Source organism: Pseudonocardia sp. TMWB2A (assembly GCF_017312135.1).
Genome location: NZ_QKQY01000002.1, coordinates 1,315,186 through 1,371,696 on the forward strand (window position 1 = coordinate 1,315,186; position 56,511 = coordinate 1,371,696).

The following is a 56,511-nucleotide window of genomic DNA, read 5'->3' on the forward strand; positions in this document are numbered from 1 at the left end:
CCGAGCTGGCGCCCCGCGAGCGGACCATCGTGATGCTGCGGTTCTTCGGCAACCGCACCCAGACCCAGATCGCCCAGGAGGTCGGCATCTCCCAGATGCACGTCTCCCGGCTGCTCGCGCAGACCCTGTCGCGGCTGCGCAACCGGCTCGACCCGGAGGACCGCACCTTCTGACGCCCGGGCCGCGCGGCGGCGCCGTGCCCCGTCCGCGAGGATCGGGGCGGGACCGGCGCACCGTCCGGGCCCGGAGCGGGGAGGTAGGAGATGAGCGTGCCGGAACACGTGCTGGTGGTCGGCGCAGGACTGGCCGGGCTGCGCACGGTGGAGAACCTGCGCCGGGACGGTTACGAGGGCCGGATCAGCCTGGTGGGGGCCGAAGAGCACCTCCCCTACGACCGCCCGCCGCTGTCCAAGCAGTTCCTGGCCGGTGAGTGGGAGCGCACCAAGGTCGACCTGTGCACCGCCGAGGACCTCGACGAGCTCGGCGTGCGCACCCACCTCGGCCGCTCCGCGGTCGCCCTGCGGCCCGCCGGGGACCCGGCCGACGGCTCCGAGGTCGAGCTCGACGACGGCACCGTGCTGCACGCCGACGCCGTCGTCCTCGCCGTGGGGGTCACCTCCCGGGTGCTCGACGACCAGCCCGACTCCGCGCACCTGCTGCGCGCCGTCGACGAGTCCGAGCAGCTGCGCGACGCGCTGGCCTCGGCGTCGTCGCTGCTCGTGGTGGGTGCCGGGTTCATCGGGGCCGAGGTCGCGAGCACCGCGCGGGACCGGGGTGTCACGGTCACCGTGGTCGAGACCGGCACCGTGCCGATGGCGCGGCTGCTGGGCGAGCAGGCCGGCGCGGTGGTGGCCCGGCTGATGAGCGACGCCGGGGTCGACCTGCGCACCGGGGTGTCGGTGGCGGAGCTGACGGACGCGGGCGCCACGCTCTCCGACGGGTCGACGGTGACGGCCGACGAGATCGTCGTCGGCGTCGGCGGGATGCTCGACCTGGGCTGGCTGGAGGCCACCGGCGTCGACGTCGCCGACGGCATCCCCTGCGACCACCGTGGCCGGGTCGACGGGCTGCCCGGGGTGTGGGCGGCGGGCGACGCCGCCGCCTGGACCGACCCGGACACCGGCGAGCGCACCCGGCTGGAGCACTGGACCTCGGCGAGCGACCAGGCCGCCGCGGTCGCCGCGGACATCACCGGCACGACCCCGCCGCCCGCCGCGGTGCCGTTCTTCTGGTCCGACCAGTTCGGCATGAAGATCCAGCTCGTCGGGCGGCCGGACCGCGCGGACTCGCTGCTGCCGCTGCACGGCGAGGGTCTCGACGACGGCCCGGTGAAGGGCACGGTGCTCGGCTACCTGCGCGGCGACGACCTCGTCGCCGTCGCCGGGTTCGGCGCGGCCCGGCTCGTCGCCCGCTACCGCCGCCCGCTGGCCGAGGGCGCCGACCGCGCCGCGACGCTGGAGCTGCGCGACTCGCTGTCCTGACACACGAACGCCCGGCCGGTGCGCACACCGGCCGGGCGTGACGTGCAGGCGGTCTAGCGGAAGATCGAGCGGACGATCGCCAGCCCGACCAGCGCGCCGACCGCGATCAGCGAGTACTTGACCTTCGGGTCGGCGAGCCGCTCCGCGAGCTGCTCCTTGCCGCCCTCGATGAGGTTCTTCGGGTTCGCCCGGTCCGCCAGGGCGTCCAGACTCTCGGCCAGCGCGTCCCGGGTCTTCTCGATCTCGCGCTGGATGTTCTCGGGGTCGCGGGCCACCACGTCCACCTCCGGTTCGGCCGGTACGCGTCCGCGCCCGGGACTCCTGCTGCTCGCGCCCGACGCTGCCCCGACACCGACGTCCGGGCACCGCGAGCGGCGTGGCACACACCGTAGCCACCGCACGGCCCGGTCCGCGCGCCCGGCCACCGGCGCGCCGCCGATCGGGTCGGCCCGACGGTCGTCCGCGCCGCATCCGTCCACAACCGGCCGGTACGTCCACAGGCACCGCACTCGGGTCCGCGGCCCGCCCGGCGGGTGGCACGCTGATCGTCATGAGCACACGGCTGCAGGCGGGCGACACCGCCCCCGACTTCACCCTCGACGACGCCGACGGCACGGCCGTCTCCCTGGCGGACTACCGCGGCCGCAAGGTCGTCGTCTACTTCTACCCGGCGGCGAGCACCCCGGGCTGCACGAAGGAGGCCTGCGACTTCCGCGACAACCTCGCCGAGCTGAACGGTGCGGGCATCGACGTGCTGGGCATCTCCCCCGACAAGCCCGCCAAGCTCGCGACCTTCCGCGACAACGAGAAGCTGACCTTCCCGCTGCTGTCCGACCCGGACCGCGGGGTCCTCACCGCCTGGGGTGCCTTCGGCGAGAAGAAGCTCTACGGCAAGACGGTCACCGGGGTCATCCGGTCCACCTTCCTGGTCGGCGAGGACGGCACGATCGTCGACGCGCAGTACAACGTGAAGGCGACCGGGCACGTGGCGAAGCTGCGCCGGGACTGGAAGGTCTGATGCCCGTCCGGCCGGCGGGCGCGGGGTGAGCGGACGTGCCCCGCGCCCGCCGGTGGACCGACGAGGAGCTGGTCGCGGCGGTGGCGGCGGCGCGGACCCTGGCCGAGGTGTGCCGGGCCCTCGGGCTGCGCCCGGGCCGCTACGACCGGCTGCGCGCCCACATCGCACGGGTGGGCGCCGACGCGAGCCACCTGCCGGGCCCGGTGGAGGGCCGCCGACGCCACCACTGGACCGACGACGACCTGGCCGCGGCCGTACGCGATGCGGAGACGGTGTCGGCCGTCCTGCGCCGTCTCGGCTACGCCCCCAGCGGCGGGATGCACCGGCTGGTCGTCGGGCACATCCGGCGTCTGGGACTCGACACCACCCACTTCCGCGGCCAGGCGTGGTCACGCGGACGATCGACGGCGACCCGGGCCCCACGCCCGTTGTCCGAGGTGCTCGTCCGGAACTCGCCGATGCGCAACACCGGTCACCTGCGCAAGCGCCTCGTCGCCGCCGGGCTGAAGGAGGCCCGGTGCGAGCTGTGCGGGCTGGACCGGTGGCGGGACCATCCGTTGCCGCTGCAGCTGGACCACGTCAACGGTGACCACACCGACAACCGGCTGGAGAACCTCCGTATCCTGTGCCCGAACTGCCACGCCCAAACGACGACGTGGTGTGTCCGCAAGAGCCGGCCGGCGTAGCCCAACGGCAGAGGCACGGTCTTTAGGTGGCCGCGAGTGCGGGTTCGAATCCCGCCGCCGGCACGCGTCGCGTCGCCCGCCTCACCCGGCGGGCGGCGCGGTCCCGGCCGGCTCCGCGCCCCCGGGCGCGACGCCGTCGGCCTCGTCCGGCAGCGGCCGCCGGGCGGCGAGCAGCACCCCACCGAGCCCGAGCACCGCGCAGATCCCGGAGACCAGCAGCAGGGCCGGCGGTACGTGCCCGGTCACGGCGTCGCCGAGCGCGACGACGGCGATGGTGCTCGGCGCCGACCCGATCACGGTGCCGACCAGGTAGGGCCAGAACCGCACCTGGGACAGCCCGGACAGGTAGTTGAGCACCGCGAACGGCACCATCGGGATCAGCCGCAGCGACGTCACCGCCAGCACGCCGTGGTGGTCGAGCCTGCGGCGCACCCACACCGCGCGCGGGTGGCCGGCGTAGCGGGCGACGAGCCGCCCACCGGTGGCCCGGACGAGCGCGAACGCCACGACCGCGGACAGCGCGGTCGCGAACAGGGTCAGCGCCGCACCGCCGACGGCGCCGAACAGCACCCCGGCGGACACGGTGAACACCGTCCGGGGGAAGGGCGGGACGTTCAGCGCGACCTGGAGCAGCACGAACACGACCGGGCCCCAGATCCCGGCGGCCTCCACGGCCCGGCGCAGCTCACCGAACCGGGGGACGGCGGACAGCCCCAGGGACCGGGCCACGAGTACGACGAGTGCGGCCGCGAGCACCAGCCCGAGGCAGCCCAGCAGAAACCGCCACCACCGCACGGAGATCACGGTACCGAGACCCGCGCCGGTGCCGTCGGCCGCGGTCGTCGCACGTGACCGGGCTCCCCCGTGTGCGCCGCCGGCCGCGGCCGACCGCGCGGCCGGGCACCTCCGGGCGCGCCGCCGGGCGCGGCCGGCGCAGGTGCCGCCGGGGCCGGCCGTGAGAGGCTGCCGACCATGAGCGACTCGGGTATCGACCCCGCCGAACTGGACGCCGACGGGCTGGCCGTGCGCCGCGAGGTCCTCGGCTCGGACTACGTCGACGCGGCGCTGGGCCGCGTCGACGACACGACCGCGGACTTCCAGAAGCTGATCACCCGCTACGCCTGGAACGAGATCTGGACCCGCCCTGGGCTGGAGCGCCGGATGCGCTCGGCGGTGACGCTGACCGCGCTCGTCGCGCACGGGCACTGGGAGGAGTTCGAGCTGCACGTGCGGGCGGCCCGGCGCAACGGCCTGACCCGCGACGAGATCGTCGAGATCATCCTGCAGACCGCGATCTACTGCGGGGTCCCGGCGGCGAACTCGGCGTTCCGCATCGCGCAGCGCGTCCTGGCCGAGCCCGCCCCCGAGTAGTCCTCAGCCGTCGGCGAGCAGCGCCTGCAGGTGCGGGACGAGCGCGCGCAGCGCGGTCCCCCGGTGCGAGGCGGCGTCCTTCTCCTCGGCGCTGAGCTCGGCCGAGGAGCGGCCGTCGCCCTCCGGGGCGAAGATCGGGTCGTAGCCGAAGCCGTTCTCCCCCCGCGGGGCGCGCAGCAGGGTGCCGCGCCACGTCCCGTGCACCACGGTGCGCCCGGGCACGGAGGCCTCCGCGTCGGGGCCGCCGGTGCCGTCGGTGCCGCCGGAGGCGGGGTCGGAGTCGAGGCCGGCGGCGGCCGCGTCGGGCGTCACGAGCGCGGCGGCGCACACGAACGCGGCGCCGCGGCGCTCGTCGGGGACGTCGGCGGTCTGCCCGAGCAGCAGCTGCAGGTTGGCCTCGTCGTCGCCGTGCCGGCCGGACCAGCGGGCGGAGAAGATGCCCGGCATGCCGTTCAGGGCGTCGACGGTGATGCCGGAGTCGTCGGCGATCGCCGGCAGCCCGGTCGCGGCGGCGGCGTCGCGGGCCTTGGCGAGCGCGTTCGCGGCGAAGGTCGCTCCGGTCTCGGGGGCCTCCGGGAACTCGGGGACGTCGGCGAGCCCGACGATCTCCACCCCGGAGAGCCCGGCGGCCTCGGTGATCCGGCGCAGCTCGACGAGCTTCTTGGCGTTGCGGGTGGCGAGCAGGATCTTCACGCCTCGCCCTCCCCCGCGGTGTCCGGGGCGTCGGCGGCGGCCTGCGCGGCGATCTTCGGGTGCGGTGCGGCGAGCACCTCGACCTGCAGGCGGGCCAGCTCGGCGATCCCGGCGAGCGCGGAGTCGAGCATGGCGTCGAGGGTCGAGCGGGAGAACGTGGCGCCCTCGCCGGTGCCCTGGACCTCGATGAGGGTGCCGGTCTCGGTGGCGACGACGTTCGTGTCGACCTCGGCCCGCGAGTCCTCCTCGTAGGGAAGGTCGAGCCGGACGCGGCCGTCGACGACGCCGACCGACACCGCGGCGACCTGGCAGGAGATCGGCTTGGGGTCGGACAGCTTGCCCTGCTCGCCGAGCCAGGTGACGGCGTCGCACAGGGCGACGTAGGCGCCGGTGATGGCCGCGGTGCGGGTGCCGCCGTCGGCCTGCAGGACGTCGCAGTCGATCGCGATCGTGTTCTCGCCGAGCGCGCGCAGGTCGATGCAGGCGCGCAGGGACCGGCCGATCAGCCGGGAGATCTCGTGGGTGCGGCCACCGATCCTCCCCTTCACCGACTCCCGCGACGAGCGGGTGTCGGTGGCCGAGGGCAGCATCGCGTACTCGGCGGTGACCCAGCCGAGGCCGGATCCCTTCCGCCAGCGCGGTACCCCGTCGGTGACGCTGGCGGCGCACAGCACCTTCGTGTCACCGAACTCCACCAGCACCGATCCCGCGGGGTGCTTCTGGAAGCCCCGGGTGATGGTCACCGGCCGCATCTCGTCGTCGGTCCGGCCGTCGGCCCTGCCCTCTGTTCGTGTCACCCGGCCATCGTAGGAAGCCGGTTCAGACCTCGAACACCGCGTCGGGCCGGGCGAGCTCGACGGTCCCGCCGAAGGCCGCCTTGGCCTCGGCGCCGAGGGACTCGCGGTCGAACCAGGCCGGGACGTGGGTGACGACCAGGCGCCGGGCCCCGGCGGCCGCGGCGTGCTCGCCCGCCTCCCGTCCGGACAGGTGCACCCCGGGCGGTCCGGCCTCGGCGTGCGGCCAGCTGGCCTCGCAGAGCAGCAGGTCGGCGTCGCGGGCGGCCTCGACGAGCCCGGGGCAGGCGGCGGTGTCCCCGGAGTAGGTCAGGACCCGGCCGCGGTGCTCGAGCCGCAGCGCGTAGGCGGGGCAGACGTGCACGACCTCGTACGCGGTGACGGTGACGGCGTCCTCGCCGGTGCCGACGGTGAACGGCTCCCCCACCACGAGGTCGTGGAAGGAGAAGACGTCGGTGAGGTCGGTGCGGGCGTAGTCCTCCTCGGTGACGGCGTCGGCGCGGGCGAAGCGGGTGTGCGCACCGGCCGGGGCGTGCACGGCCAGCTTGCGCGCGGTCGCGTCGAACGGGGGCCGGGGGTGGTAGCGACGGTGCACCACCAGCGACGGGAAGTCCGAGCAGTGGTCGGGGTGCAGATGGCTGAACACCGCGGCGTCGAGGGAGAACGGGTCGGCGTGCCGTTGCAGGGCGCCGAGGGTGCCGTTGCCGAGGTCGAGCGTGAGGCGGGTCGCCCCGGCCTCGACGAGGTAGCCCGATGCCGGGGACTCGGGTCCGGGGCCGCTGCCGGAGCACCCGAGAACGATCAGCCGCATGCGCGACCCTAACCCGTTCGTGAGGTACGCCGCAGCCACCAGAGCCCGACGAACGGCAGCACCAGCGGGACGAAGCCGTAGCCGGCGCCGAAGTGCGACCAGACCGTCTCGCGGGGGAAGTCGGCGGGGACGAACGTGGTGAACGCGCCGACGGCGAGCACGCCGACGAGTTCGAAGACCACGGCGGACCAGGCGAGGCGGCGGAAGCCGGGGCCGGTGCCCGCCAGACCGACGGTGGCCAGGATGTAGACGAAGCCGGCGAGCGCGGACAGCGAGTACGCGAGCGGCGCCTCGCCGAAGCGTTCGGCGATCTGCACGCCTGCCCGCGCCGAGGCCGAGAGCGCGAAGATGCCGTAGACGGCGATGAGGATGCGGCCGGGGCCGGTGGCGGTGGCGCGGGGCTCAGGCACCGGGCACCCCCGGGATCCACAGGCCCTGCAGGCGCAGCACGGCGACGAGCGTCCCGATCGCGCCGACGGCGATCACGGCGCCGCCCCAGCGGCTCGGCTCGGCGGTGGCGAACTGCAGTGCGATCACCGGGACGCAGACCGCGACGGCGAGGTAGATGAGGAAGGTCGACTGCTCGGGCAGGGTGACCCCGCCGAGCAGGACCCGGTACGCCGCGATCGCCGCCTGCACGACGATGAGCGCCACACAGATCCCGACGGCGACGGTGTGCACCCGGCTCGGGGGCCGGTTCAGCGCCGTCGTGACCAGACCGAACAGCGCGGTGGCCGAGAGCGCCACGGTGATCACCAGGACGAGCGTTCCGATCACGGCGGGAACGCTACCCCCCGCTCCCGGTACGGCGCGGAGGACCCGCCCGTCGCGGCCGGTGGTCAGGCGGACGGGAGCGCGGCGCCCGCGCGGCCCACGACCGAGCCGATCTCGGGGCCCAGGAAGCGGCGGCCGAGCCGGGCGAAGGGTTCCGGGTCGCCGGTGGCGAGGAAGCGGTGCGGCGCGGGCGGGGTCGTGTCGTCGCGCAGCAGGTCGTGCGCGTGCAGGGTCCGGACCAGGGTGCGGGCGGTCTCGTCGGCCGAGGACACCAGCGTCACGTCCGGGCCGAGGACGATCTCCAGCACCCCGGACAGCAGCGGGTAGTGGGTGCAGCCGAGGACGACGGTGTCGACGCCGGCGCGCTGCAGCGGCTCCAGGTACCCCTGGGCGACGCCGAGGACCTGGCGTCCGCTGGTGGTGCCGCGCTCGACGAAGTCGACGAACCGGGGGCAGGCCACCGAGGTGATCTCGGTGTCGCGGGCGGCGTCGAAGGCGTCGGCGTAGGCGCCCGAGGCGATGGTCGCGGCGGTGCCGATGACCCCGATCCGGCCGTTGCGGGTGGTGGCGACGGCGCGGCGCACGGCCGGGCGGACGACCTCGACCACCGGCACGGGGTAGCGCTCGCGGAAGTCGGCGAGACAGGCCGCCGAGGCGGAGTTGCAGGCGATGACCAGGGCCTTGACCCCGGAGTCGACGAGCTCGTCGCCGATCGCGAGCGCGAGGCGCCGGATGTCGGCGAGCGGGCGCGGCCCGTAGGGGCTGTGCGCGGTGTCGCCGACGTAGACGATCTGTTCGGCGGGCAGCAGGTCGATGACCGAGCGGGCGACGGTGAGCCCGCCGACGCCCGAGTCGAAGATCCCGATCGGTGCGTCGATACCGGGTGCGTCGCTCACACCCGCGAGGGTAGGCGGTCCGCCTTGGCGACCCAGTAGGCGGCGACGACTCCGCCGATCGCGCCGAACAGGTGGCCCTGCCAGGACACCATCGGGTCCGAGGGCAGGACGCCCCAGAGGATCGACCCGTAGATCAGGAACAGCACGATCGCGAGCAGGATCTGTCTGCCGTTGCGGGCGTAGAAGCCGCGGGTGAGCAGGAACAGGAACCAGCCGAACACGATGCCGGAGGCGCCGAGGACCGGGGCGGGCGAGGTCAGCCAGACGCCGAGCCCGCTGACCAGCCAGATCGTGGCGGTGACGGCGACCCACTGGACGGGGCCGCCGGACATCGCGAGGAACCCGAAGATCAGGAACGGGAGGCTGTTCGCGGCGAGGTGGGCGTAGTCGGCGTGCAGCAGCGGCGCGGTGAGGATCCCGGACAGCCCGTCGACGTCGCGGGGGTAGATCGCCGCCGCGGAGTCGACCATGCCGCCGGAGGCCTGGTCGACCGCCTCGATCACGTAGAGCGCGGCGGTGAACGCCAGCATGATCACCGCGGCGCGCACCGGCGCGGGCGGCAGCACACGGGCGGGGCGGCCGTCCGGGAGTGCGGTCATGTCACCCACGGTACCGGCACGGCCGCCCGTTATGCCCGTTGTGCCCGGTTCAGGCCCAGAGGTGCCCGTCGATGCCCTGCGCGGCGGTCCCCAGGTCACCGGAGTAGGCGCCGGTGGACAGGTACTTCCAGCCGCCGTCGCAGACGATCATGACGACGTCGGCGCGCTGCCCGGCGTCGAGCGCCTTGTTCGCGACGCCGAGTGCGGCGTGCAGGATCGCGCCGGAGGAGATCCCGGCGAAGATGCCCTCCTGCTCCACGAGCTGGCGGGTGCGGCGCAGCGCGTCGTAGGAGCCGACCGAGAACCGGCCGGTCAGCACGGTCTCGTCGTAGAGCTCCGGGACGAAGCCCTCCGACAGGTTCCGCAGGCCGTAGACGAGCTCGCCGTAGCGGGGCTCGGCCGCGACGACCTGCACGTCGGGCTTGTGCTCGCGCAGGTAGCGCCCGGCGCCGACGAGGGTGCCGGTGGTGCCGAGCCCGGCGACGAAGTGGGTGATCGACGGCAGGTCCCGCAGGATCTCCGGGCCGGTGCCGCGGTAGTGCGCGTCGGTGTTGGCCGGGTTGCCGTACTGGTAGAGCATCACCCAGTCCGGGTGCTCGGTGGCGAGCTGCTTGGCGACGGCGACGGCCTGGTTCGACCCGCCCGCCGCCGGCGAGGAGATGATCTGCGCGCCGTACATGGCGAGCAGCTGCCTGCGCTCCTCGGAGGTGTTCTCCGGCATCACGCAGATGATCTCGTAGCCCTTGAGCTTCGCGGCCATCGCGAGCGAGATCCCGGTGTTGCCCGAGGTGGGCTCCAGGATCGTGCAGCCGGGTGTGAGCAGCCCCTGCTTCTCGGCGTCCTCGATCATCGCCAGCGCGGGCCGGTCCTTGATCGAGCCGGTGGGGTTGCGGTCCTCCAGCTTCGCCCACAGCCGCACGTCCTCCGACGGCGACAGGGACGGCAGCCCGACCAGCGGGGTGTCGCCGACGGCGTGCAGCAACGAGTCGTAACGCACGGGTTCTCCTCACACGACGGCACCGGGCGGGGACGCCGCCCGGTGCCGGGGTCCGGTGGGGCTCAGCGACCGCCGGCCACGGCCGGGAGGATCGTGAACGTGGAGGACTCCTTGACCGGGGCCTCCAGGCCGCCGGCGAAACGGATGTCCTCGTCGTCGACGTAGATGTTGACGAAGCGGTGCAGCTTGCCGTCGGTGATCAGACGGTCCTTGATGCCGCTGTGCCGCGACTCCAGGTCGTCGATGACCGCCGAGACGGTGTCGCCCTTCGCCTCGACGGTCTTCTCACCGTCGGTGTGCGTGCGAAGGATGGTGGGGATGGAGACGGAGACGGCCATCTCGGTGATCACTCCTGGTGGGTCGCTCTGGCGTGGATTTCTCACGCGCGACAACGCGGCCGGAGTACGGCGACATTCCCGCGCGACCTCCGGCGCGGGTGCGCGAGAGGGTCGATCAGGCCCGGTCGGGCACGTCGTCGGAGCCGGTGTGGGAGAACATGTAGGACTCCACGACCGCCAGCTCGTCCTCCACGACCTCGCCGTCGGCGAGGTGGTAGGAGCGCACCTCGGGCTCGGCGTCGGCGGTGGCGAGGCCCACGATCAGCCAGTGCTGGTCGGGGGTCCACTCCATCTGGGCGACGTCCTTGGGCGACGGGTAGGCCTCGGGCAGGCCGGTGTGCGCCACCGGCCGCCGCGGCAGCCGCGTGTGGGAGTGGACGACGAGCATGCGGCGCTCACCGGCCGCGTCCAGCTCGCGCTCCAGGCGGATGTCCTCGGCCGGGGAGAAGGCGAAGTCGCTCGCCACCTCGTCGGCGTTGGTCATCGGCACGTAGCGCTCGGGGTGCTCGCCGGTCTCGGGACCGACGAGCTGCCCGCACGACTCGACCGGGAAGTCCCGGCGGGCGTGCGCGACGAGCGCATCGACGAGGTCGGACCGGAGGACGAGCACGACCCGAGGATACGCGGCCCCGGCCGCGGGACCGAACACCCGCCGGGCGGGAACCGGCCGTTCACGCACTCGACACCACGGTCTGTGATCCCGGCCACGGCCTCCCGCTCGGGGGTACGTCCATACTGCCCTGCGTGCCCTCCTCCGGTCGCCGTGTCGGATTCGTCCTCGCCGCCGTGCTCGTCGTCGTCCTCGCGGTGGGGGTCACCGTCGAGGCGGTGACGCTCTCGGGCCGCCCCGCCGCGGGCGCGCCCGGCTCCGGCACGGTGCGGCTCATCGCGCTCAACGACCTGCACGGCAACCTGGAGCCGCCGTCGGGGTCCTCGGGCCGGGTGACCGACGACGCCGGCGCGCAGGTCGAGGCCGGTGGCGCCGCGTTCCTGGCCGCGCACGTCGCGGCGCTGCGGGCGCAGGCCCCGGCGAGCGTGGTGCTGTCCACCGGCGACAACGTCGGCGCGTCCCCGCTGGCGTCGGCGCTGTTCCGCGACGAGCCGACCGTCGAGGTGCTGGAGCGGGTCGGCGTCGCCGCGTCCGCCGCGGGCAACCACGAGTTCGACGAGGGCATCACCGAGCTGCGCCGGCTGCAGCGCGGCGGCTGCCACCCGGCCGACGGCTGCCGCTTCACCCCGTCCTACGACGGCGCGTCGTTCCCGATCCTGTCGGCGAACGTGACCGAGGGCGGGAAGCCGGCGCTCGCCGCGTCGACGGTGGTGGAGGCGGGCGGCGCCCGGATCGGTGTCATCGGCGCCACCCTGTCCGAGCTGCCCGACCTGGTGTCCCCCGACGGCATCCGCGGCCTGGAGGTCGGCGACGAGGTCGCCGCGATCGACGCGGCGTCGCGCGAGCTGACCGCGCAGGGGGTGCGGGCACAGGTGCTGCTGCTGCACCAGGGCGACGAGGCGACCGGCGACGGCGGCCCGGACGCCTGTGCGATCGAGCCCGGCGGGCCGGGGTCGCGGATCGCGGCCGCGGTGTCCGCCGACGTCGACGCGGTGTTCTCCGCGCACACCCACCAGCAGTACGCGTGCTCGGCGACCGACCCGGCCGGGAACCCGCGACCGTTCGTGCAGGGCCTGTCGTTCGGCAGGCTGCTGTCGGTGGTCGACCTCGCCCTGACCGGCGACGGCGACGTGGACCGCGGCGCGACGACGGCCCGCAACGAGGTCGTCACCCGCGACGTCACGCCCGACCCGGCCGTCGCCGACGTCGTCGACCGTGCGGTCGCGCAGTCGCGACCGCTGGCCGAGCGGCCGGTCGGGACGGTGGCCGGGCCGCTGCTGCGCGCGGCCGCGCCGACCGGGCTGTCCCCGCTCGGCACGGTCATCGCCGACGCCCAGCTCGCCGCCTCCCGCGGCGACGGCGCCCAGCTCGCCCTCACCAACCCCGGCGGGGTCCGCGCGGACCTGGTGCCCGGCGCGGGCGGGCGGGTCACCTACGGGCAGGCCTACACCGTGCAGCCGTTCGGCAACATCCTGCAGACCATGACGCTCACCGGCGCCCAGCTGCGCGCGGTGCTCGACCAGCAGTTCACCGTCGACGACGGCCCGACGGTCCTGCAGAGCTCGTCGAACCTGCGCTACACGGTGGTGGCCGGGAACCGGGTCGGTGACATCTCGATCGGCGGCGTCCCCGTCACCGACGACGGCCGCTACCGGGTCGCGACGAACAACTTCCTGTCCGCGGGCGGCGACGGCTTCGACACCTTCACCGCCGGGACCGAGCTGGTCGGCGGCCCGGTGGACCTCGACGCGTTCGTCGCCTACCTGGGCGCGAACCCGGGCCTGGCCGCGCCGTCGACCGACCGGATCGTGCGCCGCTGAGGGTGGGCCCGGCGGTCAGAGCCCGCGGACGCGGACCCGGACCAGGGAGTCCTGCACGTAGGTCAGCCAGTGGTAGACGCCGAGGTGCTGGGCCCGCGGGTCGTCGTCGGGCAGCTGCTCGGGCATGTCCTCGTTCACGTCGAGGGCGGTGCCGAGCGCGAGCCGTACGTCGTTGAGGGCGGCCAGCCAGGCGTCGACCTGGGCCTCGGTGAGCTCGAGCCGTCCGCCCGCCTCGGGCAGGGTGTCCAGCACGGTCGCCGCGGCGGTGTCCTTGGCCTCGATCAGCGACGGCTCGTGCAGCGAGCGCATCCCGCCGGCGAGGTCGGAGTCCTCGGTGGTGAAGTCCGGGAGCAGCCGGGCCAGCACCCGGTCGGTCGGCCGCGACGTCGGGCCGGTGCGGATGCCGGTGAGCTCGGCGAGCTCGTCGGTGGGCGCGAGCTCGGCACGACCGGCGAGCATCTGGCGGATCTCGACGAACAGCCCCCGCAGGACGACGGCCTCCTCGCCGGAGAACCCGGACGTGTAGCGGACGCGGTCGCCCCGGCCGCTGCGCTTCCAGCCGTTCACGCTCAGGCCCGCTGCATGGTGGCCCACAGGCCGGCCGCGTGGAGCTGGGCGACGTGTCCCTCCACGGTGTCCTTGTCCCCCGCCGACACCGCGGCGCGTCCCTTGTGGTGCACGTCGAGCATCAACGCGGTGGCCTTCGGCTCGGGGTAGTGGAACACCTTCTGCAGCACGTAGGTCACGTACGACATGAGGTTGACCGGGTCGTTCCAGACGATGGCCTGCCACGGCGTGTCGGGGCCGGCGGACTCGTCCAGGTCGGGCGCGACCTGCTCGGTGGGCGCCGGGGACGGCGCTGGGGACGGCGCGGACATGCGCCCCATGGTGGCACAGCCGGGACAGCGGTCACGGCCCGACCGCACGGCCGCACGGCCCGCGGACGGCACCGGCCACAGCGGCACCGACCACGACGGCGCGGGCGGCCGTAGGCTCCCGGCCATGACCGGCACGGCCCTGCTGACCGACCGCTACGAGCTGACGATGGTGGCGGCGGCCCTCGCCGACGGCACCGCGGAACGCCACTGCGTCTTCGAGCTGTTCGCGCGCCGCCTGCCCGACGGGCGGCGCTACGGCGTCGTCGCCGGGACGGGGCGGCTGCTGGAGGCGATCGAGCGCTTCCGCTTCTCCGACGCCGACCTGGAGTTCCTCGCCCCGGTCGTCGACGCGGCGACCCTGGAGCGTCTGCGCGACTACCGCTTCTCCGGCGACGTCGACGGCTACCCGGAGGGCGAGCTGTACTTCCCCGGCTCCCCCGTCCTCACCGTGACCGGCACCTTCGCCGACGCGGTGATCCTGGAGACCGTCGCCCTGTCGATCTTCAACCACGACAGCGCGATCGCCTCGGCGGCGGCCCGGATGGTGACGGCGGCGGCCGGCAGGCCGCTGATCGAGATGGGCTCGCGCCGGACCCACGAGGAGGCCGCGGTGGCCTCCGCCCGGGCGGCGTACCTGGCGGGCTTCGCGACGACGTCGAACCTCGCCGCGGGCGCCCGGCACGGCATCCCGACCGCGGGCACCGCCGCGCACGCCTGGGTCCTGCTGCACGACGACGAGCCGGCCGCCTTCGCCAGCCAGGTCGCCGCGCTGGGCACCGGCACCACGCTGCTCGTCGACACCTACGACATCCGCCGCGGCATCGAGCACGCCGTCGCGGCCGCCGGTCCCGGGCTGGGTGCGGTCCGCATCGACTCCGGGGACCTCGGCGAGCTGGCCCGCCAGGCCCGCGAGCAGCTCGACGCGCTCGGTGCCACCGGGACCCGGATCGTGCTGTCCGGCGACCTCGACGAGTACGCGATCGCCTCGCTGCGCGCCGAGCCGGTCGACTCCTACGGCGTGGGGACCTCGGTGGTCACCGGGTCGGGCTCGCCGACGGCCGGGATGGTCTACAAGCTCGTCGAGGTCGACGGGCGCCCGGTGGCCAAGCGGTCGAGCGCCAAGGAGTCCCGCGGCGGGCGCAAGGCGGCGCTGCGCCGGTTCAAGCCGACCGGGACCGCGGTCGAGGAGGTCGTGTACCCCTACGGCACCGACCCGGTCCTCGGCCCGCACGACCGGGCGCTGCCGGTGCCGCTGGTGCGGGACGGGAAGGTCGTCGCCGACGACGTCGTCACCGGGCTGGAGGCCGCCCGGGAGCGGCTGCGGACGGCGCTGGTCGCCGTACCGTGGGAGGGGCTGAAGCTGTCCCGCGGCGAGCCTGCGATCCCGACCACCTTCCTCACCGGGAGCTGAGCCATGGCACGAGCGTTGATCGTCGTCGACGTCCAGAACGACTTCTGCGAGGGCGGCGCCCTCGCGGTGGCCGGCGGGGCCGTCGTGGCCGCCGGGATCGGGCCGCTCGCGACCGCCGGCCGCGACGGGCGGGTCTACGACCACGTCGTCGCCACCCGGGACGTGCACGTGGACCCGGGGCCGCACTTCTCCGACACCCCGGACTTCGTCGACTCCTGGCCGCCGCACTGCCGCGCGGGGACGCCGGGCGCGTCGTTCCACCCGGCCCTGGACGTGGCGCCGATCGAGTGCGTCTTCGACAAGGGCGCCTACACCAGCGCCTACTCCGGGTTCGAGGGCGCGAGCGGGAACGAGTCGGGCACGCCGCTGGGCGACTGGCTGACCGAGCGCGGGGTGACCGAGGTCGACGTCGTCGGCCTGGCGACCGACCACTGCGTCCGGGCGACCGCGCTCGACGCGTCGCGGCTCGGGCTGGCGACGACGGTGCTGCTGCACCACTGCGCCGGGGTGGCCCCGGAGACGACGGAGCGGGCGCTGGCCGCGCTGGCCGAGGCCGGGGTGGAGCTGCGCACCGCCTGAGCCGGGCACCGGCCGGGAACGCGTCCCGGCCGGTGCCGGTGGCTCAGCGGCGCTCGGCGGTGGCGACCGGGGTGGCCCGGTCGTCGTCGGCCGGGGTGGCGCCGTCGTCGCCGGAGCGCTCCGGGGCGGCCGGGACGCCAGGCGGGTCGACCGCCCCGACCGGGACGGGGCCCGCGTCGGTGTCCCCGTCGTCGTCCTTGGCGAAGGAGCCGACCTTCACGTAGAAGTCGTCGCCGTGGTTGTCGGTCGCCCAGTCGACGGCCTGTTCCATCACCTCGGCGCTCTTGACCGCGCGCAGGATGACCTTGTCGCGGCGCACGTCGCGGTGCAGGGCCACGCACAGCAGCACCATGATCACCACGAACGGTGCCGCGACCAGGATCGTGAGGTTCTGGATGCCCGACAGAGCGTCCTCACCCCCCGTGACCAGCATCAGCACCGCGACCGCGCCCATCGCGGCGCCCCAGAAGACGACCACCCACCGGCTCGGCTCGATGGTGCCGCGCTGGGACAGCGTGCCCATCACGATCGACGCGGCGTCCGCGCCGGACACGAAGAAGATCGCGACCAGGATCATCACCAGCAGGCCGGTGGCGGTGGCCCAGGGGTAGGCGCCGAGCATCTGGAAGAGCTGGACGTTTGAGTCGTCGGAGAACTGCGCGCCCTGCTGGGCCTGCTCGACGGCCGTGCCGCCGAAGATGCAGAACCAGACCAGCGAGACCAGGCTCGGCGCGAGGATGACGCCGCCGACGAACTCACGGATGGTGCGCCCGCGCGAGATCCGCGCCAGGAACATGCCGACGAACGGCGTCCACGAGATCCACCACGCCCAGTAGAAGACGGTCCAGCTGGACAGCCACTCCAGCATCGGCTCGCCGCCGACGGCCTCGGTGCGCCCGACCATCTCGAAGAACTGCGCGAAGTAGGCGCCCAGCGCGGTGGGCACCAGGTCCAGGATGATCACCGTCGGGCCGACGACGAACACGAACAGCGCCAGCGCCCCGGCCAGCACCATGTTGGTGTTGGACAGCCACTGGATGCCCTTGGCGACCCCGGACACCGCGGAGAGGATGAACGCCGCGGTCAGCACGACGATGATCGCCGCGAGCACGCCGGCCCCCGGCACCCCGTCGACCCAGCCGACGGTCTGCATGCCGCCGCCGATCTGGAACGCGCCGAGACCGAGGGACGCGGCCGAGCCGAACAGCGTCGCGAAGATCGCGAGGATGTCGATCGCCTTGCCGATCGCCCCGTCGGCGGCCTTCTGCCCGATCAGCGGGACGAACGCCTGGCTGATCAGCTGCCGCCGGCCCCGGCGGAAGGTGGAGTAGGCGATCGCGAGCCCGACGACGGCGTAGATCGCCCACGGGTGCAGCGTCCAGTGGAACAGCGACGTCGCCATCGCGACCTGCATCGACTCGGTCGTCGCCGGCGCGGCGGACCCGGGCGGCGGGGACCGGAAGAAGGTCAGCGGCTCGGTGACCCCGAAGAACATCAGCCCGATGCCCATGCCGGCCGAGAACATCATCGCGATCCAGGAGACCGTGCGGAACTCGGGCTCCTCGTCGTCGGCGCCGAGCCTGATCCGCCCGAACCGGCTGAAGGCCAGGAACAGCGCGAAGGCCACGAAGGCGGTCGCGGCGAGGATGAAGCCCCAGCCGCCCCCGCGCATCAGGGCCTCGATCATCCCGGACGCGGTCGTGCGCAGGCTCTCCGGCGCCGCGACCCCCCAGACGACGAACAGCAGCGCCAGCGCGGCGCCGATCCCGAAGACCGTCCAGTCCGTGCGGGGGCGTTCCGGGGGTGCTCCGGGGTCCTCGGTACACGACCGGGGATCGACCTGCGTCATGACGTCTCCACCTCTGTCCGGGTGCGGGGGAAGTGCGGTACGTGCGCCGCTCCGTGGGTCGTGCGGGCCCGCCGCCGGGATCGCCGGCACGACGGGGGGCGGGGAGCGGGTGCCGCCGGCCCGGGAGAGGGGCGGCGGACGGGCGGCGATCGGCCAGGGTCGCGACCCGGCAGCACCTGCTCCCCATCAGATACTCGATTAATATATCTGTGCACGTTATGATGAGGCCGAAGCGGCGGTCAAGCCCCGACCAGCCGCCCGGAGCCCGACGACACCGGAGTCGCCACCGTGCCCCCAGCAGTTCCGTCACCCCACCCGCGGCGACCGGCCCACGCCCCGGGCCTGCACGAACACCACCGCTGCGGCCCCTTGACACCGACCCGGGAGACGCGCTCCCATCGTGGTGCGCATTGAGCGACTCGTTGCTTGTTACGCAACAGTTTCCGGTATTTCTCGTGTGTTTCCGCGGTCCCGATCGCCGCCGTCGTCCTCGTGTCGGAATCCCACTGCAGGAGGTGATCCGCTGTGCCGCAACGTTTCCACCGTGACCGCACGCCGGTCGCCTCCGGCGCCCGGCCGTCGCGCGGGCCCCCGGTCCCGCGGCGCCGGCCTCCGTAACGCACCGATGCCGTCGCACCGATCCCGAGCTCGGCCCGCGAGGACGTCACCTCGTCGACGCGCCCGACCTCGACCCGACCCGCCAGCCGCCCCATCCCGACCGTCGCCCACGAGGAGTACCGCCATGACGACCGGCGAGTTGTCGAACCCCGCCACCGGGGGTCAGAGCCTCCCGGACAGCCTGCGAGAGACGCTCGCGGGCCACTACTACACCGACCCCGCGATCTTCCGGGCCGAGCAGGACAACATCTTCCACAAGACGTGGTTCTGCGCGGTGCTGGCCGCGGACCTGGACAAGCCCGGCGCGTTCGAGACCGTCCAGATCGGGCGGGAGAGCGTGATCGTCACGCGGGCCAGGGACAACTCCGTGCGGGCCTACCTCAACGTCTGCCGGCACCGCGGCGCGCGGCTGTGCACGGAGGAGAAGGGCGAGGTCAAGCGCTCCTTCCAGTGTCCGTACCACGCCTGGACCTACGGCCTGGACGGCAAGCTCATCGCGGCGCCGAACCTGAGCTCGATGCCCGACGTCGACAAGGTCGAGTACGGCCTGCACACCGTGCACGTCCGCGAGTGGCTGGGCTACGTCTGGCTGAGCCTGGCCGAGGAGCCACCCTCGTTCACCGACACGGTGATCGGTGACGTCAGCACCCGGCTCGGTTCGCCGGACGCGATCGTCGGCTACGACGTCGAGAACCTGAAGCTCGGCCGGCGCATCTCCTACGACGTCAAGGCGAACTGGAAGCAGATCGTCGAGAACTTCATGGAGTGCTACCACTGCGCGACGATCCACCCCGAGCTCACCGAGGTGCTGCCGGAGTTCGCCGACGGCCTGGCCGCCCAGTACTTCGTCGGGCACGGCGCGGAGTTCGGTGAGGAGATCCAGGGCTTCACCGTCGACGGCTCGGAGGGGCTCGCCCGCATCCCGGGCGTCGCGCAGGAGCAGGACCGCCGCTACTACGCCATCACCGTGCGGCCGTCGGTGTTCATCAACCTGGTCCCCGACCACGTGGTGTTCCACCGCATGTTCCCGCTGACCGCCGAGCGCACCCTGGTCGTCTGCGACTGGCTGTACCTGCCCGAGGTCGTCGACTCCGGCGCCGACATCGACCGCTCGGTGGAGCTGTTCCACCGGGTCAACGTCCAGGACTTCGACGCCTGCGAGCGCTGCCAGCTCGCGATGGACTCGCGCTCCTACGAGAAGGGCGGCGTGCTCGTGCCCAGCGAGCACCACATCGGCGAGTTCCACGACTGGGTGCGCGACCGCGTGGGCTGATCCCCCGCACCACCACGGACGCCCCGCCCGGCCCCGCCGGCGCGGGGCGTTCGTGCGCTCCCACTCCCCCACCCGCCACCGGCCGGCGGCACCGGGCAGGAGCGCACGGCCGCCGTGGCACCCCACCACGACGCGTGGCACCCCACGCATGGGGCGCCACGAGACGCGAGGAGTCGCCGGGCCGGGCCGGGGCGCCGGGCCGGCCGGGTCGCGACGGGCTAGGCGGCAGCGGGCCGGGCGGCGGCAGGCGGGACGACGGCGGGCGGAACGCGGAACGGCCCCGCCCCCGCGGTGCGGGGACGGGGCCGTGGGCTCGCGGAGCGGGCGCTACCGGAAGACGACCGTGCTGCCGCCGGTCAGCAGCACCCGGCGCTCGCAGTGCCAGCGCACCGCGCGGGACAGGGCGAGCGCCCCGGCGTCGCGGCCGACCATCTGCAGCGCCTTCGGGTCGTAGGAGTGGTCGATCCGGATCACCTCCTGCTCGATGATCGGGCCCTCGTCCAGGTCCGGGGTCACGTAGTGCGCCGTGGCGCCGACCTGCTTCACGCCGCGCGCGTAGGCCTGGTGGTAGGGGCGGGCGCCCTTGAAACCGGGCAGGAACGAGTGGTGGATGTTGATGGCCCGGCCCTCGAGGGCCTTGCAGGTCTCGTCGGAGAGCACCTGCATGTAGCGGGCGAGCACGACCAGCTCGGCGTCGAACTCGTCGACGAGCGACAGCAGCCGTGCCTCGGCCTCGGGCTTGGTCTCCGCGGTCACCGGGACGTGCACGAACGGCAGTCCGGCCGCCTCGGCCATCGGGCGCATGTCCTCGTGGTTGGAGACGACCGCGACGATGTCGGCGCCGAGGCTGCCGGCCCGCCAGCGGAAGATGAGGTCGTTGAGGCAGTGGCCGAGCTTGGAGACCATCACCAGGATCCGGGCGGGGACGCCGTCGGTGAAGGTGAAGCTCATGCCGAACTCCGCGGCGACGGCCTCGAAGTCGCGGCCGACGGCGTCGAGGTCCACGTCCTGCTCCGCGCCGACCTGGGTGCGCAGGTAGAGGCGGCCGCGCAGCGGGTCGTCGAACTGCTGGTACTCGCCGATGTCGCAGCCGTGCTCGAACAGGAAGGCGCTGACCGCCCGCACGATGCCGGTGCGGTTCGGGCAGTCCAGGGTCAGGATGAAGGAACGGGACACGGCGGCCTCTCCTCGGTCGGACGCGCTCCGCGGAGACCGCGGCACGGTGTAGATAGTGCATTGATATATCAGTCATAGTCAAGAGGTGTGGGCACGTCCGGCGACTGTTAGGCACGTCTGTCGCGTTAACATGCGACCGTGACCGCATTGCCCGACGACGCCGAGCCGGAGTACACGTCCCTCGCCGACAAGGCGTACACGGTGATCCGGGATCGGCTGATCATGCTCGACATCCCGCCGATGACGGCCATCGACGACGTCGCCCTCGCGAAGTCCCTGGAGGTCGGTCGCACCCCCGTCCGGGAGGCACTCAAGCGGCTCGAGATCGACCGGCTGGTCGTCTCCTACCCGCGTCGCGGGACGTTCGCGACCGGTGTCGACATCACCGACCTCGCCTACATCTCCGAGATCCGTGTGCAGCTGGAGCCGCTCGCCGCGCGGCGCGCCGCCGAGTACGCCGGCCCCACCACGCGGGCCGACCTGGCCGAGCTGGCCGACACGATCGACCGGATCGACGTGCGCACGCTGGACCGCGACGAGCTGATGCGCTGGGACCTGCACGTGCACCGGACGATCTACGAGGCGGCGGCCAACCCACACCTCGAGGACACCCTGATCCGCTACGACAACCTGGCGACCAGGATCTTCTGCCTGTTCCTGGACCGGATGACCCACTTCGACCAGCACGTCGGCGAGCACTCGGGCCTGCTGCGGGCCATCGCGGGCCAGCAGGCCGACGAGGCGGCCGACCGGGCCCGCGCGCACGTCATCGGGTTCGAGAAGGCGGTCCGCGAGGTCGTCTGAGCCCGGCTCAGACGTGGGCGCGCGCCGAGCGGACGGTGTGCGTCAGCAGCAGGGCCGTGGTCACCGGTCCGACACCGCCGGGCACCGGGGTGAGTGCCCCCGCGCGGGTGGCGACGTCGGCGGCGTCGACGTCGCCGACCAGGCTGCCGTCGGGCGCGGTGTTGGTGCCGACGTCGACCACGACCGCGCCGTCGGCGACGTGCTCGGCGCGGATCAGCCCGATCCGCCCGACCGCGACCACGAGCACGTCCGCGGTGCGGGTGTGCTCGGCCAGGTCCTTGGTGTGGCGGTGGCAGATGCCGACCGTCGCGTCGCGCTGCAGCAGCAGCTGTGCGGTCGGCTTGCCGACGACCAGCGAGCGCCCCACGACGACCGCGCTGCGCCCGGCCAGCTCGACGCCGTGGTGGTCGAGCAGCTCGAGCACCGCGGCCGCGGTGGCCGGCGGGTAGGCGGGCAGCCCCGCGGCGAGCCGGCCCGCCGACAGCGGGTTGGCGCCGTCGACGTCCTTCTCCGGGACGATCGACGCGGCCAGTTCCTCGACCCGCACGCCGTCGGGCAGCGGGGTCTGCAGGATGATGCCGTGCACGGTGTCGTCGCTGCTCAGGCGGGCCAGGGTGCGGCCGATCAGCTCGGCGTCGGCGTCCGGGCCGAGGTCGACGACCTCGCACTCCACACCGACCCGGCGGGCGGCGCCGGACAGCGAGCGGACGTACCAGCCCGCGCCCTCGTCGGCGGTGGCGACGACGACGGCCAGCCGCGGCGCGACGCCGAGGACGGTGAGCGCGGCGGCCTCGGCCTGCACGCCCTGGCGCAGCTCGCGGGCGCGCGCGGTGCCGTCGAGCAGCACGTGGTCGGGGTGGGGGGTGGGTGGCGGGGTCATCGGCGGATCTGCTCCCGTACGTCGTCGGTCACCTTGTCGGCCCGGCGCAGCAGGTCGTCGACGCCGGTCAGCGCCGCCTCCAGCTCGCTGCGCGCCGGCGGGTCGGTGAGGCCCGCCAGGTTGATCTCGACGTTGAGCCGGGCGGTGCTGGCCGCGGCCCGTGCGGCGTCGGCCGCCGCGCCTACGTCGCTGATCACGTTGGGGTTGCCGATCGGCCGCAGTCGCTCGGCGAGGTCGACCACCTGCTCGGCGGCACGGATGACCTGCGCCGGGATCCGGCCCGCCTCGACCAGTGCGGCGGCGATCGCGGCGGTGCGGGCCCGCTTCGCCTCGTCGGTGTCGCGGGGCAGCGTGTAGGCCGCGCCGACGGCGCCGAACGCACGGGCGTCGTCCTCGGCGAGGCCGAGGCCGGTGATGCGCAGCTCGTCGGCCCGGTTGCGGACCGCCAGCACGGTCTCGGCGTGCTCGGCGTAGCGCTCGCCGTCGGTGTAGCGGGCGACCATGCCGAGCAGGGCGGCGGCCTGCGCGAGGTGCAGGCCGGCCGTCGCGCCGCCCCCGGGGGCGGGGACGCGGGCGGCCAGGTCCCAGAGGAACCGGTCGAGGGTGTCGGTACGCATGGGGGTCCTTCCGTGCGGCGGTGCGACGGGCGGGGTGGCACGTCGACCCCGGGGCCCGGCCGGGTGGGCCGGGCCCCGGGTCGTGCGGGTCAGCGCCGGATGCGGCTCATCTCCGGGTCGAACAGCGGCTCGGCCGCGACCGAGGCCCGGATCCGGCGGTCGAAGTACTGAATCTCGACCGTCGATCCGACCGGCAGCCCGGCGGGCAGCCAGGCGTAGGCGATCGGGGTGCCCAGGGTGTAGGCGTACGCCGCGGAGGTGACGTAGCCGGCCGGCTCCCCGTCGACGAGCACGGCCTCGTGACCGAGGACGACGCTGCGGCCGTCGTCGATCGTGAGGCAGGTCAGCCTGCGGGTGACGGCGTCCGGGTCGATCTTCTCGACGGCCTCGCGGCCCACGAAGTCGCCCTTGGTGTGCGGGCGGACGGCGAAGCCGAGCCCGGCCTCGTAGGGGTTGTGCTCGGTCGAGACGTCGGCGCCCCAGGAGCGGTAGCCCTTCTCCAGCCGCAGGCTGTTGAACGCCGCGCGCCCGGCCGCGACGACGCCGAGCGGGCGCCCGGCCTCGTACAGCACGTCCCACAGCTTCCGGCCGTACTCGGCGCTGGTGTAGATCTCCCAGCCGAGCTCGCCGACGTAGGACAGCCGCATCGCGGTCACCGGGATGCCGGCGATGTGCGCGGACATCGCGCGGAAGTACTTCAGCCCCTCGTGGGAGAAGTCGTCGCGCGACAGCGGCTGCACCAGGTCGCGGGCCAGCGGGCCCCAGACACCGATGCAGCAGGTACCGCCGGTGATGTCGCGGACGACGACCGAGTGGTCGTCGGGCAGCGCGCGGCGCAGGTGGTCGAGGTCGAGGTTGGAGTTCGCGCCGACCTGGAACAGCTGCTCGCCCAGCCGGGCGACGGTGAGGTCGCTGCGGACGCCGCCGGCCTCGTCGAGCATCAGCGTGTAGGTGACCGCGCCGACGGACTTGTCCATCTTTCCGGTGGTCAGACCCTCCAGGAACGCGCAGGCGCCCGGCCCGGACACCTCCAGGCGCTTCAGCGGGGTCATGTCGTACATCGCGACCGCGGTGCGGGTCCTCCACGCCTCGACCGCGACGACCGGCGAGTGGAACATCGCCGACCAGGCGTCGCGGGACGGGGCGCGCCACTCGGCGGGCATGTCCTTCGCCAGGGCGGCGTTGGCCTCGTACCAGTGCGGGCGCTCCCAGGCGTGCGACTCCAGGAAGAACGCCCCGAGCTCGCGCTGGCGGTCCACGAACGGGCTGGTCCGCAGGTCGCGCGGGGACAGCTTCGGCTGCAGCGGGTGCAGCACGTCGTAGATCTCGACGAAGTTCTGCTGCGAGGTCTCGTCGACGTAGGCGTCGGTGGTCTCGACCTCGTCGAAGCGGTGCACGTCGCATCCGTGCAGGTCGAGCTCGCTGCGGCCCTCGACGAGCAGCTGCGCGACCGAGCGGGCGACGCCCGAGGAGTGGGTGACCCACACGGCCTCGGCGATCCAGAAGCCGGCGACGTCGGCGGACTCGCCGATCAGCGGCCCGCCGTCGGGGGTGAAGGAGAAGACCCCGTTGAAGCCGTGCTCGATCTTGGACCGCTGTAGGCCGGGCAGCAGCTGCGTGCTCTGCTCCCACTGCTGTGCGAAGTCGTCGGAGGTGAAGGGCAGCATCGAGGGCTGGGTGCGCTCGCCGACCTCGCCGTCGCCGACCTCGGGCAGCTCGGAGATCGACACCGGCATCGGGCGGTGGGCGTAGGAGCCGATGCCGATGCAGTCGTTGTGCTCGCGGTAGTAGAGGTCGGCGTCCTGGTGGCGCAGGATCGGCAGCCGCGCCTCGACGAGCTCGTCGTTGCGTCCGACGAGCTGCTCGACCTGGGTGGTGCGGGCGTACTGGTGGGCCAGCGGCAGCAGCGGCACCCGCATGCCGACGAGCTTGCCCAGCTCACGGCCCCAGAACCCGGCGCAGGACACGACGATGTCGGCGGGGACGGTCTCGCCGTCGGCGGTCTCGACGCCGGTGACCCGGCCGCCGGACTGGGCGATGCCGGTGACGCGCACCGAGCCGCGGAAGACCGCGCCGCGGGACTCGGCGCGCCGCGCCAGCGCGACGACGGCGCGGGCGGCCTTGGCCAGGCCGTCGGTCGGGGTGTGCAGGCCGCCGAGGACCTGACCGGCGTCGAGCAGCGGGTGCAGGCGGGCGCACTCGGCGGCGTCGACGACCGACGCCGGGACCCCGCGGGAGACTGCCCAGCCCTGCTTGCGGTGCAGGTCGGCGAGCCGCTCCGGGGTGGTCGCGACCTCCAGGCCGCCGACCTGGTTGAAGCACCAGCCGCCGTCGACGTCCAGGCTCTTCAGCTTCTCGACGGTGTAGGTGGCGAACGCGGTCATGGTCTTCGACCCGGTGGTCTGGAAGACCAGGCCGGGGGCGTGCGAGGTGGAACCGCCGGTCAGGGGCAGCGGCCCCTGGTCCAGGACGGTGACGTCGGTCCAGCCGCGGGTGGTGAGCTCGTCGGCCAGGTTCGCCCCGACGATCCCGGCTCCGATGATGACGACGCGGGGGGTCATGGTGGTCTCCTTCTCGGTGGTCGTCGGGCGGTCAGCCGGCGAGGGCCCGCGACGCGGCGGGGTCGGCGGCGGGGTCGGGGCGGAACTCCAGGGCGGCGTCGAGCAGCCAGTCGGCGAGGTGGCCGGCGAACGAGCTGCGGACGTGCACGTCGAGGACCGCTCCCCCGTCGGCGTCGGCGGCGGCGTCGCGGGCCAGGAGGATCACCCCGGCCCCGCCGAGCAGCGTCTGGGCGCTGCGCCCGGCCGGGAATGAGCGCGGGTGCAGGTCCAGCGAGCAGCCGAAGGACAGCAGCTCGCGGGCCAGTCGCCCGCCGATCCGCAGCACGACCCGCTGGGCGGAGGTGTCGACCGCGGCGCCGCCCGCCTCCCCGGCGACGAGCTCGCGCAGCGCCGCCTCGGAGACCGCGGCGTTCGGAGAGCGGCTGGTGACCAGCCACTCGTCGGGGCCGAGCCAGACGACCTCGCCGTCACCGGCGGCGGCCCAGGTGTTCGGTCGGGTCGGCAGCGCGGTGCCGAGCGCGGCGTCGACGCCGGCACGGGCCGGGCCGGCCGGGTCGAGCCGCAGGGTGACCGACTGCGCGGTCGGCAGGACCTCGACCGAGAGGCCGCCGCCGGTGTCCCGGGCCGGCCCGGTCAGTGCCGGGGCGTACGCGTCGAGCGGGTGCGTGGTGGCGAGCTCAGCCGTCACGGCGGGCTCCTTCCGGGTCGACGAGGACGGGTCCGGTGATCTCGACCGGGACCAGCGCCCCCTGGTGCGGGACGTGCACGACGTCGCCGATGCGGTCGCGGCCGCCCGTGAGCAGGGCCAGGGCGAAGGGCCGCGCCAGCTCCGCGGACAGGTAGCTGGAGGTGACGTGGCCGAGCATCGGGACCGGCGGCGGGGGCAGGGTGCCGTCGGGCGAGAACTCGACGATCTGCGCGCCCTCGGGCAGCCGGGTGCCGCGGTCGGTGGGGAGCAGCCCCACCAGGTGCTTGCGCATCGGGTCGGTGTTGGAGGCGCGGGCGAAGGAGCGCTTGCCGACGAAGTCGACCTTCTTCTTCGAGACCGCCCAGCTCATCCCCAGGTCGTGCGGGGAGACGGTGCCATCGGTGTCCTGCCCGATGATCGGGTAGCCCTTCTCGGCGCGGAGCACGTGCATCGTCTCGGTGCCGTAGGGGGTGATGCCGTACGGCTCGCCGGCGGCGATCAGCCGCTCCCACACGGCCAGGCCGTACCGGGCGTCGACGTTGACCTCGAAGGCCAGCTCGCCGGAGAAGGAGATCCGGGCCAGCCGGACCGGGACGCCGTCGAGGTCGGTGTCGCGCCAGGTCATGAACTCGAACGCCTCGGCGGAGGCGTCGACGCCGGGGAAGACCGCGGCGACCACGTCGCGCGAGCGGGGCCCGACGACCGGGAACACCGCCCAGTGCTCGGTGACCGACGCGAGGTTGACCCGCAGATGCGGGACCTCGGTCTGGCGCCAGTCCTCGAGGTGGTCGAGGACCGAGGCCGCGCCGCCGGTGGTCGTGGTGAGCAGGAAGCGGTCCTCGGCGATGCGCAGCACGGTGCCGTCGTCGGTGACCATGCCGTCGTTGCCGCACATGACGCCGTAGCGGACGCGGCCGACCTTCAGGCTGCTCATCAGGTTCGTGTAGACGAGGTCGAGGAACGCCCCCGCGTCCGGACCCTGGACGTCGATCTTGCCCAGGGTGGAGCCGTCCATGATCGCGACGTCGCGGCGGGCCGCGGCGCACTCGCGCAGCACGGCGGCGTCCATGTCCTCGCCGGCCCGCGGGAAGTGACGGGGCCGCTTCCACTGGCCGACGTCCTCGAACACCGCGCCGTGCGCGACGTGCCACGGGTGCACCGCGGTGGTGCGGACCGGGTCGAACAGGTCCCCGCGCTCGCGGCCGGCGAGCGCGGCGAACGACACCGGGGTGTAGGGCGGGCGGAACGTGGTGGTCCCGAGGTCGCCCGCCGGGCGGCCCAGCAGCTCCGAGGTGATCCCGGAGGCGATGGTGCCGGAGGTCTTCCCCTGGTCGTGGGCGGTGCCGATGGTGGTGTAGCGCTTCACGTGCTCGACCGAGCGGAGTCCGGCGCCGACGGCCCGCTCGATGTCGGCGACGGTCGCGTCCCGCTGGACGTCGACGAACTGGCGCGCGGAGTCGCCCGCGGTGCGCCACAGCACCAGGCCGGGGGTGCGCGCGGGCTCCGGGGCGGAGCTCGGGGCGTCGCCGCCCGCGCCCTCGGCCAGGCAGCCCGCCAGGTCGAGGGTGCCGTTCGCGGCGCCGATCACCTCGGTGCCCGCGATGTCGGCGCCCGGCCGGAAGGCTCCCAGACCGGAGTCGTAGACCAGCTGTCCGCGCACGTGGCTGAACAGGTGCGCGGTGGGCGTCCAGCCGCCGGAGACCAGCAGCAGGTCGCAGGGCAGCACCTCGGTGGCCCCGCCGTCGGCGACGTGCGCGGCGCGGACCCGGCCGGCGTCGTCGGCGTCGGACCCGACGACGGTGGCCCCGGCGCGCAGGGTCACCCCGGCCTCGGTGCACTCCCGCGCCCGCTCGGCGGGCGGCGCGGTGCGGGCGTCGACGAGGGTGACGCGCGCCCCGGCCCCGGCCAGGTCGGCGGCGGCGAGGTAGGCGGCGTCGTCGGTGGTGAAGACGACGACCTCGCGCCCGGCGAGCACGCCGTAGCGGTGCAGGTACTCCCGCGCCGCGGAGGCGAGCATGACGCCCGGGCGGTCGTTGTCGGCGAACACCACGGGGCGCTCGATCGCGCCGGCCGCGACGACGACCCGCCCGGCCCGGATCCGGTGCACCCGCTGGCGGGAGCGGTGGGTCGGGGCGGCCGCGCCGAGGTGGTCGGTGCGCCGCTCCAGGGCCAGGACGAACCCGTCGTCGTAGTGGCCGAAGGCGGTGGTGCGCTGCAGGTGCAGCACCTCGGGGTTCTCCGCGAGCTCGGCGACGACGTCGGCGACGAACCGGTGCGCGGCGCGGCCGTCGATCCGGTCGGTCGGGACCAGGGAGCCGCCGGCCTCCGGACGGTCGTCGACGAGCACCACGCGGTCGCCGCGGCGGGCCGCGGTGCGCGCGGCGAGCAGCCCGGCCGGGCCGGCGCCGATCACCAGGGTGTCGCAGTGGGCGTGGCGGCGGTCGTAGCGCGCGGTGTCGGGGACCGTCGCCAGCCGGCCCTGCCCGTTCAGGCCACGGGCGACCAGGCCGTCGTACAGCTCGACGGTGGCGGCCTGCAGCATCGGCTCGGGGAACGGCTCCTCAATCTGCACGAGGCCGACCGGGTCCTCGGTCCAGGCCCCGCCGATGCCCCGCGGGCGGCCGAGCTTGACCGAGCCGCCCAGCACGGTGACACCGTTCGCGAGCAGCGCGGAGGCCAGCGTGTCGCCCGGGTGGCCGGTGTGGGTGGTGCCGTCGAAGACGAAGGTCAGGGTACGGGTCCGGTCGACGCGACCGAAACCATCGATGCGGGTCATGCGCGGGTCCCCGGGATCTGCGGCCGGGCCTCGCCCATCGGGTAGACGGCGAGGAACCGGTAGGTGTGGGTGTCACGGACGGCGTTGAACCAGCGGCGGCAGCCCGCGGAGTGGCTCCAGCGCTCGGCGAACGGGCCCTTCGGGTTGTCCCGGAAGAACACGTAGTGCGCCCACTGCTCGTCGTCGAGCTCGGCCGGCGCGGCCGGGTACTCGACGTGGGCCTGGCCGCCGTAGTGGAACTCGACCTCCTCGCGGGGGCCGCACCAGGGGCAGTCGATGAGTTGCACGTCGGGCTCCTGGGGTGTCAGTGGGCGACGCCGGCGGCGCCGTGCTCGTCCACGAGCGCGCCGGTGACGAACCGGTCGAGGGAGAAGGGGGCGATGTGCGGGTGCAGCTCGTCGGTGGCGATGGTGTGGGCCAGGCACCAGCCCAGCCCGGGCGTCACCTTGAAGCCGCCGGTCCCCCACCCGGAGTTGACCAGCACGTTCGCGTACGGGGTGCGGCCCACGATCGGCGACGCGTCCGGGGTGACGTCGACGATGCCCGCCCAGCTGCGCAGCAGGTGCGCCCGCGCGAACACCGGGAACAGCTCGACCGCGGCGGCCATCTGGCGCTCGATGATGTGGAAGGCGCCGCGCTGGCCGTAGCCGTTGTAGGAGTCGACGCCAGCGCCCAGGACGAGCTCGCCCTTGTGCGCCTGGGAGACGTAGACGTGCACCGCGTTCGACATGACGATCGTCGGGTGCACCGGCTCCAGCAGCTCGGACACCAGCGCCTGCAGCGGGTGCGACTGCAGCGGGGTGTCCACGCCGAGCCGGTCGAGCAGGGTCGAGGTGTGCCCGGCCGCGCAGAGCGCGACCTGCCCGCAGGCGATGTCCCCGCGGCTGGTGCGGATCCCGGTCACCTTCGCGGTGCCGTCGGCCACCGACCCCTCGGTGAGGAAGTCCAGCACCTCGCAGTCCTGGATCAGGTCGACCCCGGCCTCGTCGGCGCGGCGGGCGAAGCCCCAGGCCACGTAGTCGTGCTTGGCGATGCCGGCCCGGGGCTGGTAGGTCGCGCCGAGGACCGGGTAGCGGATGTCGTGCGAGACGTTGACGATCGGGCAGATCTTCGCGACGTCGTCGGGGCCGAGGTACTCGGCGTCGATCCCGTTGAGCTTGTTCGCCTCGACCCGGCGGACCGAGTCGCGCACGTCCTGCTCGGTGTGGGCGAGGTTCAGCACGCCGCGCTGGGAGAACAGGATCGGGTAGCCGAGATCCTCCTCCAGCCCCTCCCACAGCTTCAGGGCGTGCTCGTAGATGAAGGCCGACTCGTCCCACAGGTAGTTGGAGCGGATCAGCGTGGTGTTGCGGGCCATGTTGCCGCCGGCGAGCCACCCCTTCTCCAGCACCGCCACGTTGGTGATCCCGTGGTTCTTGACCAGGTAGTGGGCGGTGGCCAGCCCGTGCCCGCCGCCGCCGACGATGACCACGTCGTAGGAGCGCTTCGGCTCGGGGTTGCGCCACAGGGCGTCGGGGTGCTCGGGCAGGTGCGCCCCGGGAGGCGTGTTCCCGGTGCCGGTCTTCTCGGTGCTCATGCCGTCAGCTCCGGGTAGAGGGGGTGGCGGTCGGCGAGGACGGTGACGCGGGCGGCGAGCTCGTCGAGCTCGGCGTCGCCGGCGGCGGGGCGCAGGGCGCGGGCGATGATGTCGGCGACCTCGGTGAAGTCCTCGGCACCGAAGCCGCGGGCGGCCAGCGCGGGGGTCCCGATCCGGACGCCGGAGCTCACCATCGGCGGGCGCGGGTCGAACGGGACGGCGTTGCGGTTGACGGTGATGCCGACCCGGTGCAGCCGGTCCTCGGCCTGCTTGCCGTCGAGCTCGGAGTCGCGCAGGTCGACCAGGACCAGGTGGACGTCGGTGCCGCCGGAGACCACGCCGACGCCGGGCTCCTGGACCAGCCGCTCGGCGACGATCCGGGCGCCCTCCAGGGTGCGCTGCTGGCGCTCGGCGAACGCGGGCTCGCCGGCGAGCTTGAACGCGACGGCCTTGGCCGCGATCACGTGCTCCAGCGGGCCGCCCTGCTGGCCGGGGAAGACCTGGGAGTTGAGCTTCTTGGCGAGCTCGCCGCGGGCCAGGATGATCCCGCCGCGCGGGCCGCCCAGGGTCTTGTGGGTGGTGCTGGTGACGATGTCGGCGTAGGGCACCGGCGACGGGTGCAGCCCGGTCGCGACGAGGCCCGCGAAGTGCGCCATGTCGACCATCAGGTACGCACCGACCGCGTCGGCGATCCGCCGGAACTCGGCGAAGTCGAGCTGCCGCGGGTAGGCCGACCAGCCGGCGATGATCAGCTTCGGGCGGCGCTCGTGGGCCAGGCGCTCCACCTCGGCCATGTCGACGCGGTGGTCCTCGGCGCGGACGTGGTAGGCGGCGACGTCGTAGAGGCGGCCGGAGAAGTTGAGCCGCATGCCGTGGGTGAGGTGCCCGCCGTGGGCCAGGTCGAGGCCCAGGATGGTGTCGCCCGGGTCGAGCAGCGCGGCCATGGCGGCGGCGTTGGCCTGGGCGCCGGAGTGCGGCTGGACGTTGGCGTAGTCGGCGCCGAACAGCGCCTTCACGCGGTCGATGGCGAGCTGCTCGATGACGTCGACGTGCTCGCAGCCGCCGTAGTAGCGGCGGCCGGGGTAGCCCTCGGCGTACTTGTTGGTGAGCACCGAGCCCTGCGCCTGCATGACGGCGAGCGGGGCGAAGTTCTCGCTGGCGATCATCTCCAGGGTGCCGCGCTGGCGACCCAGCTCGGCGGCGACGGCCGCGTGCACCTCCGGGTCCACGTCGCGCAGCGTCCCGTCGAGGACCCCCGTCGCACCGTTCGACGGACCCCGATCCACGGCGAACGTCGTCATGGGCACCTCCAGATATCTTCTCCAGCGGACTGATATATCAACTGTCTGCGTTCAGCGTCGCACGGCACTCCCGGCAGGTCAAGAGGCTGATCGTGGTCCGTGCGACCGGGCTGCGACCGGCCCCGGACACGCCTGCGGCGCAGGTCCCCACGAGGACCTGCGCCGCAGGTGACGTGCCGGGTCAGCGGAGCCGTTTCGCCAGCTCCCGGCGCATCCGCCCGAAGGGCCGGGGACGGTCGACGCCGAGCACGCCGACGGCCTCCCCCGCGGCGTCGAGGAACACGGCGAGGAACCCGCCGTCGGCCCCGGGGTCGCCGTCGTCGATCCGGACCGAGCCGTCCGCGGACCGGTGTCCCGCGAACTGGATGCTGTGCCCGTACTGGTCGGACCAGAAGTAGGGCACCGCGTGGTGGGCCGGCAGCGAGTGCTCGGTCCCGAGCAGCGCCGCGGCCGCGACGGCCGGTTGCTGCAGCGCGTTGGTCCAGTGCTCCAGGCGCAGCCGGGAGCCGGTGTAGTCGCGATGGGTGCTGGCACAGTCCCCCACCGCGACGACGCCGGGCAGGTTCGTGCGGCCCGCCGCGTCGGTGACGACGCCGTCGTCGAGGTCGAGGCCGGAGCCCTCCAGCCACTCGACGTTCGGGATCGCGCCGATCCCGACCACGACGACGTCGGCGGGCAGCTCGCGGCCGTCGGTGAGCTCGACCCCGGTGACCCGGGGCGAGCCGACGAGCCGGGCCACACCCGTCCCGAGGTGCAGCGGCACCCCGGCGGCGGCGTGCAGGCGCCCGCAGGCGGTGCCCATCTCGGGCCCGAGGGCCCGCTGCAGCGGCACCGGGGCGGCCTCGACGATCGTGACGTCGAGGCCGAGGCCGTGCGCGGTCGAGGCGACCTCGGCCCCGACGAACCCGGCGCCGACCACCACCAGCCGCCGGCCCGGGACGAGGTCGGCGCGCAGGGCACGGGCGTCGTCGAGGGTGCGCAGGGTGTGCACCCCGCCGGGCAGCTCGCCCGGCAGGTTCCGGGCGCGGGCGCCCGTGGCGAGGACGACGGCGTCGGCCGAGAGGGTCGAGCCGTCGTCGAGGGTGACGGTCCGGGTCGGACCGTCGAGGGCGAGTGCGGTGCGACCGAGGCGCCACTCGACGTCGAGGGCGGCGTCGTCGTCCTCGGTCAGGGCGATGGCGTCCTCGTCGGAGCTCCCGGCGAGGAACTCCTTGGACAGCGGAGGGCGGTCGTAGGGGGCGTGCTTCTCGTCGCCGACGACCGTGATCGTCCCGGCGAAGCCCTGGGCGCGCAGGGCGCGCGCCGTGGCGAGGCCGGCGAGCGAGGCGCCGACGACCGTGACGTCGCGCATCAGGTGCCGGCCTGTACGCCCGGGCGGACGCCGGTCGCGGCACCGGAGGCGGGGACCGACTCGACGACGTGGACCACACCGTCGGCGATCACCACCTGGTGCGTGCGGACGGGTGTCTTCGCGGGCGGGCCGCTCGGCATCCCGGTCCGCAGGTCGAAGCAGGCCGCGTGCAGCGGGCACTCCACCGCACAGTCCTCGAGCCATCCGTCGGACAGCGAGGCGTCCTGGTGGGTGCACGTGTCGTCGATGGCGTAGAGATCGCCGTCGACGTTGAAGACGGCGATGGGCACCGTCCCCTGGACACGAACGGACTCCCCGACGGGGATGTCGGACAGCTCGCCCACGAAGATCATGCTTCCTCCACTGTTGCCTATCGCGAAACTCGCCATGCCATGCGCAACCGTATGGTGAGGCCGCAGGTCGCAGCCGTCAACGAGCGATTTTTCGGCCGGCCCGGGACGGGGCATCGGCGTCACGACGTGGAAATGTGAGCGGCTGTCCCCGGTGACCGAAAGGCCCCGAAAACCGGCACCGGCACACTCCGGGCCGCCCGTCGACGAAAGATATATCACTCGTGGACACGTGACACCATGGCCGCGAGAATGATGGTGTGGCGATACTGCATCGCCACGTCGGCGTGGCTGCCGCGGCGCGGCCGATCGATCCGAGGAGACCCCATGACCGACGGACCGCGCAGGCCCCGACGCCGCGGTCCGGTCGCGGTCGAGGAGGAGCGCACGGTCCGGCGGGCGGCCGCGGCGGCCTCGGTCGGCAACGTCGCCGAGTGGTACGACTTCGGCCTCTTCTCCTTCCTCTCCGCGGTGGTGCTCAACCGGGTCTTCTTCCCGGAGGCCGGCGAGTGGTCGCTGGTGCTGACGCTGGCGACGTTCGCGGCCGCGTTCGTCGTCCGGCCGCTCGGCGGGTTCGTGTTCGGCCCGCTCGGGGACCGGATCGGCCGCACCCGGGTGCTCGCGTTCACGGTCCTGCTGATGACCGTCGCGACGCTCGCGCTGGGCTTCGTGCCCTCCTACGAGACGGCGGGGATCGCCGCGCCGCTGCTGGTGCTGCTCATCCGGATGCTGCAGGGCTTCTCCGCGGGCGGGGAGTACACCGGCGCGCTGACCCTGGTCGCGGAGTACGCGCCCGACCGCCGTCGCGGGTTCTTCGGCAGCTGGCTGGAGTTCGGCACGATCACCGGCTACACCCTCGGCGCCGGCGTCTGCGGCGTGCTCGTCGCGGTGCTGCCCGAGGAGGACCTGCTCGCCTGGGGCTGGCGGATCCCGTTCCTGCTCGCCCTCCCCCTCGGGATCGCCGGCATCTACCTGCGGATGCGCCTGGAGGACACCCCGGCGTTCCGGCAGCTGATGGAGCGCTCCCCCGCGCTCGCGACGATGCCCTACCGGCGGGCGATGCAGATCCTGGTCCGCCGCTACCGGGCACCGGCCCTGGTGACCGCGGCGCTGGTGGTCGCCTGGAACGTCACCAACTACGTGCTGACCAACTACATGCCCACCTACCTGACCGGGACGCTCCCCCGGCACGGCCAGCACGGCGCCTCCGGGGCCGCCACCGGCGCCATGCTCGTCGCGGTCATGCTGGTCATGCTGTGCGCGATCACCGCGGTGGGCAGGCTCAGCGACCGGGTCGGCCGCAAACCGGTCCTGATGGTCACGAGCCTGGCCCTGGTGGCCGTCGGACTGCCCGCGGTCTGGCTGATGCGCGACGGCATGATCGGCCAGTTCGTGGGCCTGCTGCTGATGGCCACGGTGCTGGTCGGCTTCGCCGCGGTGCTGCCGTCGACACTCCCCGCACAGTTCCCGACGATGGTCCGCTACGGCGGCCTGGGCGTGGTGTTCAACCTGTCGGTGTCGCTGTTCGCGGGCACCGCACCGACGCTGATCGAGACCGCCGTGACCGCCACCGGCAACCTCGACTGGCCGGGGTACTTCCTCGTCGCCGCGGGCCTGGTCGGCGTGGTCGGCGTGGCGTTCCTGCCCGAGACCGCGGGCCGCCCGCTGGCCGGCGCGGCACCGCTGACCTCCAGCGCGGACCTGCCCCCGCCGCCGATGTCGTCCGACGGCGTCCCGCTCGAGCAGCCGTACGACCACACGCACTGACCCACCCGCACCGGCCCACCCGCACCGGCCCACCCGCACCGGCCCACCCGCACCCGGCCCACCCGCACCCGGCACGAACCGCCCGTCGCCCGCCTCTTGGCACGATTGATATATCAGTCTAACATCGTCGGCATGACCAGAGCCCGGCGTGGATCGGAGCGACCGTGAGCATCTCCGTGTTCGACATGTTCAAGGTCGGGATCGGACCCTCGAGCTCGCACACCGTGGGCCCGATGCGGGCCGCGGCCCGGTTCGTCGCGCGGCTCGCCGCCTCGGGCGAGCTGCCCCGTACCGCCTCGGTACGGGTCGAGCTGTTCGGCTCCCTCGGCGCGACCGGGCACGGCCACGGCAGCGTGAAGGCCGTCGTGCTCGGGCTCGCCGGGCACGAGCCGCACCTCGTCGACCCGGTCGGAGCCGACCCGATGGTCGCCGACGTCCGCGCCGGGGGCCGGATCCGCCTCGGCGGGATCCACGAGATCACCTTCGCCCCCGACGACGACGTGGTCCTGCACCGCAACCGCCGGCTCGACTTCCACTCCAACGGCATGCTGCTGCAGGCCTTCGACGCCGACGGCGCCGTCCTGGACAAGCGCGAGTACTACTCGGTGGGCGGCGGCTTCGTGCTCGACTCCGACGAGGCGGGCCGCCCCGTCCTGGTGGAGGACGCGACCCCGGTCGCCTACCCCTTCACGACCGGCGACGAGCTGCTCGGTCTCACCCGCGCCCACGGCCTGTCGATCTCCGACGTCATGCTGGCCAACGAGCTGTCCCGGCGCACCGAGGACGTGGTGCGCAGCGAGCTGCTGCACATCTGGTCGGTGATGCAGGAGTGCGTCGAGCGCGGCGCCCGCACCGGCGGCACGCTGCCCGGCGGGCTGAAGGTCCGGCGCCGGGCGATGGCACTGCGCGAGCGGCTGGAGGCCGCGACCGGCGAGCCGGACGCGCTGCACGCGATGGAGTGGGTGACGCTCTACGCCCTCGCCGTGAACGAGGAGAACGCGGCGGGCGGGCGCGTCGTCACCGCCCCCACCAACGGCGCCGCCGGGATCGTCCCGGCCGTGCTGCACTACGCCGAGCGCTTCCTGCCCGGCTTCGACGACGACTCCGTCGTCCGGTTCCTGCTCACCGCGGGCGCGGTCGGGCTGCTGTTCAAGGAGAACGCCTCGATCTCCGGCGCCGAGGTCGGCTGCCAGGGCGAGGTCGGGTCGGCCTGTGCGATGGCGGCCGCCGGGCTCGCGGAGATCATGGGCGCCACGCCGGAGCAGGTCGAGAACGCCGCCGAGATCGGCATCGAGCACAATCTCGGGCTGACCTGCGACCCGGTCGGCGGGCTCGTGCAGATCCCGTGCATCGAGCGCAACGCGGTCGCCTCGATCAAGGCCATCACCGCGGCGCGGATGTCGGCGCACGGCGACGGGATGCACCACGTCTCGCTGGACAAGGCCATCAAGACGATGCGGGAGACGGGCGCGGACATGAAGGACAAGTACAAGGAGACCGCCCGCGGTGGTCTCGCGCTGAACATCGTCGAGTGCTGAGCCGTGTTCTCCGAACAGGACGAGCTGGAGCGGTTCCTGCTGTCGCGCCCGGCGACCGGGCGCCGGAACGGCACCGCACCCGACGCGCCCCGGGACCGCACCCGCGAGGTGCTGGCCGGGCTGGGTGACCCGCAGGAGGCCGTGCGGACCGTGCACGTCGCGGGGACGGCGGGCAAGGGGTCGGTGTGCGCGTTCGTCGCGTCGCTGCTGACCCGCCACGGGTTCCGGGTCGGCGTGCAGGCCTCGCCGCACGTCTACGGCATCCGCGAGCGGTTCCGCATCGGTGACCTCGCGGTCCGCGCGGACGTGCTCGACGACCGGCTCGCCGCCGTCGCGCGTTCGGTGGCCGCGGTCGAGGCGCGCCGGGGCGAACGCTGCTCGTTCTTCGAGGTCGTGACCGCGCTCGGGTTCGCCGCCGTCGCCGGGCGGGCCGACTACGCCGTCGTCGAGACCGGTATCGGGGGCCGGCTGGACCCGACGAACGTCGTCGCCCGGCCGGACAAGCTGGCCGTGCTCACCGCGATCGGCCTGGACCACGTCGACATGCTCGGCAGCACGCTCGGCGAGATCGCGACGCAGAAGGCCGGGATCCTGCCGGTCGGCGGCCGCGCGGTGCTGGCCCGTGGCGGCCCCGAGACCGACGCCGCGGTGGCCCGGGAGGCGGTGCGCCGCGACACCCTGGTCGACGTCGTGGACGTCGCCGCCGCGGCCGCGCTGGCCCGGACCGGTCCGGCGGGCACCACGGTGGACCTGGCCGGGTGGTCGGACGTGCCGCTGGGCCTGCACGGCAGGCACCAGGCCGGGAACGCGGTGCTGGCGCTGCACGCGGTGTCGGTGCTCGCCCGGCGCGACGGCTGGCGGCTCGACCCGCTCGCCGTCCGTCAGGGGCTGGCGCTGACCTCGCTGCCGGGGCGGTTCGAGCGGCGCACCGTCGCGGGCACCCCGGTCGTCCTCGACGGCGCGCACGACGCGCTGAAGCTGTCCGCGCTGGCCACCACGGTGGCCGAGACCCACCCGGGCCGCCCGGTGACCTGGGTGCTGGCGCTGGCCCGGGACAAGGACCTGGGCGAGGCCGTCCGGGCGGTCGCCGGGGCCGGGGCGCGGGTCGTCGCGACCGGGCTGCCGGGCGGGGAGCACGCATCGCGGCACTGGAGCCCGTCCGAGATCGCCGCGGCCGCGGGGGCGGCCGGGGTGCCGGCCGTCGCCGTCGCGGACCCGGCCGACGCCGTCGACCACGCCCTGGCGACCGGCGGGGGTGACCCCGTCGTGGTGACCGGGTCGTTCCGGCTGCCCGGCGCGGTCGCGTCGCGGCTGGACCGCCTGGCCGTCCCCGAGGGGCAGCCGGCATGACGATCACCGAGGACGTGCTCGTGGACTTCGACAGCCCGCGGTCGCTGGCCGACCGGGCCTACGTGGCCATCCGGGACCAGCTGATCATGCTGGAGATCCCGCCGCTGGCCCCGATCGACGACGAGGCGCTGTCGACCCGGCTCGGCCTGGGCCGGACCCCGGTGCGCGAGGCGCTCAAGCGGCTGGAGACCGAGCGCCTGGTCGTGTCCTACCCGCGGCGGGGGACGTTCGCGACCGCCGTCGACATCTCCGACCTGCGCGACGTCTGCGAGGTCCGGACCGTGCTGGAGCCGACCGCCGCGCGGCGGGCCGCCGTCGTCGCCCCGCGGTGGCGGCGCGACGAGCTGCGCGAGCTGGCCGTGCGGGTCGCCTCGCTGGAGGCGCCGCGGATGGGCCGGATCGAGCTCATGCGGTGGGACGTGACGGTGCACCGGTCGGTGTACCGGGCCGCCGGGAACCCGTACCTGGAGGACACGCTCACCCGCTACTACCACCTGGCCACGCGGATCCACTGCCTGTTCCTGGACCGAATGGACCAGGTCGGCCACCACGTGCACGAGCACGGGGCGCTGCTGACCGCGATCGCCGACGGCGACGCCGACCGCGCCGAGGCCGTCAGCCGCGACCACGTCGTCGGCTTCGAGACCGCCGTCCGCGCGGTCCTCTGAACCCGCTCCCCTCCACCGGAAGGAACCACTGTGCCGCAGCGTGTCCAGGGCGTCGTCGCCCTCGAGAAGGGCAAGCCCGTCTCCGTCGAGACGATCATCGTGCCGGACCCCGGTCCCGGCGAGGCCGTGGTCAAGATCCAGGCCTGCGGGGTCTGCCACACCGACCTGCACTACAAGCTCGGCGGCATCAACGACGAGTTCCCCTTCCTGCTCGGCCACGAAGCCGCCGGCATCGTCGAATCCGTCGGCGAGGGCGTCACCGACGTCGAACCCGGCGACTACGTCGTCCTGAACTGGCGCGCCGTCTGCGGCAACTGCCGGGCCTGCAAGAAGGACAAGCCCCAGTACTGCTTCGACACCCACAACGCCGCCCAGAAGATGACCCTCGACGACGGCACCGAGCTGTCCCCCGCACTCGGCATCGGCGCGTTCATCGAGAAGACCCTCGTCCACTCCGGACAGTGCACGAAGGTCAACCCCGACGCCCCCGCCAAGGTCGCCGGCCTGCTCGGCTGCGGCGTCATGGCCGGACTCGGCGCCGCGGTCAACACCGGCGGCGTCGGACGCGGCGACTCCATCGCCGTCATCGGCTGCGGCGGCGTCGGCGACGCCGCCATCGCCGGCGCCAAGCTCGCCGGCGCCACCACCATCATCGCCGTCGACACCGACCCCCGGAAACTCGACTGGGCCCGCGAGTTCGGCGCCACCCACACCGTCAACGCCAAGGACACCGACCCCGTCGAGTACATCCAGAGCGTGACCGACGGCAACGGCGCCGACGTCGTCATCGACGCCGTCGGACGCCCCGAGACCTACAAGCAGGCCTTCTACGCCCGCGACCTCGCCGGCACCGTCGTCCTCGTCGGCGTCCCCACCCCGGACCTGCAGGCACCCGAGATCCCGCTCATCGACTACTTCGGCCGCGGCGGCGCCCTCAAGTCCAGCTGGTACGGCGACTGCCTGCCCTCGCGGGACTTCCCCACCTACATCGACCTCTACCTGCAGGGCCGGTTCCCGCTGGACAAGTTCGTCTCGGAGACCATCGGCCTGCACGACATCGAGGGCGCGTTCGACAAGATGCACGCGGGCGAGGTCCTGCGCTCGGTCGTGGTCCTCTGATGGCCCCGGTCGACCACGTCGTCACCTCCGGCACCTTCAACCTCGACGGCGGATCCTTCGACGTCGACAACAACGTCTGGATCGTCGGCGACGACCGCGAGGTGTTCGTCATCGACGCCGCCCACGACGCCGACGCCATCGCCACCGCCGTCGGCGACCGCCGCGTCAAGGCCGTCGTGTGCACCCACGCCCACGACGACCACGTCAACCAGGCCCCCGCCCTCGCCGACCGGTTCTCCGCACCGATCCTGCTCAACCCCGCCGAGCAGGTGCTGTGGGACATGACCTGGCCCGACCGCAAGCCCGACCAGGAACTCGCCGACGGCCAGGTCCTCTCCGCCGGCGGGATCGACCTGACCGTGCTGCAGACCCCCGGCCACTCACCGGGCTCGTCCTGCCTCTACGCACCCGAACTCGGCATCGTGTTCACCGGCGACACCCTGTTCCAGGGCGGACCCGGCGCCACCGGACGGTCCTACTCCAGCTTCGACACGATCATCGAGTCGATCCGCACCACCCTGCTGCCCCTGCCCGCCGACACCCGCGTCCGCACCGGACACGGCGACTCCACCAGCATCGGCGACGAGGCGCCCCACCTGGAGGAATGGATCCGCAACGGATCCTGACCCCGCCCCTCGACGGCGGGATCCGTCGCCGAGATGCAGCTCAGCGGGGTGTGGAGATCCACAACTCCCGCTGGGCCGCATCTCGGTGCACGTGCGGGGTCAGTCCCGGAAGCGGAACGGGGCGAGCTTCTCCGCGAGGAGGACCGGGTCGCCGTCCTCACCCGGGGCGTGGTGGAAGCCCTCGGCCTCGGCCAGGCCGATGAGCTCGCGGTCGTGGAACAGGCCGCAGACGTAGCGGACGGTGTCCTCGCCGATCTCGGTGACCGCGACGCGCATCTGGTAGATGCCCGGGTAGTGCACCTCGGCGAGGTACTGGACCGACAGCGTCGACGGGGAGAGCCCGTCGAGCGGGCCGCCCGCGGGGTAGCCCAGCACGTCGGAGTGCAGCTCGGCGAGGCCGTCGAGGTACCAGGAGGCCAGCGCGACGTTGTTCACGTGGCGGTTGGTGTCCAGGTCGGTGAAGCGGGTGCGGACGTCCCAGCGGAACGGGTAGTTCTCGCGGACGGCGCGGGCGTCGCCGCGCTCGGGACGGACCGGGGCGGGGGCCTCGATGCGCAGGGTGGTCAGCGCGCCGCGGACCTCGTCGGTCAGCGGGGCCGGGGCGTCGCCGTCGGTGTGCACCGAGGTCGACTCGCCGGTGGCGACGCACTCGTCGCCGGCGAAGACCGCGTACCGGTAGGAGAACGACGTGGTGCCGATGTGGCTGACGCCGACACCGATCCGGTAGGAGCCGGTGACCCGCAGCGGGGCCAGCACGTCGACCCGGATGGCGGCGAGCAGCAGCCGCACGCGGGACTGCAGGCGGGCGACCAGGTCGGCGCCGAAGGTGTCGCGCTCGACGGCGACGCGGGCGTCCTCGAACCAGCGCACCAGGGCGTCGCGGCCGATCCGGCGGCTCGGGTCGAGGTCGGCGTAGCGGGCCTCGTGCTCGATCAGCACCGGGAACATCCCCGGCTCGGGCACGGTCGGCGTCGTGATGGTTGCTGTCACCCCCCCATCGTGACGCTGTGTCGCCGCTCACCGGCAACCGGCCGTCCGATATCACACCCGGTGAGCTGCCCGGGTACGCCGGGTGCGCGGTCCCGGGTGCCGGGCGGCACGGTCACGGCCGGACCTGTCGGGGGCGCTCGGTAACCTGCCGGACGTGCCTCCCCCCTCGACGGCCCCCGTGCGGACCCAGGACCTGCCCGGTGTGCACGAGCTGCTCGAGGTGGCCGTCACCTCGGTCGGCGGGTCACGCCGCGAGGGCCAGGACCGGATGGCCGACGCGGTGCGCCGCTCGCTGTCGTCCGGGGAGCACCTGGCCGTGCAGGCGGGCACCGGCACCGGGAAGTCGCTGGCCTACCTCGTGCCCGCGATCCGGCACGCGATCGCCCGCGACACCACGGTCGTCGTCTCGACGGCCACGATCGCGCTCCAGCGCCAGCTCGTGGACCGGGACCTGCCGCGCGTCGCGAAGAGCCTCAAGAAGGTGCTGGGCCGCGAGCCCACCTTCGCCATCCTCAAGGGGCGGCGGAACTACCTGTGCATGAACAAGCTCCACGGCGACATGGACGACGATCCGGGCGACGAGCAGCTGTTCGACGCGTTCGCCATCTCGGCGCTCGGGCGGCAGGTGAAGCGGCTGCACGAGTGGTCGTCGGACACCGAGACCGGGGACCGCGACGAGCTGGTCCCCGGCGTCCCGGACTCCGCGTGGCGGCAGGTGTCGGTGACGGCACGGGAGTGCCTCGGCGCGAGCCGCTGCCCGGTCGGTGAGGACTGCTTCGCCGAGAAGGCCAAGGCCGAGGCGGGGCGGGCGGACATCGTCGTCACCAACCACGCCCTGCTCGCGATCGACGCGATGGGCGAGGCACAGGTGCTGCCCGAGCACGACGTGGTGATCGTCGACGAGGCGCACGAGCTCGTGGACCGGGTCACCGGCGCGGCCACCGCCGAGCTGACCGCGGGCACCGTCGCGACCGCGGCCCGGCGCTGCGGCAAGCTCGTTGACCAGGACACCGCGGACCGGCTCGCGGAGGCCGGTGAGGGTCTCGCCGCGGTGCTGGAGGACATGACTCCCGGGCGCTGGGAGTCGCTGGGCACCGCCGCCGCGGGCGCACTGAACGCGATCCTGTCGGCCGGGGCGGGCTGCCGGCAGTCGATGGGCGCGAACAAGCGCAGCGACGACGCCGACCCCGAGGGCGCCGCCGCCCGCAAGCTCGCCCAGGCCGTGCTCGACGAGGTCGTCGACACCGCCGCGCGGCTGCTGGAGACGTTCAAGGAGACCGACGCGGCCAAGCGCCGCGACGTCGTCTGGCTGGGTGAGCAGGGGCCCGACGGTTCCCGCCACAAGGTGCTGCGGGTCGCGCCGCTGTCGGTGGGCGGGCTGCTGCGCGAGCGGCTGTTCAACACCCGCACCACCGTGCTGACCTCGGCGACGCTGGCCCTGGGCGGGTCGTTCGACGCGTTGGCCCGGCAGTGGGGCCTGCCCGCGTCGCAGCCCCGGGAGGCCGGGTCCACCCCGCCGTCGAGCGTCGACGAGGGGCACGGCCCGGTCCAGGACCCGGAGGCGCCGCGCTGGCAGGGCCTCGACGTCGGGTCCCCGTTCGCGCACGCCAAGTCCGGGATCCTCTACCTCGCCCGGCGGCTGCCCAGCCCCGGCCGCGACGGCCTCGCGCCGGAGACCCTCGACGAGATCGAGGGACTCGTCCGCGCCGCCGGGGGCCGCACGCTGGGCCTGTTCTCCTCCACCCGCGCGGCGAAGCAGGCCACCGAGGCGCTGCGCGGCAAGCTCGACACGCCCCTGCTGTGCCAGGGCGACGACTCCACGATGCTGCTGGTCAAGCGGTTCGCCGAGGACCCGGAGACCTCGCTGTTCGGCACGCTGTCGCTGTGGCAGGGCGTCGACGTGCCCGGCCCGTCGCTGTCCTGCGTGATCATCGACCGGATCCCGTTCCCGCGCCCGGACGACCCGCTGATCGCGGCCCGGCAGAAGGCCACCGACGCACGCGGCGGGAACGGCTTCCTGTCGGTGTCGGCGACGCACGCGGCGCTCCTGCTCGCCCAGGGCGCCGGACGGCTGCTGCGCGCCACCGACGACCGCGGCGTCGTCGCGATCCTGGACCCGCGGATCGCGACCGCGCGCTACGGCGGCTTCCTGCGGGCGAGCCTGCCCCCGTTCTGGGAGACCACCGACCGGGAGAAGGTGCACGGCGCGCTGCGGCGGCTGCGCGAGTCGTCGTGACCGGCTCCATACGGCGGACGACCCCCGACCCGAGATAGGTTGTGTGCAACCAATCGAGTCCGGAGGAGCACCCATGGCGAACTACACGACCGAGGCCACCTCGACCGGCGGCGGCCGCGACGGCCACATCCGCAGCGACGACGGCTTCATCGACCAGGACCTGAAGATGCCGCCGGAGCTGGGCGGCCCCGGGGGCGCCACCAACCCCGAGCAGCTGTTCGCCGCGGCCTACGCGGCCTGCTTCCACGGCGCGCTGCGGATGGCCGCCCGCAAGGCCAAGACCGCCGTCCCGGACGACGCCCAGGTCACCGCGACGATCCAGCTGGCGCCCGACGACGTCAGCTTCCACGTGGCCGCCGACATCACCGCGCACCTGCCGGGTCTGGACCAGGCGGCCGCGGACGAGCTCGTCGAGGCCGCCCACCAGGTGTGCCCGTACTCCAAGGCCACCCGCGGCAACGTCGAGGTCACCCTCACCGCGACCGTCTGACCACGGGGCCCGGGTGGTCACGGTGCCGGGGGGATCTCCGGCGCCGGGATCTCGAAGGCGTTGAGCAGCGCCGACACCGACAGGTACATGCCGGTGAGGTGCACGGTGTCGAGCACCCCGTCGCGGCCGAGCGCGGCCTCGGCCGCGGCGTAGGTCCCCTCGGACACCCGGTGCGTGCGGACGAGCTCGTCGACGAACCGGTGCACGACGAGCTCGTCGCCGGTCAGCACGTCGGCGGCGGTGCCGTCCTGCAGCGCCCGCACCGCGTCCTCGGCCAGCCCCACCGACCGGGCGACGGCGGTGTGCGCGTACAGCTCGTACGCCGCGCCCCAGGCCGCGCCGACGGTGAGGATCACGACCTCGCGCACGGTCGCCGACAGCGAGGAGTCCCGCTGGTCGGTGCCGACCCAGCGGTTGAACGCCTTCCCGGGGCCGGGCCGCAGCACGAAGGCGTTGAACGGGCCGATGAGGCCACCGTCGTCGTCGGTGGCGGCGAAGCCGGACTCCTCGGCCCACCGGACCGAGCCGGAGCGGAGCCGCTCGGCGGCGGCGCGCTGCTCGTCGTCGAGGTCGAGGGTCTCGTTGCGGGGCAGCCGGCCGCCCCAGTCGCGGGCACCGGCGGAGGGATGTGTGGTCACACCCGGTGGATCACCGCCCGGCGGTCCCGGCAAACGCGGCCCGGGCCAGCGCGAGGCAGGTCATGGTCCCCGGGTCGACCTCGGTGAAGCCGGCGTCGCGCACCCCGACCACGCCGTCGGTGCCGTCGTCGGCGGCCGGGCACAGCCGGTCCCAGGCGGCCCGGTCCGCGGTCCGCACCGCGCACACCGGTGCCGCGCCGACCGGCCAGCCGAGGGCCGCACCGAGCAGCATCGTGGCGTGCCCGACCTGCGCGGCGGCCTTGCCGACCGTCATCTCCGCGTACGGGGACAGCAGCACCAGCGGGGCTCCGGGATCGGGCGGGCCCGGCTCGTCGACGGGCAGCTCGGTGCCCCCGATCTGCAGCCGCGAGACCACCTTCGGCGCCTCGTCGACCGGTCCGGGCAGCAACGCGCGGGCCTCGGCGTCGCCGACCCGCACCGTCACGCCGGGCAGCTCCTGGACCGCACGCCAGTGCGCGCCGCGCGCCCGGCGGGCGATCTTGCGGATGCGCCCGTCCACCCAGGGGGCGACGGCGTCGGACCACTCGCCGCCGGGCTGGGCCCGCGGGTCGGTGCAGACGGCGACCGCGGCCGTCGCGGCGGCCTCCAGCAGCGCGGTGCGTCCGGGGAGCGGGTCGCGCTCGATCCGCAGCACGACCGGCATCGCCCGGACGACGCCGTCGGCCTCCGGCGCGATGTCGCGCTCCCGCGCCCCGGCCCCGTAGCGGCCCGCGAGCAGATCCAGGATCGGTGCGGGACCGGTCACGCCAGCGGGACCCGGCGGAGCACACCCTCGGCGGCGTCGGCGGCCTCGACCTCGGTGCGGGTGATGCCCAGGACGAACAGCACGACGTCGAGGTAGGGCACGGACACCGAGGTGTCGGCGATCTCGCGCAGCGCCTGCTTGGCGTTGAACGCCACCCCGAGCCCGGCGGTGGAGAGCATGTCGATGTCGTTCGCGCCGTCGCCGACCGCGACGGTCTGGTCGAGCGGGATGTCGTGGGTCTCGGCGAAGCGGCGCAGCGCGACGGCCTTTCCGGCCCGGTCGACGACCTCGCCGACGACCCGCCCGGTGAGCGTCCCCCCGGAGATCTCCAGCTCGTTCGCGGCCACGAAGTCGAGCTTGAGCTCGCGGGCGAGACCGGCGATGACCTGGGTGAACCCACCCGAGACGACGCCGCAGCGGTAGCCGAGCCTGCGCAGCGTGCGGATCGTCGTGCGGGCGCCGGGGGTCAGCTCGATCCCGGCGGCCACCTCGTCGACGACGGAGGCGGGCAGCCCCTCCAGCGCGGCGACGCGGCGGGTCAGCGACTCGGTGAAGTCGAGCCGGCCCGCCATGGCCTCCTCGGTGACCCGCCGGACCTCGGCCTCGACGTCGGCCCCGGCGCGGGCGGCCAGCATCTCGATGACCTCGCCCTGGATCAGGGTGGAGTCGACGTCGAACACGATCAGCCGCTTGCTGCGCCGGGCCAGCCCGGCCCGGGCCACCGCGACGTCGACGCCCGCCTGCCGGGCCACCCGGACCAGCCGCCTGCGCAGCGTGCCGGGCGGGTAGGCGTCGGCGTCGCCCTCGGGGACCGGGGAGACGAGCAGCTCCAGCCCGGTCACCGGGTAGTCGGCGACCCGGCGGATGGAGTCGATGTTGGCGCCGACCGCGGCGAGCTCCGCGGCGATCGCGCCGAACGCGCGGGCCGTGATCGGCCTGCCCAGCACCGTGACGACGTGCGTCGACGGCGTCCGGGCGGCCTGGCGGCCGTCGCGCTGGATCTCGATGTGCACGGTCATCGCGATGGAGTCCATCGCCGCGCCGACCGTCTCCTGCAGGTCCTCCGGGTCCCCCGCCGGCACGACGAGCGCCCCCAGGGTGAGCCGGCCGTTCACCACGACCTGCTCCAGGTCGAGCAGCTCGACACCGGCCGCGGTGAGCGCGGTGAACAGGACGGAGCTGACACCAGGCCGGTCCGGCCCGGTCACCGTGACGAGCACGGTGGGCCGGGCCGGACCGGGAAGTACTGGGGCCACTACTTCGACTTGGGGTCGCTGTCCGGCTGCGACTCCTTGCCGACCGACTGTGCGAGGACCTCGGTCGGGTGCGCCCGGTTGCCGACGTGCGCCTCGGCGCGCGCCTTCTCGACCAGGTGCGGGTAGTGCAGGTCGAACGCCGGGCGCTCGGAGCGGATCCGGGGCAGCTCGGTGAAGTTGTGCCGCGGCGGCGGGGACGAGGTCGCCCACTCCAGCGAGTTGCCGAAGCCCCACGGGTCGTCGACGGTGCAGACCCGGCCGAACCGGTAGCTCTTGAACACGTTGTAGAAGAACGGCAGCGTCGAGGCACCGAGGATGAACGCGCCGATCGAGGAGATCGTGTTCAGCGTGGTGAAGCCGTCCGAGGGCAGGTAGTCCGCGTAGCGACGCGGGTAGCCCTCGTTGCCCAGCCAGTGCTGCACCAGGAACGTCAGGTGGAACCCGACGAAGGTCAGCCAGAAGTGGATCTTGCCGAGCTTCTCGTCGAGGAACCGGCCGGTCATCTTCGGGAACCAGAAGTAGATCCCGCCGAAGGTCGCGAACACGATCGTGCCGTAGAGCACGTAGTGGAAGTGCGCGACGACGAAGTAGGTGTCCGACACGTGGAAGTCCACCGGCGGCATCGCGAGCAGGATGCCGGTCAGACCACCGAAGAGGAACGTGACCAGGAAGCCGACCGAGAACAGCATCGGCGTCTCGTAGGTGATCTTGCCCTTCCACAGGGTGCCGATCCAGTTGACGAACTTGACGCCCGTCGGAATGGCGATGAGGAACGTGGTGAAGGCGAAGAACGACAGCATGATCGCGCCGGTGGCGTACATGTGGTGCGCCCACACCGCGACCGACAGCGCCGCGATGGCGATGGTCGCGAAGACCAGGCCCTTGTAGCCGAACAGCGGCTTGCGGGAGAACACCGGGAAGATCTCCGAGACGATGCCGAAGAACGGCAACGCGACGATGTAGACCTCCGGATGGCCGAAGAACCAGAACAGGTGCTGCCAGAGCACCACACCACCGTTGGCCGGGTTGAAGATCTGCGCACCGAGGTGGCGGTCCGCGGCCAGCGCCAGCAGCGCTGCGGTCAGGATCGGGAACGCGATCAGCACCAGCAGCGCGGTGATGAAGATGTTCCAGGTGAAGATCGGCATCCGGAACATCGTCATGCCCGGCGCGCGCATGCAGACGATGGTCGTCACGAAGTTGACGCCACCGAGGATCGTGCCCAGACCGGAGACGACCAGACCCATGATCCAGAGGTCACCGCCCGGCCCCGGCGAACGCACCGCGTCCGACAGCGGGGTGTAGGCGAACCAGCCGAAGTCCGCCGCGCCGCCCGGGGTCAGGAAGCCGGAGACGACGATGAGGCCGCCGAACAGGTACAGCCAGTACGAGAACGAGTTGAGCCGCGGGAACGCGACGTCGGGGGCACCGATCTGCAGCGGCACGATGTAGTTCGCGAAACCGAAGACGATCGGCGTCGCGAACAGCAGCAGCATGATCGTGCCGTGCATGGTGAACAGCTGGTTGTACTGCTCGGTCGACAGGAACTGCAGCTCCGGCCGTGCGAGCTCGGCGCGGATCAGCAGCGCCATGACCCCGCCGACGGCGAAGAAGCCGAACGACGTCGTCAGATAGAGGATCGCGATGTCCTTCGGGTCCGTCGTCCTCAACATCTTGAGGAACGTGGATCCCTTGCCCTCACGCCGCGCCGGATACGGGCGCGTCGAGATCGGCTTGGGCTCGACGGCTGTCACCTGGGCCTCCATGCACTTGCCTGACCTGAGCACGTCCTCGCGGACGGGCAGACTGTACTTCCCGACCGGCGAGCGGCGCCCGTCCGGTCCGGGAGATCCACTTCGTGGGTCCCGGCTCGTCGCACGGCGCGCGCCGATTGTGCTCTACGGAGAGTAGAACCGACACCCCCCGACCGCGCACTCAGGGCGCCCTTCACCCGGATCAACAGGTCGCCGGCGGTGTGCGACGGTGGAGATGTGGTGGTTCCGACACCCCCGCCGGGCACCCGTCGCCGGGAGCCGGGCTGGGACGTACTGCGCAGCACCTTCGTGCTGCTGGTCGTGCTCTACCACGCCACGCACCTCGGACCGGTGCTCCACCCGGAGCTGGCGCCGCGCAGCCTCTCCTTCGACCACCAGGTCGGGGCGAGCCTGCTGCTGGTCGTCTCGGCCTACTTCGCCTGCGCGACGCTCGGGCGCCACTCCCCCGGGCGCTACTGGTGGGGCCGGGTCGCGCGGCTGCTGCCGGCGTTCGTCGTCGCGGTGCCGCTGGCCTGGGTGGCCCTGCGCTTCGTGTCCCCGCCGGACTGGGCGTCGCCGCCGGCACGGGAGATGGTCGTCAACTGGCTGATGCTGGGGAACTGGGACACCGAGCGCTACCCGTGGCTCGACCCGGCGTTCTGGACGCTGCCGCTGCAGCTGATGGCGTTCACCGCCGCCGCGGTGCTGAGCGTGACGCGCTGGGGGTACGGGCCACGGCTGCGGGTGCTGCTGTGGGCGATGGTGGTCGTCCCGCTGCTGCTGTGGCCGCTGCGGGCGCGGCCGGGCGACGTCGCGGACCCGCCGTGGTGGTACCGGACCGTCGTCGACGGGCTGGGGTTCCACCGGCTGCACCTGTTCGTGGCCGGGATCGCGGTGTGGCTGTGGTCGACGCGGCGGATGCGCACCCCGCACTCGATCGCCCTGCTCGCGGTGTGCGGCCTGGCCCAGTTCGTGCACGGCCTCGAGCCGGGGCCCGACGGCGTCGTGCGGATCGACCTCGACCACCTCGACGCGGTCGCCGCCGCGCTGGTCTGCGCCGGGATCGCGCTCGTCGCCGTGGTGGCCCGGCTGCCCCGGCCGGGCTCGCGGATGCCCGCCCCGCTGGCGACGGCGGTGCGCAGGCTCGCCGGCATCTCCTACGGCGTCTACCTGGTGCACCAGACCGTCGGCTACGTGCTGATGCGCCGGCTGCAGGACCTCGGCGCCGGGCCGCTGGCGCAGTCCGCGGCGATGCTGGCGACGGCGGTGCTGCTCGGCTGGGCGCTGACCCGGCTGGTGGAACGCCCGGCCCACGCCGCGCTGATGCGGGCGTGGGACCGGCGCGCGGGCGTCACCTGAGCGGCTCGAAGACCTCGGTCCAGATCTCGGGCGCGGTGGCCGGGTTGGGCTGCGCGTCGACGATGTAGAACTCGGTGCCCAGACCCATCGCGAACACCGGGTCCGGCATCGTCAGCATGAAGTGGTCGGGGCCCATCTGGCTGGCGTGCGCGCGCATCGAGGCCCGCTTGGTCTCGGCGTACTCGACGGCCTCGACCCGGTGGGTGATCTCGGACTCGGGCTTGCCGAACGACCCGTCGTCGGGGATCTCGGGCATCTGCCAGTCGCCGCCGCGCTCCTTCTGGAGCCCGCGCATGCCGCGGAGCAGCCAGTCGCGGTTGGTGGTGTTCTGCGCGACGACCGGGACCCCGGCGAGCTCCCCGGCGCGGGCACCGACCCGGTGCACCTGGATGTGGTCGGGGTGGCCGTAGCCGCCGTTGTCGTCGTAGGTGGTGAGGACGTCGGCCTCCTCCTCCTCGAGGATCAGCGCGAGCCGCTTGGCCGCGTGCTCCACCGGGGCCTGCCAGAAGCAGTAGGGGGCGTCGTTGCTGGGCTCGCCCATCATCCCGGAGTCGACGTAGCCGAGGAACTCCACGCGGGCGACGCCGAGGGCGCGGGCCGAGGCGTGGCACTCCGCGGAGCGGCGGACCGGCAGCTGCTCCCCCTCGGCCAGGACGCCGGGTACCGGCTCCCCCAGCTCGCCACGGGTGGCGAAGACGAGGACGACGCGGTGGCCGAGCGCGGCGGCCTTGGCGAGCGTGCCCGCGGTGCCGATCGACTCGTCGTCGGGATGGGCATGGAAGCTGACGAGGGTCCCCACGGACGGTGAGCCTAGGAGCCGGTCCCGGCCGCCCCGCACCGGGCCGTCGTCGATCTACAAACCGTTGACGCGCCGTCCGATGTGTGTAGCATCACAGGTCCCCGAACCGGCACAGGAGCCACCCACCATGGCCGATGTCGTCAGCGTCGACAACGTCGATCCCGCCCACACCACCGTGCCCGTCCCCCGCAGCGCGCAGCAGGCGCCGGAGGCGTTCAACGCCGCCGCGCACCTCACCGCCGCCCGGGTCGGGGCCGGGGACGGCGGCCGCACCGCCGTCCGGTTCCCCGGCGGCTCGCTCACCTACGCCGCCCTGACCGACCGGGTCCGGCTCGTCGCCGGGGCCCTGCGCCGGGCCGGCGTGCGGCCCGAGCAGCGCGTGCTGCTCGTGATGCCCGACGACGTCGAGCTGTTCACCGCGATCCTCGCGACCCTGTGGGCGGGCGCGGTCGCCGTGCCGTGCTCGACGATGCTGACCGGGCGCGAGCTCGCCGTGCTCGTCCGGGACTCGCGGGCGACCACCGTGATCGGCGGCGAGGCGTTCGCCGCGCACCTCACCGAGGCCGTCGCGGGGGCGCCCGACCTGGAGCGCGTCGTGCTCACCGGGGCCGACCCGCTGGTCACCGGGGTCACCTCCCTGACCTGGGACGCCCTGCTCGACGGCGCCGACCCGCTGCCCGAGCCGCACCCGACCTGGGCGGAGTCCCAGGCGCTGTGGCTCTACACCTCGGGCACGACCGGCAAGCCCAAGGGTGCCATGCACCGCCACGACGACATCCGGTTCGTCGCCGACACCTACGGCCGCCAGGTCCTCGGCATCCACCGCGACGACGTCTGCCTGTCGGTCGCGAAGCTGTTCTTCGCCTACGGCATCGGCAACTCGATGTTCTTCCCGCTCTCGGTCGGCGCCTGCGCCGTCCTCGAACCGTCCCGGCCGAACCCCGAGCACTACTCCCGCCTCGCCGAGCAGCACGGCGCGACGCTGTTCTTCGCCGTCCCCAGCTTCTGGGGCCCGATGATCGCCGCCGAGCTGCCGCGCGAGCGGTTCGCCACCGTGCGCCGCGGCGCCTCGGCGGGCGAGGCGCTGCCCGCGCGGATGTTCCACGGCGTGCTCGACCGCTACGGCTTCGAGGTCCTCGACGGCATCGGTTCCACCGAGGCGCTGCACATCTTCATCTCCAACCGGCCGGGCGAGGTCGTGCCGGGCAGCTCCGGCTTCCCGGTCCCCGGCTACGAGGTGGAGCTGCGACGACCGGACGGCAGCGTCATCGACGGCCCTGGCGAGCAGGGCATGCTCTACGTCGCGGGCGACTCGGTGTGCACCGGCTACTGGTGCCGCACCGAGGTCAACCGCGCAGTGTTCCAGGGCCGCTGGATGCGCACCGGCGACCAGTACGTCCGCGGCGAGGACGGGTCGTGGACCTGCCTGGGCCGGGCCGACGACGTCCTCAAGGTCGGGGGCATCTGGGTCTCCCCCGGCGAGGTCGAGACCCGCCTGCTGGAGCACCCGGGGCTCGCGGAGGCGGTCGTCGTCGGGATCCCGGACGACGACGGGCTGGACAAGCCGGTCGCGTTCGTCGTGCCCCGCGACCCGGCGGCGGCGCCGTCGGAGGCCGAGCTGGTCGCGTTCTGCCGCGAGGGGCTGGCGTCGTTCAAGCGGCCGCGCGCCGTGGTCACCGTCGACGAGCTGCCCAAGACCCCCACCGGGAAGATCCAGCGCTACCGGCTGCGCGCGCACGCCGCCGCGCTGCCGGGGGCCACCGGGCACCCCGGCGACCCGGAGACGGTGGTCTGAGGATCGTCCGGAGTGTCTCGATGTAGGACGTTCGCTCGACCCGGGCCGCTCCGCCGGGGTTCACTCGGCGGACACACCGACGGCGAGGAGGCCGGCGTGGACACGTGGGACTGGATCCCGGAGACCCCCGCGACCTGGGACGACCGGAAGGGCCGGGTGCTCGACGGTCTCGACCCCGCGCTGTTCGGCCTCGGCCGCCCCGGCGACGGCGACCCGCTCGGCGACGAGTGGTGGCGCGTCGAGGACGCCGACGGCACGACCGTCGCCTACGGCCGGCTCGACGGCAGCTGGGGTGACGCCGAGATCCTGGTCCTCGTCGCCCCCGCGGCCCGGCACTCCGGCGTCGGCTCGTTCGTGCTGGAGCGGCTGGAGGCCGAGGCCGGCCGGCGGCGGCTGAACTACCTCTACAACGTCGTGCCGCACGGCCACCCCGACCCCGAGCCGGTGACCGCCTGGCTCACCGCGCGCGGCTTCGCCCGCAACGACGTCGGCGAGCTGCGCAAGCAGGTCCCGGCCGCGCTGGTGCAGAACCAGGGCTGAGGCTCAGGCCGCGCCCGCGGTGCGCAGCGCGGTCGAGACGATCTTCCGGGCCGCGCCGCAGGGGTCGGACGGGGCGGAGCCGACGACCGACAGCATCCCCGATCCGGCGTCGACGACCACGAGGCAGACACCCTCGGTCTGCGACACCGCGGCGCGGCGACCGTCGAGGGTCTCCTCGGTGACCGCGGACCCCTGGGTGCGCATCTGCGTGAGCCCGGCGTCGAAGGCCCCGGGCTGCGCGGCGACGAGCAGCGTCGTCGGCACGGAGAAGGAGAACCCCGCCGTCCCGCCCCCGGTGCCGACGGTGTCCCAGCGGCAGCTCGGCGCGGGCTCGCCGGTGGCCGTGCCCGGCCCGGTCAGGCCGAGCCCGGCCAGCTCGCCCTCCGGGACGTACGAGCACGGCGGCGCGGACAGGTCCAGGGCCGGCGCGGCGGCCGGGGTGGCGGCCCCGGGCCCTCCGGAACAGCCGGCGAGCAGGGAGAGGGACACGGCGGCGAGGGCGAGGCCCACGAGCGGGGATCGATGCACGAAGTGGATCATTCCCGGACCGGTCCGGCGCCGGGGCGGAATGCGGAGGTCCGGCGGTCGTGGCCGTCACACCGGTCGGCGCGAGCCGGTCCGGCGGCTCGCCGTGATCGCAGACACTCCACACTCTTCCGTCGCCACGTCATCTGGTTGTAGTCTTTAGTGGCCGCAACGACGCGAGGAGGAGCGGAGTCCATGAGCAGTGCAGACCCGTCCGTCGACCCGGACGACGGCGCCGTCCCGCGGGTGGACTTCGACCGCGACCCGTCGGGCTACCGTCACTGGAAGCTCGCGCTCGACCCGGACGACCCCACGGTCGCGTACGTGAAGCTCGACGTCGACGAGGCGGGCGGCCTCGTCCCCGGCTACGAGCTGAAGATGAACTCCTACGACCTCGGCGTCGACATCGAGCTCTACGACATCACCCAGCGGCTGCGGTTCGCCCATCCGCAGGTCAGGGCCGTCGTACTGACCAGCGCCAAGGACCGCAACTTCTGCGCGGGCGCGAACATCCGGATGCTCGCCGGGTCCTCGCACCCGTGGAAGGTGAACTTCTGCAAGTTCACCAACGAGACCCGCAACGGCATCGAGGACGCGACCGCGTACTCCGGCCAGACCTGGATCGCCGCCGTCAACGGCACGGCCGCCGGCGGCGGCTACGAGATGGCGCTGGCCTGCGAGCGGATCCTGCTGATCGACGACAACTCCTCCACCGTCGCGCTGCCCGAGGTCCCGCTGCTGGGCGTGCTGCCCGGCACCGGCGGCCTCACCCGCGTCACCGACAAGCGCCGCGTCCGCAAGGACCGCGCCGACGTGTTCGCCACGAGGTCCGAGGGCTTCGGCGGGAGGCAGGCCGTCGAGTGGAAGCTCGTCGACGAGGTGATCCCCAAGCGCCGCTGGAACGAGACGGTGGCCGAGCGGGCCGTCGAGGCCGCGGCGGCGTCGACGCGGCTGCCCGCGGACGAGGGGATCGAGCTGGCCCCGCTGGAGCGCACCGAGACCGCCGACGGCATCACCTACCCGCACGTGCGCGCGGAGTTCGACCGCGACCGGGGCCTGGTGGAGATCACCGTCGACGGGCCCGAGGGCGGTGTCCCGGAGAGCATCGAGCGCGTGCACGCCCTCGGCGCGGACTTCTGGCCGCTGGCCATGACCCGCCAGCTCGACGACCTGGTCCTGCGCCTGCGCAGCAACGAGCCGGAGCTGGGCACCTGGGTGATCCGCACCCGGGGCGACGTCGAGGACGCGCTGGCCTTCGAGCGCGTCATCGAGCAGCACTCCGGCGACGACTGGCTGGTCAACGAGATCCGGCACTACTTCAAGCGCACCCTCAAGCGCCTGGACGTGACCAGCCGCAGCCTGATCGCGCTGGTCGAGCCGGGCTCCTGCTTCGCCGGTGCGCTGCTGGAGCTGGCCCTGGCCTGCGACCGCCAGTACATGCTCGACGGCACGATCGAGGGCGACGAGCAGGGCGACGAGGCCCAGATCATGCTCACGGCGTCGAACTTCGGCACCTTCCCGATGCCCAACGGACCGTCCCGGCTCGCGAGCCGCTTCCACGGCGACGACGACCACGTCGCCACGCTCCGCAAGGAGGTGGGGCGCCGCCTCACCGCGGCCGAGGCGCTGGAGCTGGGTCTGGTCACCGACGCGCCGGACGACATCGACTGGGACGACGAGGTCCGCATCATGCTCGAGGAGCGGGCCTCGCTCTCGCCGGACGCGCTGACCGGGATGGAGGCCAACCACCGGTTCGTCGGGCCGGAGACGATGGAGAGCCGCATCTTCGGCCGGCTCACCGCCTGGCAGAACTGGATCTTCGTGCGCCCGAACGCCTCCGGGCCGGAGGGCGCACTGCGCAAGTACGGGACGGGCCGCAGGGCCGACTTCGACCGCAAGCGGGTGTGAGCCATGAGCATCGACTACTCCGAGAAGATCCCCAACAACGTCGACCTCGCCGGGGACCGCAAGCTGCAGCGTGCCCTGGAGTCCTGGCAGCCCAACTTCCTCACCTGGTGGAAGACGATGGGCCCGGCCGTCCCGACCCAGGACGTCTACCTGCGCACCGCCGTCGACGTCGGCAAGGAGGGCTGGGCGCAGTTCGGCCACGTCGCGATGGAGGAGTACCGCTGGGGCGTGTTCCTCGCCGAGCGCTCCGACGACCGCCGGATCGCCTTCGGCGAGAACCGCGGCGAGCCGGTCTGGCAGCAGGTCCCCGGCGAGTACCGCGCCGACCTGCAGCGCCTGATCGTCATCCAGGGCGACACCGAGCCCGCCTCGGTCGAGCAGCAGCGCCGCCTCGGCGAGACCGCCCCCAGCCTCTACGACCTGCGCAACCTCTTCCAGGTCAACGTCGAGGAGGGTCGCCACCTCTGGGCGATGGTGTACCTGCTGCACGCCTACTTCGGCCGCAACGGCCGCGAGGAGGCCGAGGCGCTGCTGCAGCGCAACTCCGGCGACCTGGACAGCCCCCGCATCCTCGGCGCGTTCAACGAGGAGACCCCGGACTGGCTGTCGTTCTTCATGTTCACCTACTTCACCGACCGGGACGGCAAGTACCAGCTCGGCACGCTGAAGGAGTCCGCCTTCGACCCGCTCTCGCGCACCTGCGAGTTCATGTTGAAGGAGGAGGCCCACCACATGTTCGTGGGCACCACCGGCATCGACCGGGTGATCCAGCGGACCTGCGAGCTGATGCGCGAGCACGACACCGCCGACA

General features: G+C 73.6%; 56 protein-coding genes and 1 tRNA gene (2 of these 57 cut by a window edge). 24 read left to right on the forward strand and 33 right to left on the reverse strand.

Annotation, left to right across the window (positions count from 1 at the left end; all coding sequences use genetic code 11):
- Window positions 1-173, forward strand: the 3' end of a protein-coding gene (locus tag DMP17_RS20545; RefSeq protein WP_226355516.1) for a SigB/SigF/SigG family RNA polymerase sigma factor. Its footprint begins 604 nt before the window's first position; 173 of the gene's 777 nt are visible here — the last part of the coding sequence; its start codon lies beyond the left edge, outside the window; it ends in the stop codon at window positions 171-173.
- A gap of 90 nt (window positions 174-263) precedes the next feature.
- Entirely contained in the window at window positions 264-1,481 is a 1,218-nt protein-coding gene (locus DMP17_RS20550) for an NAD(P)/FAD-dependent oxidoreductase (protein WP_226355515.1), read from the forward strand.
- 53 nt (window positions 1,482-1,534) lie between these two features.
- Here the strand turns inward: DMP17_RS20550 and DMP17_RS20555 are convergent, their stop codons facing one another.
- A complete protein-coding gene (locus tag DMP17_RS20555) occupies window positions 1,535-1,765 on the reverse strand; it encodes a DUF3618 domain-containing protein (RefSeq protein ID WP_412763218.1) in 231 nt (76 codons plus the stop codon).
- Window positions 1,766-2,031: 266 nt separating this feature from the next.
- Here DMP17_RS20555 and bcp point away from each other — a divergent pair, with 266 nt between their 5' ends.
- The 3 genes from bcp (at window position 2,032) to DMP17_RS20570 (ending at window position 3,248) form a co-directional block, all read left to right on the forward strand.
- Window positions 2,032-2,499 carry a thioredoxin-dependent thiol peroxidase gene (gene bcp, locus DMP17_RS20560; RefSeq protein ID WP_305080701.1) on the forward strand — a complete coding sequence of 156 codons (468 nt, stop codon included), beginning with the start codon at window positions 2,032-2,034 and terminating at the stop codon, window positions 2,497-2,499.
- Window positions 2,500-2,534: 35 nt separating this feature from the next.
- Complete coding sequence (locus tag DMP17_RS20565; protein ID WP_337830341.1) at window positions 2,535-3,185, forward strand: HNH endonuclease signature motif containing protein; 651 nt, start codon at window positions 2,535-2,537, stop codon at window positions 3,183-3,185.
- Window positions 3,176-3,248: transfer RNA gene (locus DMP17_RS20570), tRNA-Leu, on the forward strand. The genes DMP17_RS20565 and DMP17_RS20570 overlap by 10 nt, the downstream gene beginning before the upstream one ends.
- An 18-nt stretch (window positions 3,249-3,266) precedes the next feature.
- Here DMP17_RS20570 and DMP17_RS20575 read toward each other — a convergent pair.
- On the reverse strand, window positions 3,267-3,980 hold the full coding sequence (locus DMP17_RS20575; protein WP_226355513.1) for a TVP38/TMEM64 family protein: 714 nt from the start codon (window positions 3,978-3,980) through the stop codon (window positions 3,267-3,269).
- Between the two features lie 177 nt (window positions 3,981-4,157).
- On the opposite strand from DMP17_RS20575, the gene DMP17_RS20580 reads away from it, so the two are divergent.
- Window positions 4,158-4,556 carry a carboxymuconolactone decarboxylase family protein gene (locus tag DMP17_RS20580; RefSeq protein WP_062404267.1) on the forward strand — a complete coding sequence of 133 codons (399 nt, stop codon included), beginning with the start codon at window positions 4,158-4,160 and terminating at the stop codon, window positions 4,554-4,556.
- A 3-nt stretch (window positions 4,557-4,559) separates the two neighbouring features.
- Here DMP17_RS20580 and DMP17_RS20585 read toward each other — a convergent pair whose 3' ends face one another.
- From DMP17_RS20585 to DMP17_RS20630, 10 genes are all read right to left on the reverse strand, one after another.
- Window positions 4,560-5,249, reverse strand: a complete 690-nt coding sequence (locus DMP17_RS20585; protein ID WP_226366848.1) for a non-canonical purine NTP pyrophosphatase — start codon at window positions 5,247-5,249, stop codon at window positions 4,560-4,562.
- On the reverse strand, window positions 5,246-6,046 hold the full coding sequence (gene rph, locus DMP17_RS20590) for a ribonuclease PH (protein WP_226355511.1): 801 nt from the start codon (window positions 6,044-6,046) through the stop codon (window positions 5,246-5,248). Before rph ends, DMP17_RS20585 begins: the two co-directional genes overlap by 4 nt.
- Window positions 6,047-6,068: 22 nt before the next feature.
- Complete coding sequence (locus DMP17_RS20595; RefSeq protein WP_226355510.1) at window positions 6,069-6,854, reverse strand: MBL fold metallo-hydrolase; 786 nt, start codon at window positions 6,852-6,854, stop codon at window positions 6,069-6,071.
- An 8-nt stretch (window positions 6,855-6,862) separates the two neighbouring features.
- Entirely contained in the window at window positions 6,863-7,264 is a 402-nt protein-coding gene (locus DMP17_RS20600; protein WP_073576166.1) for a hypothetical protein, read from the reverse strand.
- On the reverse strand, window positions 7,257-7,631 hold the full coding sequence (locus DMP17_RS20605) for a hypothetical protein (RefSeq protein WP_073576167.1): 375 nt from the start codon (window positions 7,629-7,631) through the stop codon (window positions 7,257-7,259). The genes DMP17_RS20600 and DMP17_RS20605 overlap by 8 nt, the downstream gene beginning before the upstream one ends.
- 62 nt (window positions 7,632-7,693) lie before the next feature.
- The gene (gene murI, locus DMP17_RS20610; protein WP_062400757.1) at window positions 7,694-8,524 is read right to left on the reverse strand and encodes a glutamate racemase; all 831 of its coding nucleotides are present in this window, start codon (window positions 8,522-8,524) and stop codon (window positions 7,694-7,696) included.
- A complete protein-coding gene (locus DMP17_RS20615; protein WP_337830342.1) occupies window positions 8,521-9,123 on the reverse strand; it encodes a rhomboid family intramembrane serine protease in 603 nt (200 codons plus the stop codon). Before DMP17_RS20615 ends, murI begins: the two co-directional genes overlap by 4 nt.
- 49 nt (window positions 9,124-9,172) lie before the next feature.
- A complete protein-coding gene (locus DMP17_RS20620) occupies window positions 9,173-10,120 on the reverse strand; it encodes a PLP-dependent cysteine synthase family protein (RefSeq protein ID WP_226355508.1) in 948 nt (315 codons plus the stop codon).
- A gap of 62 nt (window positions 10,121-10,182) precedes the next feature.
- The gene (locus DMP17_RS20625; RefSeq protein WP_226356660.1) at window positions 10,183-10,458 is read right to left on the reverse strand and encodes a MoaD/ThiS family protein; all 276 of its coding nucleotides are present in this window, start codon (window positions 10,456-10,458) and stop codon (window positions 10,183-10,185) included.
- 115 nt (window positions 10,459-10,573) lie between these two features.
- On the reverse strand, window positions 10,574-11,068 hold the full coding sequence (locus DMP17_RS20630; RefSeq protein WP_226355507.1) for a Mov34/MPN/PAD-1 family protein: 495 nt from the start codon (window positions 11,066-11,068) through the stop codon (window positions 10,574-10,576).
- A gap of 134 nt (window positions 11,069-11,202) precedes the next feature.
- Between DMP17_RS20630 and DMP17_RS20635 the strand changes: the two genes are divergently transcribed.
- Entirely contained in the window at window positions 11,203-12,888 is a 1,686-nt protein-coding gene (locus DMP17_RS20635) for a bifunctional metallophosphatase/5'-nucleotidase (RefSeq protein ID WP_337830343.1), read from the forward strand.
- A 15-nt stretch (window positions 12,889-12,903) separates the two neighbouring features.
- Here the strand turns inward: DMP17_RS20635 and DMP17_RS20640 are convergent, their stop codons facing one another.
- Both DMP17_RS20640 and clpS read right to left on the reverse strand, forming a co-directional pair.
- The gene (locus DMP17_RS20640) at window positions 12,904-13,455 is read right to left on the reverse strand and encodes a DUF2017 domain-containing protein (RefSeq protein ID WP_062400754.1); all 552 of its coding nucleotides are present in this window, start codon (window positions 13,453-13,455) and stop codon (window positions 12,904-12,906) included.
- A gap of 2 nt (window positions 13,456-13,457) precedes the next feature.
- Window positions 13,458-13,766 (reverse strand): ATP-dependent Clp protease adapter ClpS, encoded by a 309-nt coding sequence (gene clpS, locus DMP17_RS20645; RefSeq protein WP_226355505.1) that lies wholly within the window; start codon window positions 13,764-13,766, stop codon window positions 13,458-13,460.
- Window positions 13,767-13,890: 124 nt separating this feature from the next.
- On the opposite strand from clpS, the gene DMP17_RS20650 reads away from it, so the two are divergent.
- Both DMP17_RS20650 and DMP17_RS20655 read left to right on the forward strand, forming a co-directional pair.
- The gene (locus tag DMP17_RS20650) at window positions 13,891-15,177 is read left to right on the forward strand and encodes a nicotinate phosphoribosyltransferase (protein WP_226355504.1); all 1,287 of its coding nucleotides are present in this window, start codon (window positions 13,891-13,893) and stop codon (window positions 15,175-15,177) included.
- Window positions 15,178-15,180: 3 nt separating this feature from the next.
- Window positions 15,181-15,756 (forward strand): isochorismatase family protein, encoded by a 576-nt coding sequence (locus DMP17_RS20655; protein WP_226355503.1) that lies wholly within the window; start codon window positions 15,181-15,183, stop codon window positions 15,754-15,756.
- A gap of 43 nt (window positions 15,757-15,799) precedes the next feature.
- Here DMP17_RS20655 and DMP17_RS20660 read toward each other — a convergent pair whose 3' ends face one another.
- Complete coding sequence (locus DMP17_RS20660) at window positions 15,800-17,605, reverse strand: BCCT family transporter (protein ID WP_337830344.1); 1,806 nt, start codon at window positions 17,603-17,605, stop codon at window positions 15,800-15,802.
- Window positions 17,606-18,347: 742 nt separating this feature from the next.
- Here DMP17_RS20660 and DMP17_RS20665 point away from each other — a divergent pair.
- On the forward strand, window positions 18,348-19,496 hold the full coding sequence (locus DMP17_RS20665) for an aromatic ring-hydroxylating oxygenase subunit alpha (RefSeq protein WP_337830345.1): 1,149 nt from the start codon (window positions 18,348-18,350) through the stop codon (window positions 19,494-19,496).
- A 327-nt stretch (window positions 19,497-19,823) separates the two neighbouring features.
- Here the strand turns inward: DMP17_RS20665 and purU are convergent, their stop codons facing one another.
- A complete protein-coding gene (gene purU / locus DMP17_RS20670; RefSeq protein ID WP_337830346.1) occupies window positions 19,824-20,672 on the reverse strand; it encodes a formyltetrahydrofolate deformylase in 849 nt (282 codons plus the stop codon).
- Between the two features lie 138 nt (window positions 20,673-20,810).
- On the opposite strand from purU, the gene DMP17_RS20675 reads away from it, so the two are divergent.
- Complete coding sequence (locus DMP17_RS20675; protein ID WP_226355498.1) at window positions 20,811-21,476, forward strand: GntR family transcriptional regulator; 666 nt, start codon at window positions 20,811-20,813, stop codon at window positions 21,474-21,476.
- Window positions 21,477-21,483: 7 nt separating this feature from the next.
- Here the strand turns inward: DMP17_RS20675 and DMP17_RS20680 are convergent, their stop codons facing one another.
- The 10 genes from DMP17_RS20680 to DMP17_RS20725 form a co-directional block, all read right to left on the reverse strand.
- A complete protein-coding gene (locus DMP17_RS20680; protein WP_226355497.1) occupies window positions 21,484-22,356 on the reverse strand; it encodes a bifunctional 5,10-methylenetetrahydrofolate dehydrogenase/5,10-methenyltetrahydrofolate cyclohydrolase in 873 nt (290 codons plus the stop codon).
- Window positions 22,353-22,973, reverse strand: coding sequence for a cyclodeaminase/cyclohydrolase family protein (locus DMP17_RS20685; RefSeq protein ID WP_337830347.1), 621 nt, complete (start codon window positions 22,971-22,973; stop codon window positions 22,353-22,355). The genes DMP17_RS20680 and DMP17_RS20685 overlap by 4 nt, the downstream gene beginning before the upstream one ends.
- 89 nt (window positions 22,974-23,062) lie before the next feature.
- On the reverse strand, window positions 23,063-25,534 hold the full coding sequence (locus DMP17_RS20690) for a GcvT family protein (RefSeq protein ID WP_337830348.1): 2,472 nt from the start codon (window positions 25,532-25,534) through the stop codon (window positions 23,063-23,065).
- 31 nt (window positions 25,535-25,565) lie between these two features.
- Entirely contained in the window at window positions 25,566-26,222 is a 657-nt protein-coding gene (locus DMP17_RS20695) for a sarcosine oxidase subunit gamma (RefSeq protein WP_337830349.1), read from the reverse strand.
- Complete coding sequence (locus tag DMP17_RS20700; RefSeq protein WP_337830350.1) at window positions 26,212-28,998, reverse strand: 2Fe-2S iron-sulfur cluster-binding protein; 2,787 nt, start codon at window positions 28,996-28,998, stop codon at window positions 26,212-26,214. The genes DMP17_RS20695 and DMP17_RS20700 overlap by 11 nt, the downstream gene beginning before the upstream one ends.
- A complete protein-coding gene (locus DMP17_RS20705) occupies window positions 28,995-29,285 on the reverse strand; it encodes a sarcosine oxidase subunit delta (protein WP_226355492.1) in 291 nt (96 codons plus the stop codon). Before DMP17_RS20705 ends, DMP17_RS20700 begins: the two co-directional genes overlap by 4 nt.
- 17 nt (window positions 29,286-29,302) lie before the next feature.
- A complete protein-coding gene (locus DMP17_RS20710; protein WP_337830351.1) occupies window positions 29,303-30,574 on the reverse strand; it encodes a sarcosine oxidase subunit beta family protein in 1,272 nt (423 codons plus the stop codon).
- Window positions 30,571-31,875 carry a serine hydroxymethyltransferase gene (glyA, locus tag DMP17_RS20715; protein WP_226355490.1) on the reverse strand — a complete coding sequence of 435 codons (1,305 nt, stop codon included), beginning with the start codon at window positions 31,873-31,875 and terminating at the stop codon, window positions 30,571-30,573. Before glyA ends, DMP17_RS20710 begins: the two co-directional genes overlap by 4 nt.
- 181 nt (window positions 31,876-32,056) lie before the next feature.
- A complete protein-coding gene (locus tag DMP17_RS20720) occupies window positions 32,057-33,226 on the reverse strand; it encodes an NAD(P)/FAD-dependent oxidoreductase (RefSeq protein ID WP_226355489.1) in 1,170 nt (389 codons plus the stop codon).
- The gene (locus tag DMP17_RS20725; protein WP_226355488.1) at window positions 33,226-33,579 is read right to left on the reverse strand and encodes a bifunctional 3-phenylpropionate/cinnamic acid dioxygenase ferredoxin subunit; all 354 of its coding nucleotides are present in this window, start codon (window positions 33,577-33,579) and stop codon (window positions 33,226-33,228) included. Before DMP17_RS20725 ends, DMP17_RS20720 begins: the two co-directional genes overlap by 1 nt.
- 324 nt (window positions 33,580-33,903) lie before the next feature.
- Here DMP17_RS20725 and DMP17_RS20730 point away from each other — a divergent pair, with 324 nt between their 5' ends.
- From DMP17_RS20730 to DMP17_RS20755, 6 genes are all read left to right on the forward strand, one after another.
- On the forward strand, window positions 33,904-35,343 hold the full coding sequence (locus DMP17_RS20730; protein ID WP_226355487.1) for an MFS transporter: 1,440 nt from the start codon (window positions 33,904-33,906) through the stop codon (window positions 35,341-35,343).
- A 164-nt stretch (window positions 35,344-35,507) separates the two neighbouring features.
- Window positions 35,508-36,881, forward strand: coding sequence for an L-serine ammonia-lyase (locus tag DMP17_RS20735; protein WP_308016797.1), 1,374 nt, complete (start codon window positions 35,508-35,510; stop codon window positions 36,879-36,881).
- Window positions 36,882-36,884: 3 nt separating this feature from the next.
- The gene (locus DMP17_RS20740) at window positions 36,885-38,231 is read left to right on the forward strand and encodes a bifunctional folylpolyglutamate synthase/dihydrofolate synthase (protein ID WP_337830352.1); all 1,347 of its coding nucleotides are present in this window, start codon (window positions 36,885-36,887) and stop codon (window positions 38,229-38,231) included.
- Window positions 38,228-38,899: a GntR family transcriptional regulator gene (locus DMP17_RS20745; protein WP_337830353.1), complete on the forward strand. Its 672-nt coding sequence runs from the start codon at window positions 38,228-38,230 to the stop codon at window positions 38,897-38,899. Before DMP17_RS20740 ends, DMP17_RS20745 begins: the two co-directional genes overlap by 4 nt.
- A 30-nt stretch (window positions 38,900-38,929) precedes the next feature.
- The gene (locus DMP17_RS20750; protein ID WP_337830354.1) at window positions 38,930-40,018 is read left to right on the forward strand and encodes an S-(hydroxymethyl)mycothiol dehydrogenase; all 1,089 of its coding nucleotides are present in this window, start codon (window positions 38,930-38,932) and stop codon (window positions 40,016-40,018) included.
- Window positions 40,018-40,644, forward strand: a complete 627-nt coding sequence (locus DMP17_RS20755; RefSeq protein ID WP_226364609.1) for an MBL fold metallo-hydrolase — start codon at window positions 40,018-40,020, stop codon at window positions 40,642-40,644. Before DMP17_RS20750 ends, DMP17_RS20755 begins: the two co-directional genes overlap by 1 nt.
- A gap of 99 nt (window positions 40,645-40,743) precedes the next feature.
- Here the strand turns inward: DMP17_RS20755 and DMP17_RS20760 are convergent, their stop codons facing one another.
- Entirely contained in the window at window positions 40,744-41,634 is an 891-nt protein-coding gene (locus DMP17_RS20760; RefSeq protein ID WP_226355484.1) for a thioesterase family protein, read from the reverse strand.
- Between the two features lie 145 nt (window positions 41,635-41,779).
- Here DMP17_RS20760 and DMP17_RS20765 point away from each other — a divergent pair, with 145 nt between their 5' ends.
- Together DMP17_RS20765 and DMP17_RS20770 are read left to right on the forward strand one after the other, a co-directional pair.
- Window positions 41,780-43,870: an ATP-dependent DNA helicase gene (locus DMP17_RS20765; protein WP_374203864.1), complete on the forward strand. Its 2,091-nt coding sequence runs from the start codon at window positions 41,780-41,782 to the stop codon at window positions 43,868-43,870.
- Between the two features lie 73 nt (window positions 43,871-43,943).
- Window positions 43,944-44,360, forward strand: a complete 417-nt coding sequence (locus tag DMP17_RS20770) for an organic hydroperoxide resistance protein (RefSeq protein ID WP_226355483.1) — start codon at window positions 43,944-43,946, stop codon at window positions 44,358-44,360.
- Window positions 44,361-44,377: 17 nt separating this feature from the next.
- Here DMP17_RS20770 and DMP17_RS20775 read toward each other — a convergent pair whose 3' ends face one another.
- From DMP17_RS20775 to ctaD, 4 genes are read right to left on the reverse strand one after another with little or no spacing between them, the layout of a single operon-like run.
- The gene (locus DMP17_RS20775) at window positions 44,378-44,998 is read right to left on the reverse strand and encodes a carboxymuconolactone decarboxylase family protein (protein WP_226355482.1); all 621 of its coding nucleotides are present in this window, start codon (window positions 44,996-44,998) and stop codon (window positions 44,378-44,380) included.
- A 10-nt stretch (window positions 44,999-45,008) separates the two neighbouring features.
- The gene (locus DMP17_RS20780; RefSeq protein WP_337830355.1) at window positions 45,009-45,764 is read right to left on the reverse strand and encodes a peptidyl-tRNA hydrolase; all 756 of its coding nucleotides are present in this window, start codon (window positions 45,762-45,764) and stop codon (window positions 45,009-45,011) included.
- Complete coding sequence (gene serB / locus DMP17_RS20785; protein ID WP_337830356.1) at window positions 45,761-47,020, reverse strand: phosphoserine phosphatase SerB; 1,260 nt, start codon at window positions 47,018-47,020, stop codon at window positions 45,761-45,763. Before serB ends, DMP17_RS20780 begins: the two co-directional genes overlap by 4 nt.
- The gene (gene ctaD, locus DMP17_RS20790; RefSeq protein WP_226355480.1) at window positions 47,020-48,774 is read right to left on the reverse strand and encodes an aa3-type cytochrome oxidase subunit I; all 1,755 of its coding nucleotides are present in this window, start codon (window positions 48,772-48,774) and stop codon (window positions 47,020-47,022) included. The genes serB and ctaD overlap by 1 nt, the downstream gene beginning before the upstream one ends.
- A gap of 240 nt (window positions 48,775-49,014) precedes the next feature.
- Between ctaD and DMP17_RS20795 the strand changes: the two genes are divergently transcribed.
- Window positions 49,015-50,133, forward strand: coding sequence for an acyltransferase family protein (locus DMP17_RS20795; RefSeq protein ID WP_337830357.1), 1,119 nt, complete (start codon window positions 49,015-49,017; stop codon window positions 50,131-50,133).
- Here DMP17_RS20795 and DMP17_RS20800 read toward each other — a convergent pair.
- Window positions 50,126-50,932 carry a PIG-L family deacetylase gene (locus DMP17_RS20800; RefSeq protein WP_337830358.1) on the reverse strand — a complete coding sequence of 269 codons (807 nt, stop codon included), beginning with the start codon at window positions 50,930-50,932 and terminating at the stop codon, window positions 50,126-50,128. The genes DMP17_RS20795 and DMP17_RS20800 overlap by 8 nt on opposite strands.
- A gap of 127 nt (window positions 50,933-51,059) precedes the next feature.
- Here DMP17_RS20800 and DMP17_RS20805 point away from each other — a divergent pair, with 127 nt between their 5' ends.
- Entirely contained in the window at window positions 51,060-52,727 is a 1,668-nt protein-coding gene (locus tag DMP17_RS20805; RefSeq protein WP_226355477.1) for a benzoate-CoA ligase family protein, read from the forward strand.
- 96 nt (window positions 52,728-52,823) lie between these two features.
- Complete coding sequence (locus tag DMP17_RS20810; protein WP_178374194.1) at window positions 52,824-53,267, forward strand: GNAT family N-acetyltransferase; 444 nt, start codon at window positions 52,824-52,826, stop codon at window positions 53,265-53,267.
- A 3-nt stretch (window positions 53,268-53,270) separates the two neighbouring features.
- Here the strand turns inward: DMP17_RS20810 and DMP17_RS20815 are convergent, their stop codons facing one another.
- Entirely contained in the window at window positions 53,271-53,795 is a 525-nt protein-coding gene (locus DMP17_RS20815; RefSeq protein ID WP_226366866.1) for a DUF3558 family protein, read from the reverse strand.
- A gap of 192 nt (window positions 53,796-53,987) precedes the next feature.
- On the opposite strand from DMP17_RS20815, the gene boxC reads away from it, so the two are divergent.
- The gene (gene boxC / locus DMP17_RS20820; RefSeq protein ID WP_337830359.1) at window positions 53,988-55,700 is read left to right on the forward strand and encodes a 2,3-epoxybenzoyl-CoA dihydrolase; all 1,713 of its coding nucleotides are present in this window, start codon (window positions 53,988-53,990) and stop codon (window positions 55,698-55,700) included.
- Window positions 55,701-55,703: 3 nt separating this feature from the next.
- Window positions 55,704-56,511, forward strand: partial view of a benzoyl-CoA 2,3-epoxidase subunit BoxB gene (gene boxB / locus DMP17_RS20825; protein ID WP_337830360.1) — the 5' portion only. Its footprint extends 605 nt past the window's final position; the window shows 808 of its 1,413 coding nt (coding positions 1-808); its start codon is at window positions 55,704-55,706; its stop codon lies off the right edge, out of view.

What these genes read in the sequence shown, in the direction of transcription:
- DMP17_RS20730 (WP_226355487.1), top strand. Translation starts at nt 33,904, where the DNA reads ATGACCGACGGACCGCGCAGGCCCCGACGCCGCGGTCCGGTCGCGGTC.
- DMP17_RS20720 (WP_226355489.1), bottom strand. Translation starts at nt 33,226, where the DNA reads ATGCGCGACGTCACGGTCGTCGGCGCCTCGCTCGCCGGCCTCGCCACG.
- DMP17_RS20805 (WP_226355477.1), top strand. Translation starts at nt 51,060, where the DNA reads ATGGCCGATGTCGTCAGCGTCGACAACGTCGATCCCGCCCACACCACC.
- DMP17_RS20550 (WP_226355515.1), top strand. Translation starts at nt 264, where the DNA reads ATGAGCGTGCCGGAACACGTGCTGGTGGTCGGCGCAGGACTGGCCGGG.
- DMP17_RS20685 (WP_337830347.1), bottom strand. Translation starts at nt 22,973, where the DNA reads ATGCGTACCGACACCCTCGACCGGTTCCTCTGGGACCTGGCCGCCCGC.
- DMP17_RS20665 (WP_337830345.1), top strand. Translation starts at nt 18,348, where the DNA reads ATGACGACCGGCGAGTTGTCGAACCCCGCCACCGGGGGTCAGAGCCTC.
- DMP17_RS20770 (WP_226355483.1), top strand. Translation starts at nt 43,944, where the DNA reads ATGGCGAACTACACGACCGAGGCCACCTCGACCGGCGGCGGCCGCGAC.
- DMP17_RS20700 (WP_337830350.1), bottom strand. Translation starts at nt 28,998, where the DNA reads ATGACCCGCATCGATGGTTTCGGTCGCGTCGACCGGACCCGTACCCTG.
- DMP17_RS20755 (WP_226364609.1), top strand. Translation starts at nt 40,018, where the DNA reads ATGGCCCCGGTCGACCACGTCGTCACCTCCGGCACCTTCAACCTCGAC.
- DMP17_RS20655 (WP_226355503.1), top strand. Translation starts at nt 15,181, where the DNA reads ATGGCACGAGCGTTGATCGTCGTCGACGTCCAGAACGACTTCTGCGAG.
- DMP17_RS20680 (WP_226355497.1), bottom strand. Translation starts at nt 22,356, where the DNA reads ATGACCCCGCCACCCACCCCCCACCCCGACCACGTGCTGCTCGACGGC.
- DMP17_RS20745 (WP_337830353.1), top strand. Translation starts at nt 38,228, where the DNA reads ATGACGATCACCGAGGACGTGCTCGTGGACTTCGACAGCCCGCGGTCG.
- DMP17_RS20660 (WP_337830344.1), bottom strand. Translation starts at nt 17,605, where the DNA reads ATGACGCAGGTCGATCCCCGGTCGTGTACCGAGGACCCCGGAGCACCC.
- DMP17_RS20725 (WP_226355488.1), bottom strand. Translation starts at nt 33,579, where the DNA reads ATGATCTTCGTGGGCGAGCTGTCCGACATCCCCGTCGGGGAGTCCGTT.
- DMP17_RS20710 (WP_337830351.1), bottom strand. Translation starts at nt 30,574, where the DNA reads ATGAGCACCGAGAAGACCGGCACCGGGAACACGCCTCCCGGGGCGCAC.
- clpS (WP_226355505.1), bottom strand. Translation starts at nt 13,766, where the DNA reads ATGTCCGCGCCGTCCCCAGCGCCGTCCCCGGCGCCCACCGAGCAGGTC.
- boxC (WP_337830359.1), top strand. Translation starts at nt 53,988, where the DNA reads ATGAGCAGTGCAGACCCGTCCGTCGACCCGGACGACGGCGCCGTCCCG.
- bcp (WP_305080701.1), top strand. Translation starts at nt 2,032, where the DNA reads ATGAGCACACGGCTGCAGGCGGGCGACACCGCCCCCGACTTCACCCTC.
- DMP17_RS20690 (WP_337830348.1), bottom strand. Translation starts at nt 25,534, where the DNA reads ATGACCCCCCGCGTCGTCATCATCGGAGCCGGGATCGTCGGGGCGAAC.
- DMP17_RS20650 (WP_226355504.1), top strand. Translation starts at nt 13,891, where the DNA reads ATGACCGGCACGGCCCTGCTGACCGACCGCTACGAGCTGACGATGGTG.
- DMP17_RS20625 (WP_226356660.1), bottom strand. Translation starts at nt 10,458, where the DNA reads ATGGCCGTCTCCGTCTCCATCCCCACCATCCTTCGCACGCACACCGAC.
- DMP17_RS20615 (WP_337830342.1), bottom strand. Translation starts at nt 9,123, where the DNA reads ATGACCGCACTCCCGGACGGCCGCCCCGCCCGTGTGCTGCCGCCCGCG.
- DMP17_RS20580 (WP_062404267.1), top strand. Translation starts at nt 4,158, where the DNA reads ATGAGCGACTCGGGTATCGACCCCGCCGAACTGGACGCCGACGGGCTG.
- DMP17_RS20595 (WP_226355510.1), bottom strand. Translation starts at nt 6,854, where the DNA reads ATGCGGCTGATCGTTCTCGGGTGCTCCGGCAGCGGCCCCGGACCCGAG.
- glyA (WP_226355490.1), bottom strand. Translation starts at nt 31,875, where the DNA reads ATGACGACGTTCGCCGTGGATCGGGGTCCGTCGAACGGTGCGACGGGG.